We start from the raw sequence: 51056 nt of genomic DNA on the forward strand, positions 1-51056 counted from the left end.
CCGTTCGAGGCCCCGTCCTGGTTCACCGCCGAGCCACGCACCACCGCCAGAACCGGATGCCCGTTGCGCCGCGCGTCCGACAACCGCTCCACCAACACCAGCCCGACACCCTCACCCCACCCGGTGCCGTCCGCCGCCGCCGCGAACGACCGGCACCGGCCGTCGGACGACAGGCCGCGCTGCCGGGAGAAGTCGAGGAACACGCTGGGCGTCGACATCACGGTGACGCCACCCGCCAGGGCCAGTTCGCACTCGCCCGAACGCACCGCGTTCACCGCCAGGTGCAGCGCCACCAGGGACGACGAGCACGCGGTGTCCACAGTGACCGCCGGCCCCTCCAGGCCGAACGTGTAGGCCACCCGGCCCGAGGCGACGCTGCCCACATTGCCGTTGCCGATGTAACCCTCCAGCTCGTCCGGCACCTTCCGAAGCCGGCCGCCCGCGTAGTCGTAGTAGATGGCGCCGGCGAAGACCCCGGTCCGACTGCCCCGCAGCGAGGTCGGATCGATGCCCGCCCTCTCGAACGTCTCCCACGCCGTCTCCAGGAGCAACCGCTGCTGCGGATCCATCGCCAACGCCTCACGCGGCGAGATCCCGAAGAGGTCCGGGTCGAAGTCGGCCGCGGTATCCACGAATCCGCCGGTGCGCACATAGGTGCTGCCGGGGCGGTCCGGGTCCGGGTCGAAGATGCGCTCGATGTCCCAGCCACGATCGGTGGGGAAGTCGGTGAGGGTGTCCACCCCACCGGCGACCACGTCCCACAGGTGTTCGGGTGCGGTGATTCCGCCGGGGAACCGGCAGCCCATCCCGACGATCACGATCGGGTCGTCGCCGGCGTCGGAGCCGACCGACGACACCACCTGCGCTCCGGCGGTCGAGCCCACCGGGCCGGCGTCCTCCTCGGCGAGCCGATCACGCAGCCACCGGCCCAGGACCACCGGGCTGGGGTAGTCGAAGACCAACGTGGCGGGCAGCCGCAGGCCGGTCGCCGTGTTCAGCCGATTGCGCAGTTCCAGACCGGTGAGCGAATCGAAGCCCAGGTCGCGGAACGCCCGCGTCTCGTCGATCTCGGTCGCATCGCCGTGGCCGATGACGGCGGCGGCGTGCACGCACACCGCCCGGATCAGCGTCTGCTCCCAGTCGGCCGCCGAGACACCGGCCGGACGACGGCGCAGCACCGCCGCCGAACCCGTCGCCGCAGCCCGCCGGTGGGGTACCCGGGCGAGACCGCGCAGCAGCGTGGGCACCACCGATCCGGCCGTACGCAGCACCGCGAGGTCCATCCGAACCACGGTCGGCGTCGGTTCGGCATGGTTCGTCGCCGCGTCGAACAGGGCCAACCCCTGTTCCGGGGCCAGGGGCAGTACACCCAGGCGCGCCATCCGCTGCCGGTCGGCATCGCCGAGCCCGGCCGTCATCTCGCTGGTCGGCGCCCACCAGCCCCACGCCAACGAGCTGCCCGGCAGGCCCTCACGGCGCCGGCGGCGGGCGAGGGCGTCGAGAAAGGCGTTGGCCGCCGCGTAGTTGCCCTGGCCGGGGTTGCCGAGCACACCCGCCGCAGAGGAGAACAGCACGAACGCGGTCAGGTCCAGGTGTCGAGTCGCCTCGTGCAGGTTCCATGCGGCGTCCACCTTCGGGCGCAACACCGCGTCCAGCCGGTCGGCGCTGAGGGACTGTACAACGCCGTCGTCCACCACACCCGCCGCGTGGATCACGGCCGTCAGCGGGTGTTCGGCGGGGATGCCCGCCAACACCCGCTCCAGCGTGACGCGGTCGGCGGCGTCCCCGGCTACGCAGGTCACCTCGGCGCCGAGCGCGGCGAGTTCCGCGACCAGGTCCGCCGCGCCGGCGGCCGTACCGCCGCGTCGACTGAGCAACAGCAGGTGACGCACGCCGTGGTGGGTGACCAGATGCCGGGCGAGCAGCGTGCCCAGGGTGCCGGTGCCGCCGGTGATCAGGACCGTACCGTCGGGAGCGGGCGCGAAGCCGGCCGATCCGCCGTCCGAAGGGGCTCGAACCAAACTCGGTACCAGAGCCGTTCCGTCGCGCAGGACCAGCTGATCCGCACCGGTCCGCAGGCCCCTGGCGAAGTCCGGGCCGGGGTCGGCGACGGAGTCCGCGTCCACCAGGACGAAGCGCCCCGGGTGTTCGGACTGGGCGGAGCGGACCAGGCCCCAGACGGCCGCCGAGGCGGGACGTACCTGCTCGTCCGCGACCGCAACGGCACCGGAGGTGACGAACACCAGTCGGGAGTCGGCGAATCGCTCGTCGGCAAGCCAGTCCCGAAGCGCCGCCAACACCTGCCGACCGGCCGTGTGCGCCGCCGCCACGGGGTCCGCGTCGTCGACCGACACGGGCAGAACCACCTGAGCCGGTACGTCCGTTCCGGTGTCGATGGCCGCCGTCAGCGCGGCGAGATCGGCCGCACCGTCGCCGCCCGGCACGGTCGCGGCCGGCGCGTCGTCGGCGGCGTCCGGTAGCTCCAACGCGCTCCACGCGAGCGTGAACAGGGAGTCCCGAATCAACGAATCCGGCGTCCGCAACCCGTCTGCCGAGACCGGGCGGATGGTCAGCGACTCGATCGCCACCACTTCCCGGCCGTCCTCGTCCCACGCCCGGACCGACACCTCACCGGAAGCCGAGGGCGACCCGGACCCCGATCCCGACCCCGAGCGCACCAGCCGAACCCGCAACCGTCGCGCCCCGGGAACACCCGCCCGAATGCCGCGCCATACGAACGGCAGCCCGGCCACGATCGGCGTATCGGCACCGGCCGCAACCACCAGCGGATGCAACGCGGCATCGAGCAGCGCCGGGTGCAGCGCGAACCGGTCCGCATCCGCGTGCCCCTCCTCCGGCAACTCCACCTCGGCGAACAACTCGTCGCCTCGCACCCGGACCGACCGCAGCCCCTGGAACACCGGGCCGTAGTCGAAGCCCGCCACCGCCAGCCGCTCGTAGGCGTCGTCGACCCCGACCACCTCGGCACCGGTCGGCGGCCACGGCCCGGCCTGCGTGTCCTCGGCCGGCTCCTCGCCCGCAGCGACCAGCACCCCCGAGGCATGCCGGGTCCACGGGTGGTCCGGCGGCGCGTCCTCGGCGCGCGAGTGCACGTCGACCGTCCGGGCCCCGTCGCCTCCGTCGTCGCCGTCCGCCGCACCGACCACGACCTGTACCAGGACGCCCGAGGCATCCGGCAGCACGAGTGGCGTGTGCAGGGTCAGTTCCTCGATCGCCGGGTAGCCGACCTCGGCGCCGGCCCGCAGGACCACGTCCAGGAACGCCGTCCCGGGCACGATCACCGTGTCGAGCACGGCGTGGTCGGCCAGCCACGGTTGGGCGGTCGTCGACAGCCGCCCTGTGAACACGGTGCCCGCGTCGCCGGCCAGGTCGACGGCGGCGCCGAGTACCGGATGCGCCACCGCCCGCTGCCCCCAGGCCGCGCCGCCGCCTGCGGGCGATTCGGCCTCGGCCCAATAGCGGCGATGCTGGAAGGCGTACGTGGGCAGGTCGGCCCGCCCCTCGCCCGGAAACAGTGCGGCCCAGTCCACCGGCACACCCGCGGCGAACGCCGCCGAGAGCGCGGCGACCAGCCGATCGGGGCCACCGTCGTCCCGCCGCAACGTCTCCAGGACGGTGCCGTCTTCGACGCCCAACTCCTCGAGGGTGTCCGCGAGCGGCACGACCAGGCCCGGATGCGGGCTGCACTCGACAAAGGCGACGTGTCCGTCGGCAACGGCCGCCCCCACGGCGGTGGTCAGCCGTACCGTCCCGCGCAGGTTCTCGAACCAGTAGCCGGCGCCCAACTCGGCCGGGTCCGTGACGGCTTCCCCGGTCAGCGTCGAGTACATCGGCACCCGACCCGTCTGGGGCGTCGCCTCGGCCGACAAACGCTCGACCTCGTCCCGGACCGCCTCCATGTGCGCGGAATGCGACGCGTAGTCCACCGGGATCCACCGGGCCCGCACGCCCTCGCGCTCACACGAATCGACGACTGCGGCCAGCGCCTCACGGTCTCCGGAAAGCACCACGCTGCGCGGCCCGTTGACCGCCGCGAGCGACAATCCGTGGGTACCGGCGACCAGTTCCTCGGCCCGCTCGACGGGCACCCCCACGGACACCATGCCGCCGCCGGCCGCCGTGATCCCGCGCAGCGCCCGACTGCGGAACACCACGATCCGTACCGCATCCGCCAGCGACAGATAACCCGCCACATGCGCCGCAGCGATCTCCCCCTGCGAATGCCCGATCACCGCACCCGGCTTGACCCCACACGACTCCCACCACCGCGCAAGCCCCACCATCACCGCGAACAACGCCGGCTGAACCACATCAACCCGCTCGGCCAACGCCTCACCACCCGCACCACGCAACACATCCAGCAACGACCAATCCGCCACCAACGGATCCATCACCGCCGCACACTCCGCCACCGCACCCGCGAATACCGGCGAACACTCCAACAACCCGGCCGCCATCCCCACCCACTGCGACCCCTGCCCCGGAAACACGAACACCGGACCGGGTCCCGCGAACATCGGCCGCCCACCGGTGAGTTCACCGCCGTCAGCCACCTCGCCCAGCGCGCCGGCGAGTTCGGCGACATCCCGCCCGCGCACCACGGCGCGCCGTTCCAGGACCGCGCGCCCCGCCGCCAACGACCGGCCCACATCGACCGGATCCGCCTCGGGGCGCTCGGCCAGCCAGTCCCGCAACCGCCCCGCCTGCGCGCGCAACGCCGCCTCGGACCGAGCCGACAACACCCACGGCAGGACACCGCCGATGCCCGTAGGCGGCGGGACCTCCTCGACACCGCCGATGCCCGTAGGCGAGGGCACCTCCACGACACCGTCGTCGCCGTCCGCCGGCGCCTCCTCCAGCACCACGTGCGCGTTCGTCCCGCTCGCCCCGAACGACGAGACACCGGCCCGGCGCGGCCGGTCGGACCTCGGCCACGGCACGGGCTCGGTGAGCAGTTCCACCCGTCCGGCCGACCAGTCGATGTGCGGCGAGGGCGCGTCGACGTGCAGCGTCCTGGGCAGCACACCGTGCCGCAGGGCCAACACCATCTTGATCATCCCGGCCACCCCCGCGGCGGCCTGGGTGTGTCCGATGTTGGACTTGATCGACCCGAGCCTCAGCGGCCGATCCGCGGGCCGATCCTGACCGTAGGTCGCCAACAGCGCGTGCGCCTCGATCGGGTCGCCGAGCGTGGTCCCGGTGCCGTGCGCCTCCACGGCGTCCACGTCACCGGTCACCAGCCCGGCGCTCTGCAGGGCCTGCCGGATCACCCGCTCCTGGGCCGGCCCGTTCGGCGCGGTCAGCCCGTTCGACGCGCCGTCCTGGTTGATCGCCGAACCGCGCAACACGGCCAGTACCGGATGCCCGTTGCGTCGCGCGTCGGAGAGCCGTTCGATCAGGAACAGGCCCGCGCCGTCGGAGAGGATGAACCCGTCGGCCGCCGCCGAGAACGGCTTGCACCGGCCGTCGCGGGCCAGTCCGCGCTGCCGGCTGAAGTTGACGAAGATCTCCGGCGTGCACATCACCGTCGCGCCGCCCGCCAGGGCCAGATCGCATTCCCCCGACCGCAGTGCGTTGCTCGCCAGGTGCAGCGCCACCAGGGACGACGAGCACGCCGTGTCCACGGTCACCGCCGGCCCCTCCAGGCCGAGGATGTACGCCACGCGACCCGCCAGCAGGCTGGCCCCGTTGGCCATGCCGAGCGTGCCGTCCCGGCCCTTGGCCGTCCGGGCCAGCACGGTCGTGTAGTCGAGGCCGTTGATCCCGGTGTAGATACCGGTCCGGCTGTGTCGCAGCGTCGTCGGGTCGATGCCCGCGCGCTCCACCGCCTCCCACGAGGTCTCCAGGAGCAGCCGCTGCTGCGGGTCCATCGCCGCCGCCTCGCGCGGCGAGATGCCGAAGAACTCGGCGTCGAAGTCCGCCACGTCGTAGAGGAATCCGCCCTCGCGGACGTACGACGTGCCCGGCCGGTCGGGATCCGGGTCGTACAGGCCGTCGAGGTCCCAGCCCCGGTCGGTCGGGAACTCGCCGATCGCGTCGCCGCCCTCGGCGACGAACCGCCACAGGTCCTCCGGCGTACGCAGACCACCCGGGAAGCGGCAGGCCATGCCCACGATCGCTATCGGCTCGCGCTGCCGGTCCTCCAACTCGCGTACCCGGCGGTGCGCGTCGCGCGCATCGGTGATGGCCTTCCGCAGGTACGAGCGCAGTTTCTCTTCCGACTCAGCCACGTTGCCTCTACTCCTTGCCGACACGGTCGTATGCGTGGATGGGCCGGGTCACTCGAAGCCCTGGTCGACGAGCGAGAACAACTCGTCGTCGGTGGCCGACTGCACGTCCGAGACGTCGTCGGCGGAGGCGCTCTCGTCCGGCGCGGTACAGTCGGCCAGCAGCCGACGCAGCCGCTCGGCCAGCCGGTCTCGAGCCTCCGGCTCGTCGAGCACCGCGTGCAACTCGCCCTCGAATCGGTCCAGATCGGCCAGCAGCGCACCGATCGGGGATGCCTCCTCGACCAGCCGGCCGCTCAGGTGGCGGGCCAGGCTTCGCGGCGTGGGGAAGTCGAAGACGAGGGTGGAGCGCAGGCCGACCCCGGTGTCCCTGATCAGCCGGTTGCGCAGCTCAACCGCGGTGAGCGAGTCGAACCCGACTTCCTTGAAAGCTCGTTCGGGTCCGATCTCGCCGATGCCGGCATGCCCGAGCACCGCCGCGGCCTGCGCCCGTACCAGGCCGACCAGTTCGCGCTCGCGCTCCTCCTCGGACAGCGCCGCCAGGCGCCGGACCAGCGCCTCGCCGTCCGCCTCGGTCGAGGTCTCGGCGGGGGTGGTCGCGCCACGGCCGTTCCGGGAGGGCAACAACGGTGACGTCGACCCGGGCCCGGTGAGATCCGTCGACGCCGAAACCAACACGGCGTCCTCCCGGCGTATCGCCTCGTCGAACAGGTCGGGCAGCCCCGGCAGCGGATCCGTCCCGCACGACGCCGACACCCCGGGCAGCCCACGCGCCCGCCGATCTGCGGCCAACGCATCGTGGAAGGCATCCACCCCGGCCGTGGCCGCCTGCGCCGACGAACCGAGCAGGCTCGCCGCCGACGAGAACAGCACGAAGAACGCCAGGTCCGCCTCGGTGGTCAGCTCGTGCAACGCCCAGGCGGCATCCGACTCGCCCGACCCGTCCACCACGCCCGCCGGCCGGTGTTCGGCCACGAGCGCGGCAAGCACGCCCGGATCGTGCCCGTCCCAGGCCGCCGACACGACCTCGGCACCGGCCTCGCGCAGCCGGGCGGCCAGTTCGGTCGGCCCCGCACCCGACGGATCCACGGACAACAACACGAACCGACCCACCCCGTACGCCCCGGCCAGATGCTCGGCCACCCCCGCACCGACCGCCCGGTCCGCACCGGCGATCAACACCGTGCCGGTCCCCAGCGCCGACCGTGCTCCGCCGGAGGCCGAAATCCGCTCCAGCCTCGGTACCGACACCCGGCCACCGCGCACCGCGAACTGCGGCTCACCACCGGCCGACGCCACCGCGGCCAAAGCCGCCGCCGAAGCGGGATCGTCGTCCAGGTCGACCAGCGCGATCCGCCCCGTTTGCCCGACCTGCGCCGCCCGGACCACTCCCCAGACCGACGCCGACGTCGGATCACCGAGCCCCGCGTCCCCATCCACGACCACCGCCGTGCGGGTCACCACGACCACCCGGGCCGCCGCGAACCGTTCGTCGCCGAGAAACGCGTTCAGCCGCCCGACCAGTTCCGCCGTCACCTCCCGCATACGCCGCTCGGAGAACGGCGCACCGGGATCCGGATCGCCGACGGGGAGCAGTACCAGATCTGGCAACGGCCGATCACACAAAGCAAGTTCGGCAACACCCGGATACCGGTCCGCCAACCCGCCCAGGCCGGGCAGATTCCAGCCGCCGACCACGGCCACACGCGGCGCCGCCACCGGTACGGGAACCACCGACGCCCGCCACGCGAGCCGGTACAGCGCGTCCCGCCCGCCGCCGGCCCGCCGGAGCTGCTCGGCCGAGATCGCCCGCACCGTCAACGCCTCGATCGCGGCGACCGCCCGCCCGGTCTCGTCCGTGATCCGCAGCGACACCGCACCCTCGCCCGCCGGCACGCACGACACCCGCAACCGGGTCGCACCGGCCGCGAAGAGCCGCACCCCGTGCCAGGAGAAGGCCACCCGGATGTCGTCCCCGTCGGCCTGCCCCGGATCCACCCGCAGGATCTGCACGCCCGCGTCGAGCAGCGCCGGATGCACCCCGAAGCGGTGCGCGTCGCGCTCCTCCTCGGCCGGCAGCGCCACATCGGCGAACAGCTCGTCCCCGCGCCGCCAGGCGGCCCGCATCCCACGAAACGCCGGCCCGTAGTCGACCCCGGACTCCACCAGCCGCGCATAGAAGTCCGCCACCTCGATCGGCTTCGCCCCGACCGGCGGCCACGCCTCCGCAGCCGCGTCCAGAGCGGCACCCGCATCGGCGTCGGCGACGAGGACACCGACGGCGTGCCGGGTCCATGGCTCCTCGCCGGGCGCATCCTCCGGCCGGGAGTACACCGCGACCGCCCGGGCCCCGGCGGCGTCCGGCCCGTCGACGGTCACCTGTACATGCACACCGCCGTGCTCCGGCAACACCAGCGGGGTGTGCAGGGTCAGTTCGTCCACCACCGGACACTCCGCCTCGGCCCCGGCCCACAGCGCCAGGTCCACGAACACCGTGCCCGGCACGATCGTCGAGCCGAGCACCACATGATCCGCGAGCCACGGGTGGGTCTCCGTCGACAACCGCCCCGTGAACAACAACCCCGCGCCCTGCGCCGGCCGTACCGCCGCACCCAGCAAGGGATGTCCGACGGCGGCCAGTCCCAACCCGCCCGGATCCCCCGACCGCGCGCCCTCGTCCAACCAATAGCGTCGCCGCTGGAAGGCGTAGGTCGGCAGCTCCACCCGCGCGCCGACGATCAGCCCGGCCCAGTCCACCGGCAGACCACGCACGAACGCCGCCGAGAGCGCGGCGACCAGCCGATCGGGCCCACCCTCACCCCGCCGCAACGTCTCCAAAACCGCGCCATCCACACCGAGCGCTTCAAGGGTGTCCCCCAGCGGCACCACCAGCCCCGGATGCGGACTGCACTCGATGAACACGGTGCGTCCATCCGCCACCGCCGCACCGACCGTCCGCTCCAACTCGACCGTGCGCCGCAGATTCTCGAACCAGTACGACCCGCCCAACTCGGCGGGATCGGCGATCGGTGCGCCGGTCAGGGTCGAGTACATCGGCACGCGGCCCGCCTGCGGCGTCACATCCGCCAACAGCCGCTCCACCTCGCCCCGCACGGCCTCCATCCGCGCCGAATGCGACGCGTAGTCCACCGGGATCCACCGAGCCCGGACCCCATCCCGCTCACAGCGTTCGACAACCACCGCCAGCGCTTCGACATCACCCGAAAGCACCACACGGGTCGGCCCGTTCACCGCCGCCAACGACAACCCGTCAGCTCCGGCAACCAACTCCCGAGCCCGATCGGCGGACACCCCAACCGACACCATCCCGCCACCGGAAGAGGCAACACCCAGCAGAGCCCGACTCCGCAGCACAACCACCCGCACCGCATCCGCGAGCGACAGATAACCCGCCACATGCGCAGCCGCGATCTCCCCCTGCGAATGCCCGATCACCGCACCCGGCCGCACCCCACACGACTCCCACCACCGGGCAAGCCCCACCATCACCGCAAACAGCACCGGCTGAACCACATCGACCCGCTCCAACTCACCGCCGGACCCGCCCCGCAACACATCCAACAGCGACCAATCCGCCACCAGCGGATCCATCACCGCAGCGCACTCGGCAACCGCGCCCGCAAACACCGGCGAGCACTCCAACAACCCGGCCGCCATCCCCACCCACTGCGACCCCTGCCCCGGAAACACGAACACCGGATCCGAACCGGTCACCAGAGAACCGGGGTCTCCCACCCCACCCCGCACCAACTCGTCCAGCCCAGCCACAAGTTCGCCGGTCTCCCGTCCGCGCACCACCGCCCGCACGTCGAACACCGCCCGCCCGTCCACCAACGACCGGGCAACATCCGCCGGTTCGGCCTCCGGATGTTCGCTCACCCAATCGCGCAACCGCGCCGCCTGCGCCCGCAACCCGGCCTCGGTGCGTGCCGACACCACCCAGGGCAGCACGCCGCCGACTCCCGGGACCTCCTGCGCGGCGGGCGCAGGCTCGGAGCCGTCCGGCGGCGCCTCCTCCAAAACCACGTGTGCGTTCGTCCCGCTGATCCCGAAGGACGACACACCCGCCCGGCGCACCCGCTCGCCCGCCGGCCACGCCACCTCGCCCGCCAACACCTCGACCCGACCGGCCGACCAATCCACATGCGGCGTCGGCTCGTCCACATGCAACGTCCGAGGCAACACCCCATGCCGCAGCGCCAACACCATCTTGATCACCCCGGCCACACCCGCCGCCGCCTGGGTGTGCCCGATATTCGACTTCACCGACCCCAGCCACAGCGGCCGATCCGCCGGCCGATCCTGCCCATAGGTGGCCAACAACGCCTGAGCCTCGATCGGATCGCCGAGCGTCGTCCCGGTCCCGTGCGCCTCCACGGCGTCCACATCGGCGGGCGACAGCCCGGCACTGCCCAACGCCTGCCGTATGACCCGCTGTTGCGACGGACCGTTCGGCGCGGTCAACCCGTTCGACGCGCCGTCCTGGTTCACCGCCGAGCCACGCACCACCGCCAGTACCGAATGCCCGTTGCGCCGCGCGTCCGACAGCCGCTCCACCAGCACCAGCCCGATGCCCTCGGCTGCGCCCATCCCGTCCGCCGCCGCCGCGAACGCCTTGCAGCGACCGTCCGGCGACAGACCCCGCTGCCGGGAGAACTCCACGAAGAACTCGGTGGTGGCCATTGCCGTCACGCCACCGGCCAGGGCCAGTTCGCATTCGCCCGACCGCACCGCGTTCACCGCCAGGTGCAGCGCGACCAGGGACGACGAGCACGCGGTGTCGATACTGACCGCCGGGCCCTCCAAGCCCAGGACGTACGAGACCCGGCCGGACGCGATGCTCGCCGAACTGCCGTAGCCCAGATAGCCCTCGACCTCGTCCGGCACCTGGTTCACCCGGGCGCCGTAGTCGTTGTCGATCACTCCGGCGAAGACCCCGGTCCGGCTGCCGCGCAGCGAGGTCGGATCGATGCCCGCCCGCTCGAACGTCTCCCACGCCGTCTCCAGGAGCAACCGCTGCTGCGGATCCATCGCCAACGCCTCACGCGGCGAGATCCCGAAGAACTCCGCATCGAACTCGCCGATTCCATACAGGAATCCGCCCGACTCCACATAGCTCTTCCCGGGCCGCTCGGGATCGGGGTCGAACAGCCCGGCCAGGTCCCATCCTCGGTCCGTCGGGAACGGTCCGATCGCATCCCCGCCCGAAGCCAGCAGGCTCCACAGGTCCTCCGGCGAGGCCACCCCGCCCGGGAACCGGCAGCCCATCCCCACGATCACGATCGCATCGTCGGCGTCCTCGTGCCGCCCACCGACCGGCACCGGAACCGGCACGGCCTGTACCGAACGACCGACCAACTCGCCGACCAGGAACGCCGCCAACCCCGCCGGGGTCGGGTAGTCGAAGACCAGCGTGGACGGCAACCGCAGCCCGGTCGCGGTGTTCAACCGGTTGCGCAGTTCCACCCCGGTCAGCGAGTCGAACCCCAGCTCCTTGAACGCTCGCCCGGCCGGCACCGCCCCGGCCGACTCGTGTCCCAGCGTGTTCGCGGCCTCGGTCCGCACCACGTCCAGGACCGCCTGCTCCCGCTCGGCCGGGGACATCCCCGCCAGCCGCCGAGTCAGCGCCGACCCGCCCACACCCGCCGCCGCCCGCCGCGTACCGGTCCCGAGCAGCTCCCGGAACAGCGCGGGCCGAGCACCGGCATCCGCCCGCATCGCCGGGAGGTCCAGGTGTGCCGGCACCAGGGCCGCCTCGGGCCGGCCCAGCGCGATGTCGAACAACCGCAGTGCCTCGGCCGCCGGCATCGCCACCGCACCGGTCCGGGCCCAGCGGGCCGCATCGGCCTCGCTCAGCCGCCCGCCCATCCCCTGCGCGCCCGCCCACAGGCCCCAGGCCAGCGAGATCCCGGACAGGCCGAGGTCGCGACGCCGCCGGGCCAGGCCGTCCAGGAAGGCGTTGGCCGCCGCGTAGTTGCCCTGCCCCGGACCACCGAAGGTGGTGGCCCCGGAGGAGAACAGCACGAACGCGGCCGGGTTCGCGTCCCGGGTCAACTCGTGCAGGTGGAACGCGGCGTCCGCCTTGGGGCGCAGCGCATGGTCCAGGTGCACATCGGTCAGGTTCGCGATGGTGGCGTCGTCCACCACGCCGGCGGTGTGGATCACCCCGGTCAGCGCATGCTCGGCCGGGATACGCGCCAACTCGGCGGCCAGCGCGGCACGATCGGCCACGTCGCAGGCGGCGAGGGTCACCTCCGCACCCTGCGCGGTCAGGTCCTCGACCAGTTCGGCCGCGCCGGGCGCGGCCGCGCCCCGGCGGGACAGCAGCAGCAGTCGGCGCACGCCGTGCGCGGTCACCAGATGCAGGGCCACCAGGGCACCCAGACCGCCGGTGGCACCGGTCACCAACACCGTGCCGTCGGGCGCGAAGGCGAACGGCTCGCCGGCTCCGGCTGTCACCCTGGCCAGCCGAGGAGCCCGGAACCGGCCCGCACGAAGGGCAAGTTGCGGCTCGGCCGAGGCAAGCACCGCCGGCCAGGCCTCAATCGACGCCGCGTCCTCGTCGAGGTCGACCAGCGAGCATCGGTCGGGGTGTTCGGACTGGGCCGAGCGCAACAGCCCCCACACCGCCGCGCCGGCCAGGTCCGCCACCCGCTCCTCGGAGTCGGCATCCACGTCGGCGGCGACGGCCCCGGAGGTCACCACGACCAGGCGCGTCGCCGCGAAGCGGGAGTCGGCCAGCCAGTCCTGCGTCCGCGCCAGCACGTCCGCAAGCTCCCGCCGAGTGCGCTCGACCGATCCTTCCGAATCGTCGGGCCCGCCCACGCCCACCACCACGACATCGGGCGGTCCCGCCGCCACATCCCCGGCCGCCTCGACCACACTGCGGTACACCGGCGCATCCGGATACGCCGCCACCAGCCGGGCAAGCGGCCCGGAGTCCGCCGCGCCCACCACCGCCCAGCGAACCGCCGCGCCCGGCTCGTCGCCCGACACCGCCCGCCACTCCACCCGGAACATCGAGTCGCGCGGCGGCGCCCCCACCGGACGCAGCCGCTCGGCCGAGACCGGCCGCACGGTCAGCGCCCGGACCGACCCGACCGGCTCACCGTCCACATCGCTCAACCACAACGACACCGCATCCGAGCCCACCGGTGCCAGCCGCACCCGCAACCGCCCGGCCCCGCCGGCAACCAGCCGAACTCCGCGCCAGGAGAAGGCGATCCGCGCCTCGCCCGGCGCGACCTCCGCCGCCGGCTCCACCCCCAGCGCATGCACGGCCGCATCCAACAGGGCGGGATGCACCTCGTAGCGTTCGGCCTCCTGCCGTGCTTCGTCGACGAGTTCGATCTCGGCGAACGACTCGCCGCCGCGCCGCCACAGGGCGCGCAGCCCCTGGAAGGCGGGACCGTACTCGAATCCGGCCGACGCCAGTCGCTCGTAGGCTCCGTCCAGATCGACCGGCGTACTGCCCGCGGGCGGCCAGATCGCCGCCTCCGTGGCCACGTCCGCCGGGTCGAGGTCGGTCGCGGTCAGGGTCCCGGAGGCGTGCCGGGTCCACGGCTCGTCGCCGGCCGCGTCCTCCGGTCGGGAATGGATCTCCACCGATCCGACCCCTGCGGCGTCGGGTGCGCCGACCCGGACCTGAATCCGTACTCCGCCCGCGTCGGGCAGGATCAGCGGCGCGTGCAGGGTCAGCTCCTCGACCGTCGCCCGGCCGACCGTCGCCCCCGCACGCAGCGCCAGGTCCACGAACACCGTGCCGGGCGCGATCACCGTCCCGAGCACCACATGCTCCGTGAGCCACCCGTGCGAGGCCGCGGACAGCCGCCCGGTAAAGACCGTCCCGGCCCCGTCGGCCAGATCGACCCCGGCGCCCAGCACCGGATGTTCGACCGTGAACTGCCCCCACCCGACCCCGCCGGCCCGCTCCGCAGGCTCCACCCAGTACCGCCGCCGCTGGAAGGCATAGGTCGGCAGCTCGACCCGCCGCCCCGGCAGCATCCCGGACCCGGCCCAGTCCACGGCCAGACCGCTCCGGAACGCCGCCGAAAGCGCGCCGACCAGCCGGTCGGGCCCACCCTCGCCCCGCCGCAACGTCTCCAGAACGGCGCCGTCCACCCCGGCTGCCTCCAGGGTGTCCCCCAGCGGCACCACCAGCCCCGGGTGCGGACTGCACTCCACGAAGACCGTATGCCCGTCGACAACCGCCGCTCCGACGGCCCGCTCAAGCTCGACCGTGCGGCGCAGATTCTCGAACCAATACGACCCCGCCAACTCGGCGGGATCGCCGATCGGCGCACCGGTCAGGGTCGAGTACATCGGCACGCGGCCCGCCTGCGGCGTCACATCCGCCAACAGCCGCTCCACCTCGTCCCGCACGGCCTCCATCCGCGCCGAATGCGACGCGTAGTCCACCGGAATCCACCGAGCCCGGACCCCATCCCGCTCACAGCGTTCGACAACCACCGCCAGCGCTTCGACATCACCCGAAAGCACCACACTCGTCGGCCCGTTCACGGCCGCCAAGGACAACCGGTCGTCGTCCCCGGCGACCAACTCCCGAGCCCGATCGGCGGACATACCCACCGACACCATCCCGCCACCGGAAGAGGCAACACCCAGCAGAGCCCGACTCCGCAGCACAACCACCCGCACTGCATCCGCCAACGACAGATAACCCGCCACATGCGCCGCAGCGATCTCCCCCTGCGAATGCCCGATCACCGCACCCGGCTTAACCCCACACGACTGCCACCACCGCGCAAGCCCCACCATCACCGCGAACAACGCCGGCTGAACCACATCAACCCGCTCGGCCAACGCCTCACCACCCGCACCACGCAACACATCCAGCAACGACCAATCCGCCACCAACGGATCCATCACCGCCGCACACTCCGCCACCGCACCCGCGAATACCGGCGAACACTCCAACAACCCGGCCGCCATCCCCACCCACTGCGACCCCTGCCCCGGAAACACGAACACCGGACCGGCGGCCGAGACCGAGCCGACGATCGACGCCCCGTCACCCGGCCCGTTGTCGGCCAACTCCTCTACAGCCGGACGCAGTTCCGCAAGATCCCGCCCATGCACCACCGCCCGGTGATCGAGCGCCGCCCGCCCGGTCGCCAACGACCGCCCCACGTCGAGCGGATCGGCGTCGGGATGTACGGCCAGCCAGTCCCGCAACCGCGCGGCCTGTGCCCGCAACGCGGATTCGGACCGGGCCGACAACACCCAGGGCACCCGACCGCCCCACACCGGAGTCCCGGCCGCCGGCGGCGTCACCGCAGGCGCCGAATCCGCCGGACTCTCCTCCGTCTGCTCCAAGATCACATGCGCGTTCGTCCCGCTGATCCCGAACGACGACACACCCGCCCGTCGCACCCGCCCGGCCTCCGGCCACGCCCGCGCACTCGTGAGCAGTTCGACCCCACCCGCCGACCAGTCCACATGCGGCGTCGGCTCGTCCACGTGCAGCGTGCGCGGCAACACCCCATGCCGCAGCGCCAACACCATCTTGATCACCCCGGCCACACCCGCCGCCGCCTGGGTGTGCCCGATGTTGGACTTCACCGACCCCAACCACAGCGGCCGATCCGGCGCGCGACCCCGCCCGTAGGTCGCGAGCAACGCCTGAGCCTCGATCGGATCGCCCAACGTCGTGCCCGTCCCGTGCGCCTCCACCGCATCCACATCGGCCGCGGACAGTCCGGCGTCAGCCAGGGCCGCCCGGATCACCCGCTGCTGCGACGGCCCGTTCGGCGCGGTCAACCCATTCGAAGCGCCGTCCTGGTTCACCGCCGAACCGCGCACCACCGCCAGTACCGGATGGCCGTTGCGCCGCGCATCCGACAACCGCTCGACCAGGAGCAGGCCCACGCCCTCGGCCGCGCCCATCCCGTCCGCCGTGGCCGCGAAAGCCTTGCAGCGGCCGTCCACGGACAGTCCGCGCTGCCGGGAGAACTCCAGGAAGAAGTCCGGCGTGGACATCGCGGTCACCCCGCCGGCGAGCGCCAGGTCGCATTCCCCCGACCGCAACGCGTTTGCCGCCAGGTGCAGTGCGACCAGCGACGACGAACACGCCGTGTCCACGGTCACCGCCGGCCCCTCCAGGCCGAACGTGTAGGCCACCCGGCCCGAGGCGACGCTGGCCGCGTTCCCGGTCAGCAGGTGACCCTCCAGCCCGGCCTGCGTACGGGCGCCCCCGGTCGCGTAGTCGTGGCCGGCCATCCCGGCGAAGACGCCGGTTCGGCTGCCCCGGAGCGAGGTGGGATCGATGCCCGCCTGCTCGAAGGTCTCCCACGCGGTTTCCAGCAGCAGCCGCTGTTGCGGGTCCATCGCCAACGCCTCACGAGGCGACACGCCGAAGAACTCGGCGTCGAACTCAGCGGCCCCGGTCAGGAATCCGCCGGTACGGACGTAGCTCTTGCCGACCCGCTCCGGATCGGGATCGAACAGCGCGTCGACGTCCCAACCACGGTCGGTCGGGAACGGCCCGATCGCATCGCCGCCCCCGGCCACCAGGTCCCACAGGGCCGCCGCCGAGCCCACCCCGCCCGGGAACCGGCAGCCCATCCCCACGATCACCACCGGATCGGCTGCGACCATCGCACCCCCGGCGGCCGGCCCGGTCGGCGCCGACTCCACCGCGCCGACCGACTCGGCGACCAGGAAACCGGCCAGGCCGAGCGGGGTCGGAAAGTCGAAGACCAGCGTGGACGGCAACCGCAATCCGGTGGCACCGCTCAGCCGGTTGCGCAATTCGACACCCGTCAGCGAGTCGAACCCGAGGTCGCGGAACGTGACTTCGGGCCGCACCCCGTCGGTCGACTCGTGCCCCAGGACCACCGCCGCCTCGGCCCGGACCAGCCGCAATGCCACGTCCACCCGCTCGGCGGGCGCGGCCGAGGCGAGCCGGCGCGCCCACGGCGCCTCCGGCAGCGCGCCGTTCCGGCGGGTCGGGGTGCCGACCAGGCCGCGCAGCAGCGGGTGCACCGGCTCGGACGCCGCCTGGGCGCGCAATGCGGCCAGGTCCAGGCGGGCCGGGATCAGCGCCGCCTCGTCGGCCTGCCAGGCGGCGTCGAACAGCGCGAGCCCCTGGGCGGTCGAGATCGGCACCAGTCCGCCGCGCGCCAGGCGCTTCAGGTCGCCAATGCCCAACTGTTCGGTCATTTTGCTGCGTTCCGCCCACAGGCCCCAGGCCAGGGCGGTCGCGGGCAGCCCCCGATCCCGGCGTCGACCCGCGAAGCCGTCCAGGAAAGCGTTCCCCGCCGCATAGCCGCCCTGCCCGGCCACGCCGAGTACGCCGGCCACCGACGAGAACAACACGAACGCGGCCAGGTCCGCGTCCCGGGTGAGTTCGTCCAGTACGAGGGCGGCGTCCACCTTGGGCCGCAACACGTGGTCGACCCGCTCCGGCGTCAGCGCCTCGATCGGCGCGTCGTCGAGCGTCCCGGCGGCGTGCACCACGGCGGTCAACGGGTGTCCGGCCGGGATCGCGGCCAACACCCCGGCCATCGCCGCACGATCCGCCGCATCGCAGGCAACGATCGTGGTCTCGGCGCCCGACTCGGCCAATTCCGAGACCAGTTCCACGGCGCCGGGAGCGGCGGGCCCGGCCCGGCCGGTCAGTACCAGTCGGCGCACACCCCAGCGCGTGACCAGGTGTCGGGCCAGACTTCGACCCAGCGTGCCCATGCCGCCGGTGATCAGGACCGTGCCGTCGGCCGCGAGCGGCTGCGGCACGGTCAGCACCACCTTGCCCACATGCCGGGCCTGGCCCAGGAAGCGCAGCGCCTCGCGGGCCCGGCGGATGTCCCAGGTCCGAATCGGCAGCGGTTGCAGCACACCACGCTCGAAGAGGTCGACCAGTTCGGCGAACATCTCGGCGATACGATCCGGCCCCGCCTCGATCAGATCGAAGGCCCGATAGCGCACCCCGGCCGGCAGGCCCTCGGTCCGGATGTCCGTCTTGCCCATCTCCACGAACCGGCCGCCCTGGGCCAGGAGTCGCAACGACGCGTCGGTGAACTCGCCCGCGAGCGAGTTCAACACCACGTCGATCCCGCGCCCGTCCGTGGCCCGCGCGAAGCGCTGCTCGAAGGACAGGTCCCGGGACGAGGCGATCCGTTCGTCCAAAACACCCAGCCCGCGCACGGTGGCCCACTTCGCCGCACTCGCGGTCGCGTACACCTCGGCGCCCCGATGCCGGGCCAGCTGGGTGGCGGCCATGCCGACCCCACCCGTGGCCGCATGCACCAGCACCGATTCACCCGACCGCAGGCCGGCCAAGTCGTGCAGCCCGTAGAGCGCGGTGAGGAAGACCACCGGCACCGACGCGGCCTGAGCAAACGACCAACCCGCCGGCACCCGGGCCAACAACCGCCGATCGGCCACCGCAAGCGGCCCGAACGCCCCCTCGAACAAGCCCATCACCCGGTCGCCGACGGCCGGATCGGACACACCCGGGCCGACCTCCACGACCACCCCGGCCGCCTCGGCGCCGATCACCGCGCGCCCCGGATACATCCCGAGCGTGATCAGCACATCGCGGAAGTTCACCCCGGCCGCCCGCACCGCCACCCGCACCTGCCCGGCCGCCAACGGCGCCGAGGCGGCCGGATGCGCCGTCACCACCAGATCGTCCGGCGTCCCGGCCGTCCCGGACTCGATCCGCCACGACTGATCCGACCCCGGCGCCGGCGGCACCAGCGCCGTGTCGTGCACCGCCCGGACCAGGCGCGGCACCAACACCACACCTTCGCGAATCGCCACCTGCGGCAGCCCGCACGCCACCGCCGCACGCAGTGCCGCACCCGAATCGGCATCGTCCGCATCGACCAGGACGAGCCGCCCCGGATGCTCGGTCTGCGCGACCCGCACGAGACCCCAAATCGCCGCATGTGCCGGAGAACCGACCCGGTCCTGCGCATCCGTGGCAACCGCACCACGGGTACGAACCACCAGCCGCGCCCCGGCAAGGCGCTCGTCCGCCACCCAGGCCCGAACCGCAACCAGCACCGCATGCACGGCGCCGGCCACCTCGTCGGGTGCTTCGCCGACCACGGGCGGACAGTCGAACAGGCCCACCTCGGGCGCCTCTTCGGTGCCCACGAAGGTCACCACCGAAATCCCGCCCGCCACGGGCTCCGCCGTCGCGTCGGACTCCGCCACCGAGCCGAGGAGTTCGCCGTCGACGTGCTCCGCCACCGGCGCGTCCGCGATCTCCCAGACCATCCGGTACAGCCACTCGCGGCCCGCGGCCTCGGCCGCCACCAACTGCTCGGCAGCCACCGGCCGCAGCGTCAGCGACGCGACCGACGCCACCGGAACACCACGCTCGTCGGCCACGTCGACCGCCAACGTCTCCCGCCCGGTACGCCGCAACACCACCCGGAGCAGCGACGCCCCCGGCCCATGTAGCACAACCCCGGTCCAGGCGAACGGCAACAGCGTCGCCCCCGACTGCGCCACCGCCTCGGCCGCGGCCACATGCAGCGCGGCGTCCAGCACCGCCGGATGCAGGTCGTAGCCATGCGCGTCCCGACCGGCCGCCTCCGGCAGCGCGACCTCGGCGAAAAAGTCGTCACCCCGCCGCCACGCGGCCCGCAACCCCCGGAAGATGGGCCCGTATTCGTACCCGTGCTCCGCAAGCCGCTCATACACGGCCTCCGAGTCGACCACCTCGGCATCCGCCGGCGGCCAGACCGCCCACGCCTCCGCCCCGGCCGACGCGGATCCGAGCACACTCGCGGTGCCCAGCGTGCCGGTCGCATGCCGAGTCCACGGATGCTCGTCGGGGGCATCCTCGGGCCGCGAATGGAACTCCACCACCCGACGCCCGCCCGAATCCGCCGTACCCACCGCCACCCGAAGCCGGACGCCGACCCCGTCCGGCAGCACCAGCGGCGCATGCAGCGTGAGTTCGTCCACAACCGGGCAACCGGCCTCGACACCGACCCACGACGCCAGCTCCACGAACGCCGTCCCCGGCACCACTACCGAGCCGAACACCGCGTGGTCCGTGAGCCATCCGTGCGTGGCGGCGGACAACCGCCCGGTGTACAGGAGTTCCCCGTCCCGAACCGAACCGACCGCAGCCCCCAGCAGCGGGTGATCGGCCGCGACCAGCCCCAACCCGGTCGGATCGCCCGCTCGTTCGCCACCCGTCAACCAGTAGCGCCGCCGTTGGAAGGCGTAGGTCGGCAGCTCGACATGGCGACCCGGCAACATCCCGGCCCAGTCCACCGCGACACCCGCCACGAACGCCGCCGAGAGCGCGGCGACCAGCCGATCGGGCCCACCCTCACCCCGCCGCAACGTCTCCAAAACCGCGCCATCCGCACCGGCCGCCTCCAGGGTGTCCCCCAACGGCACCACCAGCCCCGGATGCGGACTGCACTCCAGAAACGCACCATGACCATCCGCGACCGCCGCACCCACGGCCCGCTCAAGCTCGACCGTGCGCCGCAGATTCTCGAACCAGTACGACCCGCCCAACTCGGCGGGATCGGCAACCGCCTCCCCGCTCACGGTCGAGTACATCGGCACGCGGCCCGCCTGCGGCGTCACATCCGCCAACAGCCGCTCCACCTCGCCCCGCACGGCCTCCATCCGCGCCGAATGCGACGCGTAGTCCACCGGGATCCACCGAGCCCGCACACCATCCCGCTCACACGCCTCGACCACCGGCGTCAGCGCTTCGACATCACCCGAAAGCACCACACTGGTCGGCCCGTTCACGGCCGCCAGTGACAATCGCTCGTCCCCGGCGACCAACTCGCGAGCACGCTCCGCCGACACCCCGACGGAGACCATCCCGCCCCCGGACGACGCGACCCCCAGCAGGGCCCGACTCCGCAACACGACCACCCGTACCGCATCCGCCAAGGACAGATAGCCGGCCACATGCGCCGCAGCGATCTCCCCCTGCGAGTGCCCAACGACCGCGCCCGGCCGCACCCCGCACGACTCCCACCACCGCGCAAGCCCCACCATCACCGCAAACAGAACCGGCTGAACGACGTCCACGCGCTCCAACTCACGGGCAGACCCATCCCGCAACACTTCCAACAGCGACCAATCCGCCACCAACGGATCCATCACCGCGGCACACTCGGCAACCGCGCCCGCAAACACCGGCGAGCACTCCAACAACCCGGCCGCCATTCCCACCCACTGCGACCCCTGCCCCGGAAACACGAACACCGGACCGGGCCCCGAGAACATCGGCCGACCATCGGCGATACCGCCGCCGGCAGCCAACTCATCGAGCCCACAAGCAAGTTCACCTGGATCGCGACCACTGACCACCGCCCGCCGATCGAAAACCGACCGCTCCCGAACCAACGACCACCCCACGTCGACCGGATCCGCCTCCGGATGCCGCGCCGACCACTCCCGCAATCGCGCCGCCTGCGCCCGCAGACTGTCGGCGGTCCTGGCCGACAACACCCACGGCACCAGGCCCGCCACACCCACCGGCTCGTCCCGGGACACCACCGGCTCGGCCGCCGGCGCCTGTTCGACGATCACGTGCGCATTCGTCCCGCTGATCCCGAACGACGACACGGCGGCCCGGCGCGCCCGGCCGACCTCGGGCCACGGTCGACCCTCGGCCAGCAACTCGACGTGTCCCGTCGACCAGTCCACGTGCGGCGACGGCGCGTCGACGTGCAACGTCTCGGGCAGCACGCCGTGCCGCATCGCCATGATCATCTTGATCAGGCCGGCCGCCCCGGCCGCGGCCTGCGTGTGCCCGATGTTCGACTTGATCGAGCCCAGCCACAACGGCCGATCCGCCGGCCGGTCCTGCCCGTACGTGGCCAACAGCGCCTGCGCCTCGATCGGGTCGCCCAGCGTCGTCCCGGTCCCGTGCGCCTCCACCGCGTCCACATCCGCCGCCGACAACCCCGCACCGGCCAACGCCGCCCGGATCACCCGCTCCTGGGACGGACCGTTCGGCGCGGTCAGCCCGTTCGACGCGCCGTCCTGGTTGATCGCCGAACCACGCAGCAGCGCCAGCACGGGATGCCCGTTGCGCCGCGCGTCGGACAGCCGCTCCACCACCAGCAGCCCGACACCCTCGCCCCAACCCGTACCGTCCGCGCCCGCCGCGAACGACCGGCACCGGCCGTCCGCCGACAGTCCGCGCTGTCGGGAGAACTCGACGAAGACATTCGGAGTGGACATCACCGTCACCCCACCGGCGAGCGCCAGATCGCACTCCCCCGACCGCAGCGCATTGGCCGCCAGGTGCAGAGCCACCAGCGACGACGAGCAGGCCGTGTCCACGCTGACCGCCGGCCCCTCCAGGCCCAGCGCGTAGGACACCCTTCCGGTCACGACGCTGCCCACGTTTCCGGCCAGCAGCATGCCCTCGAACCCGTCGGGGGCGCGGTGCAGCCGCGAGGCGTAGTCGTTGTACATCACCCCGGCGAACACACCCGTGTTGCTCCCGCGCAGCGTCCTCGGATCCACGCCCGCGTGCTCGAACGCCTCCCACGCGGTCTCCAGGAGCAGCCGCTGCTGCGGGTCCATCGCCGCCGCCTCACGCGGCGAGATGCCGAAGAACTCGGCGTCGAACTCCCCCGACTCGTAGAGGAATCCACCCCGTCGGGTGTAGACCTTGCCGACCTTGTCCGGGTCTGGGTCGTACAGGTTCGCCAGATCCCAGCCACGATCCCCGGGGAAGTCACCGACCGCGTCCGTGCCGGCCGCAACCAGTCGCCACAGGTCCTCGGGACCGGCCACACCACCCGGATAGCGACAGCCGATGCCGACGACGACGATCGGCTCGTCGACCGTCACAGTCGGTCCGGCAGCGGGCGTGGTCGGCTCGCTCGGCGCCGCCCCGACCACCTCGCGCGTCATCCGGGCGACCAGGGCCGTTCCGCTGGGGTGGTCGAAGACCACGGTCGCGGGCAGCCGCAGGCCGGTGAACGCATTGAGCCGGTTGCGCAGTTCGAGTGCGGTCAGCGAGTCGACGCCCAGCTCGCGGAAGGCGCGGTCGAGGTCGAGTCGTTCGGGTGCGTCGTGTCCGAGGACGGCGGCGAGTTGCCCGCGCACCAGGTCGGTGATCGCCCGTTCCCGCTGCTCGCCCGGGAGTTCCCGGATCCGCCCGGTCCACGACGACGCGTCCGCGCGGTCTCCGGAGGCGGCGGCACGCGGTGGCGGGAGACGCACGAGGCCGCGCAGTACGGCGGGCAGCACACCGCTCGCGGCCAGGGCCCGCAACGCGCTGCGGTCCAGGCGGGCCGGGATCGTGTACGGGTGGTCCCGGTGCAACGCGGCATCGAACAGGGCGAGTCCGGTCTCGGTGGACAGCGCCGCGATCCCGCCCCGGGACATCCGGGCCCGGTCGGTGTGGTCGAGGTGGCGGGTCATCCCGCTGCCCTCGGCCCACAGTCCCCAGGCCAGCGCGTTGGCGGGCAGCCCGGCGGCGCGGCGGTGTTCGGCGAGGGCGTCCAGGAAGGTGTTGGCCGCCGTGTACGCGCCCTGGCCGGCGTTGCCCGTGATCGCGGTGATGGACGAAAACAGCACGAACGCCGCCGGGTCCGCCGCTCGGGTCAACTCGTGCAGATGCCAGGCCGCGTCCACCTTGGGGCGCAGCACCGCGTCGAGCCGATCCGGGGTCAACGACAACAGCGTCGCGTCGTCGAGCACACCGGCGGCGTGAACGACGATCGTCGGCGGGTGCTCGGCGGGGATGTCCCCGATCACCCGGCGCAGCGCGGCCCGGTCGGCGACATCGCACGCGGCCACGGTCACCCGGGCGCCGAGCGCGCCGAGTTCGGCGATCAACTCCTGGGCCCCGGCCGCCTCCGGACCCGCGCGTCCGAGCAGGAGCAGATGCCGGATGCCGTGTTCGGCGACCAGCCGGCGGGCAACCAGCGCACCCAGGGTGCCGGTGCCACCGGTGATCAGCGCGGTCCCGTTCGGATCGGGTCGACGTCGAGCCACCGGCGCATCCGCCGGGTCAACCGGCTCGGCAACCACCATGCGGGGTAGATGAACCACCCCATCGCGCAGGGCGAGTTGAGGTTCACCCGCAACGGCCGCGCCAAGCAGCGCGGAGCCGGAGCGCACCGCATCGTCCAGGTCGAGCAGCACGAAACGATCGGGGTGTTCGGACTGCGCGGTCCGCAACAGCCCCCATACAGGGGCTGCGGGCAGCCCCGACAGAGCGTCCCCGGCCCGAGCAGCGACCGCACCACGGGTGACCACGACCAGCCGCGCCCCACTCGACCGCTCGCCGGCAAGCCAACTCCCGACCAGGCCCAACGCCCAGCGCGCGCTGTCGTGCGCGGCACCCGTGACGTCGTCGTCCGCCCCCATGGGCACGGCGGCGAACACCACGTCGGGTGGGGGTTCTCCCGTCGCGAGCAGTCGAGCGTCGAGGTCCGCGAGGCTCGGATATACCTCGCCGCCGCCCAGGCCGAGGTCGTCCCCGATGAACGCGTACCCGACACCCGTCGGCTCCGCCGAGGTCGTTCCGGCGATCCAGCGCAGGTCGAACATCGCCTCGCCCGGCCGGGGTTCCGCCGCGATCGGCCCGTCCCCAGGCAGTTCACGCAGGGTCAGCGCGCCGATGGACAGGACCGGCGCACCGGCGCCGTCGGCAACCGTAAGCGCTGTGGCCCCGTCGCCCGCCCGGTCCAGCCGCACCCGCAACATGTCGGCCCCGGTGGCGTACAGCCGCACGTCCGCCAGCGAGAACGGAATACGCGGCGACGCACCCGCCGACCCGTCCGGCGTCGAAAACAACGAAGTCGATGAAAGCGACGAAGGTGACGGAAGCAACGGGTGCAGTGCCGCATCCAAGAGCGCCGGGTGGATCCCGAACTCCGGCCCCACCACCCCCGACCCCGATTCCCGCAGTCCGTCCGGCAACCGCACCTCGGCGAACAGTTCGCCACCGGCTCCGCGCCAAGCCGCACGCAGTCCCCGAAATGCCGGCCCGTAGCCGTACCCGAGCCCGGCCAAGACGGGATAGGCATCGGCAAGGTCAAGCACATCGGAACCTGGCGGCGGCCACTCGGTGAGCCCACCGGCACCGCCACCGCCCCCGCCGACGTCCGGCACCGACTCCACGAGGAGCCCGCCCGCATGCCGAACCCACGACTCCCGCTCCGCATCGGCACCGCCGCCACCCGCCCGCCGGGAGTGGATGGTGACCTCCCGCAGCCCGGCCTCGTCCGCCGGGGCCACGGCAACGCGCAGGTGCACATCACCGGTCTCGGGCAAAAGCAGCGGGCTCTCCAGGGTCAGTTCCTCGACCTGCGGAACCCCCACGGACTCCCCCACCCACAGGGCCAGTTCGACAAACGCGGTCCCCGGCAACACCACGGTGTCCGCGACCGCATGGTCCGCCAACCACGGCAGATCCCGCAGCGAGATCCGACCTGTCGCGATCACCGTGCCATCCGGCTCGACGCCGAGCGCGCCAAGCGCGCCGAGCAGCGGATGGGCGATCGGCGTCAGACCCAGGGCAGCCGTACCGTCGGGAGCCGCCTCGCGCGGGGTCAGCCAGTAGCGCCGGTGCTGGAACGCGTAGGTGGGCAGGGCAACCGCCCGCACGCCGGTACCGGCCGGGTCGAACAGCGCTTCCGCGTCGGGCCGGGCGCCGTGCGCGACGGCCTCCGCCACCGCAACGAGAAAGCGGTCCCGGCCGCCGTGGTCGCGGCTCAGTGTGCCGATCGTGGTGCCGCCGCTGCCGCACGCGTCCAGCGTTTCCTGGGTACCGAGCGTGAGCACGGGATGCGGGCCGACCTCCACGAACAGCCGGTGACCGTCCTCGCTCAGCGCCCGAACGGCTCTCTCGTACCGCACCGTTCGGCGCAGATTGTGGTACCAGTAGTCGGCGTCGAGGCCGCTCGTGTCGGCCGTGCGACCGCCGGTCAGGGTGGAGTAGAAGGCTGTGGACGCGGCCCGCGGGGTCACGTCGGCCAGGTCGGTCAGGAGTCGATCGCGGATCTCCTCCATGTGTGCCGAGTGCGACGCGTAGTCGACGGGGATGCGCCGGGCCCGCAGGTCGTCCGCCGCGCATCGGTCCAGGAACGTGTCCAGGGCCTCGGTGTCTCCGCTGACCACGGTGGCGCTCGGCCCGTTGACGGCGGCCACGCCGAGCCGGCCGGACCAGGGTTCGAGCAGCGCGGCGACCTGTTCGGCGGGCAGTGACACCGAGGCCATCCCGCCGCTGCCCGCCGCCGTGACCAGCGCCCGGCTGCGCAGTGCGACCACCTTGGCGGCGTCGGCCAGGGACAGTGCGCCCGCGACGTACGCGGCGGCGATCTCGCCCTGCGAGTGGCCGACCACGGCCTGCGGTTCGATCCCGATCGAGCGCCACAGCGCGGCCAGCGAGACCATCACCGCGAACAGCGCGGGCTGTACGACGTCGACGCGCGTCAACCCCGGCGTCCCGGGCTCGCGGAGCACGTCGAGCAGCGACCAGTCGTCGGCGTACGGGGCGAGCGCGTCGGCGCAGGCCCGCATGGAGGCGGCGAACGGCTCGCTGGTGTCCAGGAGTTCCAGCGCCATCCCGGACCACTGGGTGCCCTGCCCTGGGAAGACGAACACGGTCCCGCCGCGGGCCGCCGGGGCGCTGCCCCGGATCAGCCGGTCGGCGGGTCGATCGGCGGCGAGCGCGGTCAACCCGTGCAGTGCCTCGGCGTGGGTGCGCGCCGGTATCACGGCGGTGTACTCGAACCCGGCCCGGCCGCGCAGCAGCGAATACCCGACATCGGCCAGGGCCGGGGCGTCCGCCCTCCGGAGCAGCCCCGCGAGCTGCTCCGCCTGCCCCCGCAACGCGGCCTCGCTCCGCGCGGAAACCACCAGCGGCACGGGGTCGGCGACACCGTCGGACGCGGGCCCGCCGGCCGGGGCAGGCCCCGGTGCCTCCGCACCCCCGCCCGCCTCCTCCACGATCACATGCGCGTTCGTCCCACTGATCCCGAACGACGACACCGCCGCGCGGCGCGGTCGGTCGTACGCCGGCCAGTCCGTGGTCGTCGTCGGCAGCGTGATCGCCCCGTCCGCCCACCGCACGTGGGGCGACGGTTCGCGCAGGTGCAGCGTCCCCGGTACCGCGCCGTGCCGCAGGGCCAGCACGGTCTTGATCAGCCCGGCCACACCCGCCGCGGCCTGGGTGTGGCCGATGTTGGACTTCACCGAGCCGAGCAGCAGCGGCCGATCGGCGGCCCGATCGCGCCCGTACGTGGCCAGCAGCGCCTGCGCCTCGATCGGGTCGCCCAGCGGTGTCCCGGTGCCGTGTGCCTCGACCAGGTCGACATCTTGCGGGCCGAGTCCGGCGGCGGCCAGCGCGTCCCGGATCACCCGCTGCTGGGCCGTGCCGTTGGGCGCGCTGAGCCCGTTGCTGGCCCCGTCCTGGTTGATCGCGGAGCCGCGCAGCACGGCGAGTACGGGATGGCCGTTGCGGCGCGCGTCGGACAGGCGTTCCAGCAGGAGCACGCCGACGCCCTCGGCCCAGGCGGTGCCGTCGGCGTCCGCCGAGAACGGCTTGCAACGACCGTCGGGGGCCAGGCCGCGCTGCCGGGCGAATTCGACGAACATGCCGGGGCCGGCCATCACGGTGGCGCCGCCCGCCAGGGCCAGCGCACATTCCCCGCTCGCCAGCGAACGTGCGGCCAGGTGCACCGCGACCAGCGAGGACGAGCAGGCGGTGTCGACGGTGAGCGCCGGGCCCGACAGGCCGAGGGTGTACGCGATCCGCCCGGACGCGACGCTGGGCGTGGTGCCGGTCAGCAGGAACCCGGCGAGGGCGTCGGTGGATTCGTGCATGCGCGGGCCGTACTCCTGCGCGGTGGCGCCGACGAACACCCCCACCCGCTCGCCGCGCAGCGCGGTCGGGTCGAGTCCGGCGCGTTCGATCGCCTCCCAGGAGGTCTCCAGGAGCAGCCGTTGCTGCGGGTCCATGGCCAGCGCCTCGCGCGGGCCGATCCCGAAGAACTCCGCGTCGAAGTCGCCCGCGTGGTCCAGGAATCCGCCGGATCGTACATAGCTGGTGCCCGGCCGGTCCGGGTCGTCGTGGTGGAGCCGGTCCAGGTCCCAGCCGCGGTCGGTGGGGAAGGCGGTGATCGCGTCCACGCCGTCCGCGACCAGCCGCCACAGGTCCTCGGGGGTGCGAACCGCGCCGGGCAGCCGGCAGCCCATCGCCACGATGGCGATCGGTTCGTCGGCGCCGGCCGGCCCGGGCGTCGGCCGGGGGCCGGTCGGTGCGGGCAGGTCGAGCGCTCGGGTGCGCAGGTGGTGGGCGAGCGCGGTGGGTGTGGGGTGGTCGAAGACCGTGGTCGGGGGCAGGTCGAGGCCGGTGTCCCTGGCCAGCCGGGTGATCAGTTCGACGGTGCCGAGCGAGTCCAGGCCCGATTCGCGGTAGGTGCGGTCGGGTTCGACGGTCGTGGTCGCGCCGGGGCCCAGGACGGCGGTCGCGTGTGCCCGGATCAGGTCGAGCAGGACGCGATGTTGCTCGGTCGCGGACAGTGCGGCCAACCGCTCGCTCAACGTCGTTGCCACGGCGGGTGATTCGTTTGGCGCGGCCGTGTCGGCGGCTTCGGCCGAGGCACCCGGCCAGTGGCGTGCGCGCCGGAAGGCGTAGGTGGGCAACGCAACCCGGCGTGCCCCGCGTCCCTCGAACACCCGCTCCCAGTCCGGGTCCACGCCGTTCGTGTACAGGCGGGCCATCGCCGTGGTCAACGCGTCCGCCTCCGGGCGGTTGCGGCGCAGCGTCGGGATCGTGGCCACGGTGTCTCGTTCACCGTCGACCAGGCAGGTCCGGGCCGCCGCCGACAGGCTGCCGTCCGGGCCCAGTTCGAGCAGTACCGTCGCGCCTTCGGCCCGCAGCCGGCGCACCCCGTCGTGAAAGCGCACGGTGTGCCGCACGTGGCGGACCCAGTAGTCCGGGGAGCATGCCTGTTCGGCGGTCAGCGGCAGGCCGGTCAGGTTGGACACGACGGGCAGGACGGGCGGTCGAGCGGTCAGCCCGGCGGCCACCTCGGCGAAGGCGTCCGTCATCGCGTCCATGCGCGGTGAGTGGAAGGCGTGTGCGACCCGCAGTCGGGTGGTCTTGTGGCCCTGTGCCCGCCAGCCGGCCGCGACGTCGAGGACCGCGTCCCGGTCGCCCGAGATCACCGTGGCCAGCGGTCCGTTGACGGCCGCGATCGAGACCCGGTCGCGGACCGGTTCGAGCGAGGCGAGCACGTCGTCCTCGGCGACCCGCAGCGACACCATCGCTCCGCCGTCCGGCAGTTCCTGCATCAGCCGGCCCCGGGCCGCGACCAGCGCGCACGCGTCGGGCAGGGACCAGACGCCGGCCACATGCGCGGCGCACAGCTCGCCGATCGAGTGGCCGAGCAGCAGGTCCGGGGTCACCCCCCAGTGTTCGAACAACCGGTACAGCGCGACCTCGACGGCGAACAGCGCGGGTTGGGTGTACTCGGTGCGGTGCACGAGCGCCGCGTCCGGGCTGTCGGGCGAGGCGAACAACACCTCGCGCAACGGGCGCGGCAGGTGCGGGTCCAGGTGGGCGCAGGCGGCGTCGAAGGCCGCCGCGAAGACGGCGTGGCGGGCGTACAACTCCCGAGCCATGGCGGGGCGTTGGCTGCCCTGTCCGGTGAACAGGAAGGCGGTCCGGCCGGGTTGAGCCTCGGCCCGGACCAGGTGTGGATCCGCGCCGGCTCCGCGTAACGCGTCGAGCGCGGCGAGGAGTTCGGCGTGGTCGCGAGCGAGGACGACGGCGCGGGCGGCGAACGCGGTCCGGGTGGTGGCGGCCGAGTAGCCCAGGTCGGCCGGCGCCACGTCGGGATGTTCGCGTACGTAGCCGTGCCATCGCCCGGCCTGGGCCCGAAGCCCGTCCGCGTCGACACCGGAGATCGGCACGGCAACCGCTTCCGAAGGCACCGGGCCGGTGGCGGACCCCACGACCGGATCCGCCCCACCCGACGGCCCCACCCCGCCCGCAGGCTCCGCCTCCGCGAGCACCACATGGCAGTTGGTCCCGCCCATCCCGAACGAACTCACCCCGGCGATCAGGGGTTCGTCCGGACAGGGCCAGTCGCCCGTCGCCGTCTGCACCCGCAGGCCCAGTTCGCCCAACGGGATCCGCGGATGGGGTTCGGCGAAGTTCAGGCTTGCCGGGAGCCGCCGGTGTCGGATCGCCAATGCCGTCTTGACCAGGCCGACGATGCCGGCCGCGCCCTCCAGGTGCCCGACGTTGGTCTTCACCGAACCGACGGCCAGCGGCGGCCGGTTCGCCCGCTCCGCGCCGAGCGCCGCACCGAGTGCGGCGGCCTCGATCGGGTCGCCGACGGGGGTGCCCGTGCCGTGCAGTTCGACGTATTGCACGGCGGACGCGGCGACTTCGGCCCTCCGCCGGGCGAGCCGGATCACCTCCGCCTGGGCCCGGGGGTCGGGCGCGGTCAACGCGTCGCCGCCCCCGTCGTTGTTCATCGCACTGCCCCGGATCACGGCGTGCACGACGTCGCCGTCGGCCAGCGCGCGGGACAGCGGCTTGAGCACCACCACCGCGCCGCCCTCGCCGCGCACGTAGCCGTCGGCCCGGGCGTCGAAGGTGAAGCAGCGGCCCTGCGGGGAGAGCCCGCCGAACTTGGCCGCGTCGCCGTCGTGGTCGGGAACCAGGTCCAGGTTGACCCCGCCGACCAGGGCCAGTGTCGACTCGCCGCGGCGCAGGCTCTCGCCCGCCAGGTGTACCGCGACCAGGGACGAGGACTGGGCAGCGTCCACCGTCATGCTGGGGCCGCGCAGGCCGAGGGTGTACGAGACCCGGTTGGCGATCATGCTGCGGTGCAGGCCGGTGGCGTGTCGGGGGCCGGGCTCGACACCGGCGCGGCGCAGGAGGGTGGCGTAGTCGTCCCAGATCGCGCCGGCGAACACCCCGGTGGCGCTGCCCCGGATCCGGGTCGGCGGGATGCCCGCGTGTTCCAGGGCCTCCCAGCACAGTTCGAGCATCAGGCGCTGCTGTGGGTCGATCAGGGCGGCCTCGCCCGGGGTGATGCCGAAGAAGGCGGCGTCGAACCGGTCCACCGCGTCCAGGAATCCGCCTCTTCGCGGTCGGTCCGCGGCTGGGTGGGGGGATCCGCCGGCCGCTCGGTTCGTGTCGTGCGCCGCTCTCGCGTCCCGGCGATGGTGGGGCACTTCGGTGATCGTGTCGCGTCCGCTGTTCAGCAGGTCCCAGAACTCGTCGGGGCCGTCGGCGCCGGGGAGTCGGCAGGCCAACCCGACGATGGCCACCGCGTCTTCCGGCGCGGGGTGTGCGCGATGGGCATCGGCGTTGAACTCATTCATTCCGCGCTCCATGACCTGCATACGATGAGTACACGGACGAACACAGATCAACACATTGGAGTACCGGGTCGATCGGCCGCAAGGGGTGAATTCAGGCCCCGCTCGGGCGCCTCCGACGGCGCGGTTGAACCATTCGGGTCACCTGGTGTAGTGCGCGAACGCCCCGCGCACACCCGTCCCCGACCTGCGTCGTCGACGCGCGAGAACCCTTGATCAGACCGGCCGCGCACCCGGCGCACACGCCCGCGCGCGTGCGGTCCCGACCACCCGTCGGCGGGGCGAACACACCTGCCCGCGACGAACGTTCACATGTCGCTTACATATCGGTCACATGCGCAACAGCACGAGAGCGCATCGATTCGGACTAATTTTTTCTCGCCGGAGTCGACCGAATACCCGAAAGGGCGGTGTCGACGCGTGTCGACACCGCCCGTCCACCCACCGTCGGCGCCTCAGCAGCAGCGCGTCTGCGGCCGCTCCTCACGTCGCCGGGTCCGCCAGGACTCGTACTCGCGTCGGGTCGGCGCCGGTCGGTCCGGATGCTCCCGCAGGTGTCGCCGGCGGTGACGCTCGTAGTCCGCGTCGCCGGAGATCTCCCGCAGGTACCACCGCACCCACCCGAACACCCGCCCGGGCACGTGCCGAAGATCCCGGGCCCGCCGCGTCACGAGCGTCCCGCCGCGTCGCCGGCCCCGGCGCCGGCGAGCGCCCGATCCCCGGCCGCGCCGCCCGGCCCGAGGTCCAGGGTGGACTCGACCCACGGCGTCTCGGTGGTGGGCAACGATCCTCCGGCACGGATCGCCCGCACGCACACCACGGCCGCGTTGGCGATCACCAGTGCGATCAGCACCAGGAAGATCGCGATCAGCACGCCGTCGACGGTGGAGTTCAGCACCACGGTGTGCATGTCGTCCATGTTCTTGGCCGGGCCGAGCACCTTGCCCGCGTCGATCGCGTCGGCGTAGCGGTCGCGTTGCGCGAAGAAGCCGATGCGGGGGTCGTCGGAGAAGATCTTCTCCAGGCCGGCGGTGTACGTCACCGCGACGTCCCAGGCCAGCGGGACGCCGGTGACCCAGGCCCAGCGCAGCTTGCCGGACTTGACCAGCACCGTGGTGGCGACGGTGAGCGCGACGGCCGCGAGGAGTTGGTTCGCGATGCCGAACAGCGGGAAGAGCTGGTTGATCCCGCCGAGCGGGTCGGTGGCGCCGGCGTACAGGAAGTAGCCCCACAGGCCGACCACCGCGGCGCTGGTGATCCAGATGCCGGGCTTCCAGTCGACCCGGCCGATCGGCTTCCAGACGTTGCCGAGCATGTCCTGGAGCATGAACCGGCCGACCCGGGTGCCGGCGTCCACCGTGGTCAGGATGAACAGCGCCTCGAACATGATCGCGAAGTGGTACCAGAACGCCTTCATCCCCGAGCCGCCGAACACGTCGGCGAAGATCTCCGACATCCCGACGGCGAGCGTGGGCGCCCCGCCGGAGCGGGCAATCAGGGTCTTCTCCTCGACCGCGTGGGCCGCCGCGCGCAGGTCGTCGGGGGTGATCGTGAAGCCGAGACCGGCGACCGCGTGCGACGCGCTCTCCGCGGTGGCGCCGAGCACGCCGGCCGGGGCGTTCATCGCGTAGTACAGGCCCGGGTCGATCACACACGCGGCGATCAGCGCCATGACCGCGACGAACGACTCCATCAGCATGGCGCCGTAGCCGATCATCCGGACCTGCGACTCCTTGCGGATCAGCTTCGGCGTGGTGCCGGAGGCGACCAGCGCGTGGAACCCGGAGAGCGCGCCGCAGGCGATGGTGATGAACAGGAACGGGAACATCGTCCCGGCGAACACCGGCCCGGAGCCGGAGCCGGCGAACGAGCTGACCGCGTCGGTCTTCATGTTCGGCGCGGCCACGAGCACGCCGATCGCGAGCAGCACGATCGTGCCGACCTTCATGAACGTGGACAGGTAGTCGCGCGGGGCGAGCAACAACCACACCGGCAGCACCGAGGCGACGAAGCCGTAGCCGATCAGGCAGAACACCAGGGTGGTCGGGCTCCAGGTGAACGCGTCGCCGAGCGCGGTGTCCTCGATCTGCCCGCCGCCGACGATCGCGGCCAGCAGCAGCGCCACCCCGATCACGCTGGTCTCCAGGACCCGCCCCGGGCGCAGGTAGCGCAGGTACACGCCCATGAACAGCGCGATCGGCACGGTCAGCGTGACCGAGAAGGTACCCCAGGGCGAGTCGGCCAGCGCGTTGACCACGACCAGGGCCAGCACCGCGAGCAGGATGATCATGATCACGAACACCGCGATCAGCGCCGCCGCGCCGCCGACCCGGCCGATCTCGTCGCGGGCCATCTGGCCCAGGCTCTTGCCGTCCCGACGCATCGACAGGAACAGCACGACCATGTCCTGCACGGCACCGGCGAAGATCACCCCCACGACGATCCAGATGGTGCCGGGCAGGTAGCCCATCTGCGCGGCGAGCACCGGGCCCACCAGCGGTCCGGCGCCGGCGATCGCGGCAAAGTGGTGGCCGAACAGGACCCGGTGGTCGGTGGGTTGGTAGTCCACGCCGTCGTCGAGGCGTTCGGCCGGGGTGGCGCGGGTGTCGTCGGGCTCCAGGACCCGGCGGACGATGAAGCGCGAGTAGAAGCGGTAGGCGATCGCGTACGAGGCGACCGCGGCGAAGATCAGCCAGACGGCCGAGATCTCCTCGCCGCGGGCCAGCGCGACCATGCCCCAACCGGCCGCCCCGATCAGGGCGACGACGGTCCAGATCAGGATGGTCTTGGCGTTGTATGCAAAGTCGCCGGAGTCGTTGGGATCGGAGTCGTCTGGACGGGGGCTGCGGGTCTCGGTGGCGGACACGCGTACTCCTGTTCGAGCGGGGGAGGGACGGGCGAACGAGCCGGCGGCGCGCCGGACCGGGTCAGGAGTGGTCCCGGTCGGGGCGGCGGCGGAGCAGCAGGTGGGCGCAGAACATGGCGATCGCGCAGCCGGGTACCCAGGCGAGCTGATACCAGTAGAAGAACGGGACACCGGCCAACTCCGGTCCCCGACGCGCGTACCAGGGCACCCACAGCAGCGCCGTGACCGGTGCCGCGAGGAGGGCGCCGGCCGCGATCCGGCGGGTCGCGCCGGTGCGTCCGGCGGCGTGCGGGGGTTTCTCCCCGGTCATGTCGCCTCCTGTGGTCGATGCCGCGGACCGACGGATCGTCGGTCTGTGGAAGAGTTGCGCGGACCGGCGATTCGGTTGACAGCCGATTTCCGGCGGATTCGCGCGTGTTCGCCGATGCCGGGTCCGGTACGCTCGCGCAACCTGTGGGCAAGGGCGCCCCACGTGCCGAGGCGGACGGTGACGGATGATCGACGGGGCCACGACGGCCGCCTTCCTGATCGTCGTCGGCGGCGCGTCGCTACTGGCCGTGACCGCACCGAGGCTGCACCGCAACGACGACCTGCCGTCGCTGGAGCGGTGGGCGCTGGCCGATCGTGGTCTGGGCCCGGTGTGGACCTGGTTCCTGCTCGGCGGCACGATCTTCACCGCGTACACCTTCACGGCGGTGCCGGGCCAGGTGTACGGGCGCGGGGCGAGCGCGTTCTTCGCGCTGCCGTACACGGTGATCGTCTGCCCGCTGGCGTTCGTGCTGCTCCCCCGGTTGTGGGCGGTGGCCCGACGACACGGCTATGTGACGGTGGCGGACTTCGTCCGGGGCCGGTACGGCTCGCCGGCGTTGGCCCTGGTGGTCGCGCTGACCGGGATCCTGGCCACGATGCCGTACCTGGCCCTGCAGGTCCTGGGCATCCGCGCGGTGCTCTCGGCGGCCGGGTTGCAGGCGCGCGGGGCGGTCGGGGACGCGGCGATGGTGGCGCTGTTCGCCGGGTTGGCGATCGCCACCTACCGGCACGGGTTGCGGGCGCCGACGGTGATCTCGGCGTTGAAGGGGCCGGCGGTGTTCGTTTCCGCCGCGGTGGCGGTGGGGTTCGTACTGGCCCGATTCGGCGGGCCCGGGCCGATGTTCGAGGCGGCCGATCGGCGGCTGGCCCGTTCGGGTCCGGATGATGCCTCGTTGGTGCTGAGTGCGCATCAGCAGGGCGGGTTCGCCACGCTGGCGCTCGGCTCGGCACTGGCCCTGCTGCTGTATCCGCACGTGCTGACCGCCGGTTTCGCCGCCGCCGGTCCGCACACGCTGCGCCGGGTGTGCGTGGTGCTGCCCGCCTGGACGGCAGTGCTCGCGATGTTCGGGGTGTTGGGCATCGCCGCGCTGGCGATGGCGGTGGACGCGCCGCCGGGCGCCGCCGAGGCGGCGGTTCCGCTGCTGGTGGACCGGCTGCTGCCGGCCTTCCCGGCCGGGCTGGTGTTCGGCGCGATCATCGTGGGCGCGCTGGTGCCGGCGGCGGTGATGTCGATCGCGGCGGCGACCTCGTTCACCCGCAATGTCTACGTCGCGTACTTCCAACCCACCGCCACCCCCAAACGCCAGACCCGGGTGGCCCAGGCGGTGTCGCTGATCGCGAAGGTGGGCGCGGTGGCGTTCGTCTTCGGGCTGCGCGACCAGGCCGCGATCAACCTGCAACTGCTCGGCGGGGTATGGATCCTGCAGATTTTCCCGGCGGTGGTGATCGGCCTGTTCACCCGGCGCCTGCATCATCGGGCGCTGCTCGTCGGCTGGGCGGTGGGCATGCTGGCCGGCACCGTCGCGGTGGTCCGGGAGGGCTTCGTCTCGCTGGTGCGCGTCGAGGTGGGCGGTCACGGCGGGCAGGTGTACGCGGGGCTCGGGGCCCTGGCCCTCAACCTCGCGGTCACCCTGGTCCTGACCGGGGTGTACGACCGGTTCGGCGCGGCGCGCGGCGCGGACACCACGGCGCTGCCGGCGCGCCTGGCGGTACGTTCGGCCCTGTGGCGGGCTCCGGGGAAGGGGGCGAACGGTTCGTGAAGCGGATCCGACGCGACACCCCCGAGGCCGCGCCGCCGACGCACATCCCGGCGCAGGATGCCGCTCCCCCGGCGCCTCCCGTCGCCTCGACCCAACCGGCCCCTGCGACCCGACTCGCTCCGGATCCGGCCGGGTCGGATCGGGAGGCCCAGGTGGCGCGCCTGTTCGACCTGCACTACCCCTCGATGCTCCGGCTCGCCACGCTTCTGGGCGCGGACGACCCGGAGAACATCGTGGCCGAGGCCTACTACGAGATCTACCGCAAGTACCGGAAACTGCGCACCCCCGACGCCGCCGCGGCCTATCTGCGGTCGGTGGTCTGCAACCTGACCCGGATGCGAATACGCCACCTCCAGGTCGCCCGCCGACACGTCGAGGACCGGATCGACACGGTGGCCTCGGCGGAGACCTCGGCGCTGCTGCGCGACGACCAGCGGGCGCTGATCCGCGCGCTGCGCGCACTGCCCGCCCGCCAGCGCGAGGCATTGGTACTGCGCCACTGGTTGTGCCTGAAGGAGAAGGAGATCGCGGCGACCATGGGCATCTCAGTCGGTTCGGTCAAGACGCACACCGCGCGTGGGCTGGCCGCGCTCACGCACGCGATGGAGGTACGGCGATGAGCAACTCCCCCGGCGCCGACGGTCGCACGGCCGATTCGCCCGACACCGAGCACCTCCTGCGCGAGGCCCTGGAGACACTGGCCGGCGAGGTGCACCCGGCCCCCGACGCGTATCGCGCCGCGCACGACGACTGGCAGCGCCGCGAACGCCGCCGTCGGCTGATCCTGGCGAGCCTGGTCATCGCCGTCTTCACCCTGGCCGTCGTGCTCGGCCTGCTGGTCCTCAACCACGCCCCCACCGGCCCGGGGCCCATCCCCCACCAACCGCCCTCCCCGTAGCGGATATCCGGCGTGCGGGCAGACGATCCGTCGCCGGCTCGCGACCGACCGAAGTCTTGTTAGTAAAGTTTCCTAACAAGTATTGACGCGGCGCGCGGCACCTTGGGATCGTCGGGCCGACGGTCGGGCCGGAGCCTGCGTCGGCATCCCACGACGGCGCACCCCCGTCGTGTTCCGGCCCGAACGAGCGCACCACCCTGCCCGGTTCAGGCTCGACGACGATCGGCTCCTCACCACCGGAGGACGACGTGCACCTGCCCCAAGCTCTGCGCCCCAACCGCCGAAGGCCGCCATCCCGGGCCTTCCGACACGCTCTGCCCAGGTCTTCCCGATCCCGTGGATTCGCCGCGATCGCGGCGGTCCTGGCCCTGCTCGCCGCCGTGCTCACGTTCGGCGAAACCGCCTCCGCCGCCGAGGTGTTGCTCTCGCGCGGCAAACCCGCCACCGCCTCCTCGACGGAGAGTTCCTCCTACGGCGCGGCCAAGGCCGTCGACGGCAAGTCCGACACCCGTTGGGCGAGCAAGGAGGGCTCCGGCGCCCAGTGGCTGAGCGTCGACCTCGGCTCCGACGTCCCGATCTCCCGGGTGCGGCTGAGCTGGGAGGACGCCTACGCCAAGGGGTACCGCATCGAGGTCTCGCCGGACGGCGCGTCCTGGACCAAGGTGTATTCCACCTCGGCGGGCGACGGCGGCACCGACGACATCGGTTCCCTGGCCACCCACGGCCGCCACGTGCGCGTTTACGCGTCCACCCGCGGCACCGACTACGGCTACTCCCTCTGGGAGTTCGAGGTGTTCGGCGGCACGAGCGGCCCCGACACCACCGCACCGAGCACACCCACCTCGCCCAAGGTCACCGGCACCACGCCCACCGGCGTCTCGCTGGCCTGGACCGCCTCCACCGACAACGTCGGCGTGACCGGATACGACATCCTGCGCGACGGCGTCGCGGTCGGCACCAGCGTCGGCACCACCTACACCGACACCGGCCTGACCACGGGCGTCTCCTACTCCTACACGATCCGCGCCAAGGACGCGGCCGGCAACCTCTCCGCACCCAGCGCGGCGGTGATCGGCACGCCGCAGGGCGGGAGTTCGTCCTTCACCGTGGTCGCCGCCGGGGACATCTCCGACCCGGGCTGCACCGCGAGCCAGGAATGCGGCGCCCAGCAGACCGCACGCCGGGTCGAGGCGATCAACCCGGACGAGGTGATCACCCTGGGGGACAACCAATACGACACCGGCAGTCTGTCCGACTACCGCAAGTACTACGACACCACCTGGGGCCGGTTCAAGGCCAAGACCCACCCCGCCCCCGGCAACCACGAGTACGACGACAGCACCCCGGAAGCCGGATACAAGGCATACTTCGGCGACCGCGCCACCCCCAACGGCACCACCTGGTACAGCTGGGACCGCGGCGGCTGGCACTTCATCGCGCTCGACTCCGAGCAGTCCATGTCCTCCACCTCGGCGCAGCTCAAGTGGCTCAAGGCCGACCTGGCGAACAACACGCAAGGTTGCGTGGCCGCCTACTGGCACAAGCCGCTGTACAGTTCCGGCCCGCAGGCGGACAAGGTCAGCCAGACCGCGTGGCAAATGCTCTACGACGCCCACGCCGACCTGATCCTGAACGGGCACGACCACCTGTACGAGCGCTACGCGCCGCAGAACCCCAAGGCCAAGGCCGATCCCGCCGGCGTGCGTGAACTGCTCGTCGGCACCGGCGGCGCCGATCCCTACGACTTCGAATCCCCGCAGCCCAACAGCGAGAAGCGGGTGACCGGTTCGCCCGCCGTGCTGAAGCTGACCCTCACCGACAGCACCTACTCCGGCCAACTCGTCCGCTACGACGGCACCCAACTCGACTCCTTCGGTCCGGTCACCTGCCACTGACCCATCCGCCCGGCCTCGGAGGATCGCCCGTGTACATCGCCGCCACCCGGCGCGCGGATCAGGCCGGTGGGCGCACGGCGGTCGGGACGTCGCGGGGATTCACCCGCAACGTCCCGGCCAACGTGCTCGCCCTCGGCGCCGTCAGCCTGGTCACCGACATCTCCGCCGAGATGGTCACCGCGGTACTGCCCACCTACCTCGTCCTGACCCTGGGACTGAGTCCGCTGCAATACGGCCTCCTGGACGGCGGCTGGTTCGGCGTCACCGCCATGGTCCGCCTGCTCGGCGGCCAGATCGCCGACCGTACCCGGCGCCGCAAACTGGTCGCGGGCACCGGGTACGGACTGTCCGCCGTGTGCAAACTCGGCCTGCCGCTGGTCGGTTCATCCGTCGCCGGGCTCGGCCTGGTCCTGGCGGCGGACCGTACCGGCAAGGGTCTGCGCACCGCGCCACGCGACGCGCTGATCACGTTGAGCACCCCGACCCCGCACCTGGGCCGGGCGTTCGGCGTGCATCGCGCGATGGACACCGTCGGCGCCTTCCTCGGCCCGCTCGCCGCTTTCGCCGTGTTGTGGACCACCCACGACGCCTACGACGCGGTATTCGTGGTCTCCTTCTGCGTCGCCACGTTCGGCGTGCTGCTGTTGATGCTGTACGTCCGCGACCATCGCGAACCGGCGCCGCCCCGGCGCGCGGCCTCGCTCCGGGCCGCGTTCGGCCTGCTGCGCCTGGCACCGTTCCGCCGCACCTGCGTGGCCGCCGCACTGCTCGGCCTGCTCACCGTCGGCGACACGTTCGTCTACCTCGTCCTGCAACGCGGATTCGACATCCCGCTGCGCTACTTCCCGCTGCTGCCGCTGGGCACCGCCGGGGCGTTCCTGCTGCTCGCCGTGCCGATCGGCCGGCTCGCCGACCGCGTGGGCCGCTTCCGGGTCTTCCTCGGCGGCCACCTCGCGCTGCTCGCCGCGTACCTGGTCGCCGCCGCGCCCACCGGCGGACACGCGTCCGGGACCGCGTCACGGTGGGCGGTGCTGCTCGTGGTACTCGGGCTCCAAGGCCTGTTCTACGCGGCCACCGACGGTGTGCTGATGGCCGCGGCCGGGCCGCTGCTGCCGATGCACCTGCGCACCAGCGGGCTGGCCCTGCTGCAGACCGGACAGGCCGGTGCCCGGCTGTTGTCCTCTGTGGTCTTCGGCGCGGCCTGGACCCTGTGGGGCGCGGGCCCCGCGCTCTACGCCATGGGCGCCGGACTGGCCGGCTGCCTGCTCCTGGCCCGGCGGCTGCTGCCGTCGGCCCCGCTCGACCCGGAGGTGACCGGATGAAGCGCGCGCTCGCCCTGGCGCTGGGGCTGTTGGTGCTGGTCGGCGTGGCGGTCGGCTACTCGACCTTCGCGGCCGACCGCAACGAGGAGGCGACGGTCGAACGCCGCCCGCTCGACCTGACCGCACGCGGGCGGTTGGTGTTCGTCGACACGAACCGCGCCGGCGGACACCGCACCGTGGCCGACACCGGCCTCGACACCCCCGCCGCCGCCCGCGTCGACAGCGGACTGCGCTGCGAACGTTTCGCCGTCGGCGCGGGCACCGGCGTCTGCCTCCAGACCCGGGGCGGCCCGCTGCCCGGCACCGACGCGCTGATCGTCGACGCCAACACGAACGTCAAACGCCGTATCGAACTCGCCGGCACCCCCAGCCGGGCCCGGGTCTCCGCGAGCGGGAACATGGTGTCGTGGACGGTGTTCGTCTCCGGCGAGTCCTACAACAAGACCGGATTCTCCACCTGGACCGGCATCCTGGACACCCGCACCGACTACACCCTGATCAACATCGAGGCCATCCCGTTGACCGTCGACGGCAAGCCCTACCACTCCCCCGACGTCAACTACTGGGGCGTCACCTTCGCCGCCGACGACAACCGCTTCTATGCCACGGTCGGCACGAAGGGCCACACCTACCTGGTCGAGGGCGACTACGCCAACTGGGAGGCGCACGCCATCCGCGACGGCGTCGAATGCCCCTCCCTGTCCCCCGACGGCACCCGCATCGCCTTCAAGAAGCGCTCCGGCAAGTCCACGTGGCGACTGCACGTCCTGGACCTGGCCACGATGCGCGAAACCCCGTTGGCCGAACACGCGAACGTCGACGACCAGGCCGCCTGGCTCGACGACAACACCGTGATGTATGGCCGAGACCGCAACATCTACGCCGTGCCGGCCGACGGAACGGGCAGCCCGCGTCTGCTCGTCACGAAGGGGGCGTCACCGACACTGCTGCGCTGAGGGGTGGCCGAGGTCGGTCACGACGCCGGCAAAACCCGCACCCAGGTGCGGTGTTCGTCCAGGTAGGCGTCCACCACCAGGTCGGACTCGGCGAGGGCCGCCTCGAACTCCGGGTCCGTGAGCGGCCGGGAGCGGAACTCGTGCGCCCACCGCATACCGTCGAACTCGTACTCGATCCGCATCGCGTTGACCCCGTCGCCGATCGGCTCGGCGGCGAGGATGTGCACGGCGCCCCGGGGGTGTTCGTTGACCCGGGGCAACTCGTCGTGCCAGCCGCGGCCTTCGCGCTGGATGAGCACCACCCCGTCGTCGGCCACGTGGTTCCGACAGGTGTCGAGCATCGCCTTGCGCACGTCGGCCTCGGCCTGGTGCACGAGGTAGGAACCCAACAACACGACGTCGAAACGCTCGTCGAGCCGCAGATCCTCGATCGTGGACAACACCGTCTTCGCCCCGCGCACCCGATCGAGCATCTCCGGCGACTCGTCCACCGCTGTCACCTCCCACCCCCGCTCGACCATGGCATGGGTCACCCGTCCGGCCCCACACCCGAGTTCGAGCAGTCTGCGCGCCCCCTCCCGGGCCCCGAGCGCGATCATGTCCGGCTCCTCGCGCACCGGCAACATCCCGTACATCTCCACGGCGCACCCGTCCGGCGTGAATGCCCCGGGCCCCTCACCGCGAAATCCCTCACGAATACGCGCCATGACCGATCCCCTTCCCCCGAACGGCCCTCGGCCGCCCACGAAACGGACACCAACCCGCCCACCCAAACCGCTGTCACCCGGGACTGTCAACGGTTCGCAGACCGTGCCGGCCGATCAACAGCGTTCCGACCGGAGTGCGTTCGTGGCGGACCGCGCGACCGATGCGGGTGGTGGTGATCAGGCCGGCGGCGCGTAGGGCCGCGGTGTGTTCGGAGACGGTGGCGTTGCTCACCCGCAGGCGGCGGGCGAGGTCGCCGGTGGTGTGGCCGGCGGCCAGCACGCACAGGATGTCGGTGCGGGTTCGGCCGAGCACCGCCGCGAGCGCTTCCGCGGTGTCGGCCGGGCCGGTGGGGGTCGGCGGCAGGCCGGGGCCGGCGGGGTAGGTGACGGCCACCGGGCGGTCGGGCAGGTCGGAGATCAGCGGGTAACCGCTCCAATGGAAGGTGGGCTGGAGCAGCAGGCCGCGCCCGCCCAGCGGGATCTCCCGGGCGGCGGGGGCGGCGAACTCCCAAACGTCCTCGCGCAGTCGGCTGCCGGGCACGAGGTCGGCGAGGGTCGGGCCGAGGCCGTGCTCGGCCATACCCAGGGCGTGGCGGGTGAATTCGGCCCGGTGCAGGTCCTGGACCACGGACCACACCGGGGCCAACACCGCCTCGTAGGCCGCGTGCCGGGCCCGGCGCAGGATGCGCCAGGAGTGCTCGTCACCGCGGTGCAGATCGCGGATCCACGCCGGCGCGGCGCTCGGGTGCGGGGCGTACACCCGTTCCAGCTCGGCCCGCACCGTCTCGGGGCGGGTGGTGCGGATCGTGTCCAGGCCCTCGGTCAGCGAGTCGGCGAACTCGTCCAGGAAATTCGGCGCCACCGGACCCGGCACCAGGTCCCCGAACGGTTCGGCCGCCGCCGGCAGGGCCCGGAGCAGGCGTTGCCGCCAGGTGCCGAGCAGGAGCGCCTCGTCCGGGCGGAACATGCGCATCAGGGCCACGTTCAGCTCAAGCAGCGGGGCCGGCCGCGGCGCGAACCTGATCCGGCCGAAGTCCGCGGCGGTGAATCGGATCCGGAGCATTACCCCTCCTGTCGGTGCGGCGCCATCCTTTCGGCCTCGGCCGCAAAGCTCGTGTGCGGCTCCCATCGGATGCCAACCTTCGGGTCCTGCCCCGAATTCGGCCACGAGCCCGCCGAAGCCGCAATTATGCAGGTCACCGGGCACTCCGGGCGACCCGGGTAGGGCGACACGAGGAGGATCCATGGTGCACGAAGCAGGTCCCGCGATCGGGCGGCGAAGCATCCTCGGGGCGGCGATTCCGGCCACCGCGCTGCTCTTCGCGGGCGGCGTGGTCCGGGCCCGGCCCGCGCGGGCACAGTCGGGCGACGCAAACCCGTCGGTGCCCGGCGAGCTGCGACTGCCCGCGCCGACCGGCCCACATCCCATCGGCACGACCACGCTGTATCTGGTCGATCGATCCCGCACCGACCCGTGGGAGCCGATCGCGGTCCGGGAGATGATGATCACCGTGTACTATCCGGCGCGCGGTGTGGCCGGGCGGACCGTCGCGGCGCAGTTGCCCGACGCCGCCGCGCGGGAGTTCGCGATCGCCGGTCCGCTGAGCCATCCGCAGTTGCCGTCGACGGGGGTGGACTGGGCGGCCACCCGTACCCACTCCTACATCGACGCACCCGCGCAGACCACGCGGCGCCCCGTGCTGCTGTACAGCCCCGGCGGCGGCGATCCGCGCGGGATGGGCACCGGGCTCGCCGAGGAACTGGCGAGCCGGGGCTACGTGGTGGTGACCATGGACCATCCGGGGGACGCCGCGGTGGTCGAGTTCCCGGTCGATCCGGCGGGGCGGGACCGGGTGCGGTGGACCGTGTTCCGGTTCGATCCCCGCAACGATCCCACGATCGCCGACACGATGATCGACACGCGGATCGCGGACACGAAGTTCGTCCTGGACCAGGTGGCCGTGCTCGCCGCGGGCGGCAACCCGGACCCGACCGGCCGCCCGCTCCCGGCGGATCTGCACCGGGTGTTGGATCCGCGCCGGGTGGGTGTGTTCGGCCACTCGGCGGGCGGTACCACCGCGGCCGAGACGATGGCCGAGGACCGCCGCGTCGCCGCCGCGATCAACCTGGAGGGCTATCTGGACCACCCGCCCCGAGTGCCAGGACAGGTGGGCGAGTTGTACCCCATCGCCCGCGACGGGGCCGATCGGCCGCTGCTGCTGATCGACACCGACGGCTTCCCGGAGCACGCCGTGTTGGAGCGTTCCTGGTCGGCGCTGCTCGACCACTCCGGCCACCCGATTCCCCGGCGGCGGATGCGGTCGTCGGCGCACTCCGTGTTCACCGACTACGCGGCCATCGCGCCGCAGTTGGTGGCGTCGGGCCGGATGACGGCGGCCGACCGCGACACGCTGGTCGGCGCGATCGCCCCGACCCGGTCGATCCCCACGGTCCGCCGGCACGTGCACGGGTTCTTCGCCCGGCACCTGCCGACGCGCTGACGCCGCACGCCCGCCGGCGCACCGACGTCCGGCCCGGCCGGGCCGGCGATGCGCGGCGGTGCGGCGACCCCGGCGCCGATCACGCGCCGGGGTCGCCCCGCCCGGGTCGGCCGCGCACCGGCCCGGGTCACCGCCTTCCGGTCGGTCGGGAGGTGTTCAGGACGTGCGGGGGCGCGCGTCCGGCTCCTCGACCCAGTCCATCGTCCGGTCCACCGCCTTGCGCCAGTTGCGGTAGCCGCGCTCGCGCGTGGCCTCGTCCATCCGCGAGGTCCACTCCGCCGCACGGTGCCAGTTCGCCCGCAACGAGTCGAGGTCGGGCCAGTAGCCGACCGCGAGACCCGCGGCGTACGCGGCGCCGAGCGCGGTGGTCTCGGCCACGAACGGGCGGGCGACGGGAGCGTCGAGCACGTCCGCGATGGTCTGCATGAGCAGGTTGTTGGCGGTCATCCCGCCGTCCACCTTGAGCGTGGCCAACTCCACGCCCGAGTCGCGCTCCATCGCGTCCACCACCTCCCGGGTCTGCCACGCGGTGGCCTCCAGGACGGCCCGGGCGATGTGCCCCTTGTTCACGTAGGCGGTCAGCCCCGCGATCACCCCGCGCGCGTCCGAGCGCCAGTAGGGCGCGAACAGCCCGGAGAAGGCGGGCACGAAGTAGGCGCCGCCGTTGTCCTCCACGGTCAGCGCCAGCGTCTCGATCTCCGCCGCGGTGGCGATCAGCCCCATCTGGTCGCGCATCCACTGCACCAGCGAGCCGGTGACCGCGATCGAGCCCTCGAGCGCGTAGACCGGGGCGTCCTTGCCCAGTCGGTAGCCGACCGTGCTGAGCAGCCCGTGGTGCGACTGCACGATCCGCGGCCCGGTGTTGATCAGCAGGAAGCTCCCGGTGCCGTAGGTGCTCTTGGCCTCGCCGGGTTCGAAGCAGGTCTGGCCGAACAGCGCGGCCTGCTGGTCGCCGAGCGCGGAGGCGACCGACACGCCCTCCAGGACGCCCTTCGCGGTGCCGTACACCTCGGAGGAGGAGCGGATCTCGGCCAGCACCGAACGCGGCACGTCCATCGCGCGCAGGATCCGGTCGTCCCAGTCCAGCGTCTCCAGGTTCATCAGCATCGTGCGCGAGGCGTTGGTGACGTCCGTGACATGCACCCCGCCGTCCGGGCCGCCGGTGAGGTTCCACACCACCCACGACTCCATCGTGCCGAACAGGATGTCGCCCCGGTCGGCCCGCTCGCGCAGCCCCTCGACGTTGTCGAGCAGCCAGCGGATCTTGGGGCCGGCGAAGTAGCTCGCCAGCGGGAGGCCGGTCTCCACCCGGAAGCGGTCCTGGCCGACGTTGCCGCCCAGTTCGCGACACAGTGCGTCGGTGCGGGTGTCCTGCCACACGATGGCGTTGTGTACCGGAACCCCGGTATGGCGATCCCACAACACGGTCGTCTCGCGCTGGTTGGTGATGCCGAGCGCGCGGATCTGGTCCCGCCGCAGGCCGGCCCGGTCCAGCGCGCCGGCGACGACCGCCTGCACCACGCTCCAGATCTCGGCGGCGTCGTGCTCGACCCATCCCGGGCGCGGGAAGATCTGCCGGTGCTCGCGCTGGTCGACGGCGACGATCCGGCCGTCGGCGCCGAAGATGATGCAGCGGCTGGACGTGGTGCCCTGGTCGATCGCGGCGATGTACGTGTCGGACATGGCTCCTCTTCCGAAGGATCCGAGCGTGGGAGTGGGGTGGGGTGGGGGACGATCAGAAGGCGAGACGGTACAGGCCGCCGGCCGCGAGCCCGCCCAGCGTCGGGCCGACCACCGGCACCCACGCGTAGGACCAGTCCGAGCCGCCCTTGCCGGGGATCGGCAGGAACGAGTGGGCCAGGCGCGGCCCGAGGTCGCGGACCGGGTTGATCGCGTAGCCGGTCGGGCCGCCCAGGGACAGCCCGATGCCGACCACCAGGAGCGCGGTGATCAGTACGCCGGTGCCGGACAGCGCGAGCCCGTTGGTCAGGCCCTGGGTGAGGATGACGATGACCAGCACCATGGTGGCGATCGTCTCGGTGATCACGTTCTGGATCGGGTGGCGAATCTCCGGAGAGGTGGCGAACACCCCGAGTACCGGCTCGCCGTGTTCCCGGAACTGGCCGAGATAGGTCGCCCAGGCCAGCACGGCGCCGATCAGCGCCCCGGTGAACTGCCCGGCCAGGTACAGCGGCACCTTGTCCCACTCTCCCGTCTTGACCGCGATCCCGAGCGTGACCGCGGGATTGAGATGCGCACCGGACAGGGACACGCTCGCGTACGCGCCGGCCAGAACCGCGAAGCCCCAGCCGAAGGTGATCGCCAGCCAGCCGGCGTGTTGTGCCTTGGACCGGTTGAGCGTCACCGCGGCGCACACGCCGACGCCGAGTAGAACCAGGATGGATGTACCCAAGGTCTCGCCGACGAAGATGTCGCCGTTCGTCATCACTGAGCCCCTTCGTGAATGACACCGGTTGGCCGGCGGCGGAATGCGACGCCGGAATGGGAGACCGCGCCGGACGACACACGGCGCACCCCGGAAGCGCGCCGGTCACAACCATCGGCCGTCCCGGTTCGGTCTGCGGGATGACTAACGACTGGTGTTCGGGACCGGTACTCGATCGGCCCTCGACGGGTATTCGACTGGTATTCGACATTGACGACCGATGTCCGGCAGTGTTCTCTGCGGGTTGCGCCGCCGTCAAGAGTCGGTGAACATCTCGCCCTCGGCCCGACCGACGGCTGCCGCGGCGCACGGGGCGGGCCCGGGCCCGGCCGGCATGTTCGCGACCGCTGTTCTACATTGCCAACCTGATCTTCGACGGAGGAGTCGGTATGCCCGGTCCCATCCAGTCGCTGGAACGCGCAGCGGCGATCCTGCGGTTGCTCGCCGGCGGCGAACGGCGCTTCGGCCTGAGCGAGGTCGCGACCACCCTGGGTCTGGCGAAGGGCACCGCGCACGGCATCCTGCGCACGCTCCACCAGGAGGGGTTCGTGGAGCAGGACCCCAAGAGCGGCAAGTACCAGCTCGGCGCCGAGCTGCTGCGGCTGAGCAGTTCCTACCTGGACGTGCACGAGTTGCGCGCCCGGGCCCTGGTCTGGGCGGACGATCTGGCCCGCGGCACCGGGGAGAGCGTGCGGATCGGCGTGCTGCACAAGGGCGGCGTGCTGGTGATCCACCACGTCTTCCGGCCGGACGACAGCCGCCAGGTGCTGGAGATAGGCGCGATGTTGCCGCTGCACTCCACCGCGTGGGGCAAGGTCCTGCTCGCCCTCGATCCGGCCGCGCGCGCGGAGTTGGACGAGACCGACGCGGTCGCCTTCACCGCACGCACGATCACCGACCCGGCGGCGATGGACGCGGAGAGCGTCACGGTGCGCGAACGCGGCTGGGCGGGCGACGTCGAGGAATCGGTCCTGGGCCTGGCCGGGATCGCCGCGCCGATCCGCGACCGGCGCGGCACCCCGGTGGGCGCGGTGGGCATCAGCGGCGCCGTCGAACGTATCGTCGCCGACGGCGCGCCGCGGCCCACCCTGGTCGCCGCGGTCCGCGACGCGGCCCGCGCCATCTCGCGCGACCTGGGCGCGTCCTTCCCGTACTGAGCCCGCGCGCACCGCCTTCCCTGCGGGACCCGGCCTCGGCGCGCCCGTGCGGCCCCCGTTTCGACCGGTCGTACTTGACGCTGCCCCAAGCGGCCGGAAAACTGTCGTTCATCGTTCGACAATGCCGACCACCTAGGTTGGGTTCGGGACACGTCCCGCCCGCACCGCAGTAGCCGGCCGAGTGGAAATGAGACGCGTGATGAGCACCGCCACGGATCCGACCGTCCCCGCACGCGCCCACAGCCGGGCCGAACTCTCGCGCGGCACCCACGACCTGCTCGTCATCGGCGGCGGCATCCTCGGCACGGCGGTGGCCTGGACCGCGGCCCAGACCGGCCTGCGGGTGGCCATGGTCGACGCCGGCGACTTCGCCGGCGCCACCTCGTCCGCGTCCTCCAAGCTGGTCCACGGCGGCCTGCGCTACCTCCAGACCGGCAACCTCAAGCTGGTCGCCGAGAACCACCGCGAACGCCGCACCCTCGCCCGCGACGTCGCCCCACACCTGGTCCGCCCGCTGTCCTTCCTGGTCCCGGTCTACAAGGACGGCCCGCACGGCTCGGCCAAACTCGGCGCCGGCGTCTTCCTCTACTCGGCCCTGTCCGCGTTCGGCGACGGCATGGGCAAGGTGATCGGCCCCGACAACGCGCTCGAACTCGTCCCGGCCCTGCGCAAGGAGGGCCTGCGCCGCGCCGCGGTGTACGGCGACCACCAGATGAACGACAGCCGGGTCGCGGTCACCACGGTGCGCGCCGCGGTCGAGGCGGGCGCGGTGGTGCTCAACCACGCCGAGGTGGTCGCCCTGCGCAAGGACGCCGGCGGCCGGGTCACCGGCGCCGAACTGCGCGACCGCCTCGACGGCGCCGAATTCGGGGTGAACGCGCGCGTCGTGCTCAACGCCACCGGCCCGTGGGTGGACCACCTGCGCCGGATGGAGGACCCGGCCGCCGAGCCGAGCATCCGGCTGTCCAAGGGCGTACACCTCGTCCTGCGCCAAGAGCAGCCGTGGCGCGCGGCGTTGACCATCCCGATCGACAAGTACCGGGTGTCCTTCGCCATCCCGTGGGAGGAGCACCTGCTGCTCGGCACCACCGACGAGGCGTACGAGGGCGACCCCGGCAAGGTCTCGCCGACCGAGGCCGACATCGCGCAGATCCTGGACGAGGCGGGCAACGCCGTCGACCAGGACCAGCTGCGCCGCGAGGACATCACCTACGCCTTCGCGGGCCTGCGGGTACTGCCGGGCGGGGCCGGCGCCACCAGCGAGGCCAAGCGCGAGACCGTGGTCACCGAGGGGCGCGGCGGCATGTTGTCGGTGGCGGGCGGCAAGTGGACCACCTACCGGCACATCGGCCGTACCGTCATGGACAAGCTGGCCAAGGCCGGCGTGGTGGCACTGGAGCAGGACATGGCCACCCCGCTGCGCCGGGTGGCGCTGCCGGGCTCGGCCAACCCCGAGGCGGTGGCCCACCGGCTGCTCGGCGAGGCCACCGCCGAGGACGGCGTCGACCCGGCGGTGGCCCGACACCTGGCCTCGCACTACGGCAACCTGGCCTACGACCTGGCCGCGATGGTGCGCGCCGACCGCTCGCTCGGCGAGCGCATCCACCCCGACGGGCCGGACATCTGGGCCCAGGCCGCCTACGCCCGCGACCACGAGTGGGCGATGACGGTGGACGACGTGCTGCGCCGGCGGACCACGGTGACCATCCGCGGCCTGGACACCCCCGAGGTGCGGGCCCGGGTCGAGGACCTGCTGGCGGCCAAGCCACACTGATCCGCGTCACCTTCCCAGGGCGTGTCTTCAATCTCCCTTCGGGCTCCGCGGCGTGAGCGCAGCGAGGAGCCCGAAGGGCGGATGCCGTGCATCGGCGTGCCGGAGAAGCAGGTGCGCAGTGGTTCTATTCGCCTGTTTCTCCGGGGCGGCGAGGTGCGGTGCCGGGCGTCGTGGAGCCCGGCGGGAGATGGAAGACACGCCCTGGGAACTCGTCCGGCGATTTCCGTTATCCGCGTCGATCCTCGGCATCTCCCGAGCAGCGGATGGACGGGAGCGGGCCCGTCACGCCGGTCGAGAAAGTGGATGTGGCTACGTGGAGATCGAGCACGACATCGCCCTGGTCGTCGCCGCCCGAGGCGGTGACCTGCGCGCCCGGGACGAACTCGTCGCGGCCTGGCTGCCGTTGGTCTACAACATCGTCGGCCGGGCCCTCGACGGGCACGCGGACGTCGACGACGTGGTGCAGGAGACCATGCTCGACGCGCTCACCGGCCTCGGCGGGCTGCGCGACCCCGAGCGTTTCCGGTCCTGGCTGGTGGCCATCGCGATCAACCGGATCCGCCGCCGGCACGCCCGCCGCGCGTTCACCGCCCCGCTGGACGAGGCGGCCGGACACGCCGACCCCGGCTCCGACTTCGCGAACCTGACGATCCTGCGGCTGGGCCTGTCCGGCCAACGTCGCGACGTGGCGACCGCGACCCGGTGGCTGGACCCGGACACCCGCGAACTGCTCGCGCTGTGGTGGCTGGAGGCGGCCGGTACGCTCACCCGGGCCGAACTAGGCCGCGTATCCAGTCGTGATCAATGAGTGGTGTGGGTGAGGGCGTTGAGCCAGATCATTGCGGCGCGGAGGTGGAGGGCGGCGAGGTAGCT

Annotated in this window: 18 protein-coding genes and 1 pseudogene (1 of these 19 only partly in view); 10 read left to right on the top strand and 9 right to left on the bottom strand. The window is 72.6% G+C overall.

Annotation, left to right across the window (positions count from 1 at the left end; translation table 11 throughout):
* From ACH4XV_RS41715 to ACH4XV_RS41735, 5 genes are all read right to left on the bottom strand, one after another.
* Positions 1–6251, bottom strand: the 5' end (the start) of a protein-coding gene (locus tag ACH4XV_RS41715) for an SDR family NAD(P)-dependent oxidoreductase (protein ID WP_395798705.1). The gene continues 16006 nt to the left of window position 1, outside the view; only the first 6251 of its 22257 coding nucleotides appear in the window; its start codon is at positions 6249–6251; its stop codon lies off the left edge, out of view.
* Between the two features lie 48 nt (positions 6252–6299).
* On the bottom strand, positions 6300–31595 hold the full coding sequence (locus ACH4XV_RS41720; RefSeq protein ID WP_395798707.1) for an SDR family NAD(P)-dependent oxidoreductase: 25296 nt from the start codon (positions 31593–31595) through the stop codon (positions 6300–6302).
* 452 nt (positions 31596–32047) lie between these two features.
* Positions 32048–32233 carry a YbdD/YjiX family protein gene (locus tag ACH4XV_RS41725; RefSeq protein ID WP_395798709.1) on the bottom strand — a complete coding sequence of 62 codons (186 nt, stop codon included), beginning with the start codon at positions 32231–32233 and terminating at the stop codon, positions 32048–32050.
* 26 nt (positions 32234–32259) lie between these two features.
* Positions 32260–34326, bottom strand: a complete 2067-nt coding sequence (locus ACH4XV_RS41730; protein ID WP_395798728.1) for a carbon starvation CstA family protein — start codon at positions 34324–34326, stop codon at positions 32260–32262.
* Between the two features lie 193 nt (positions 34327–34519).
* Positions 34520–34768: a DUF3311 domain-containing protein gene (locus ACH4XV_RS41735; RefSeq protein ID WP_395798711.1), complete on the bottom strand. Its 249-nt coding sequence runs from the start codon at positions 34766–34768 to the stop codon at positions 34520–34522.
* Positions 34769–34952: 184 nt separating this feature from the next.
* On the opposite strand from ACH4XV_RS41735, the gene ACH4XV_RS41740 reads away from it, so the two are divergent.
* From ACH4XV_RS41740 to ACH4XV_RS41765, 6 genes are all read left to right on the top strand, one after another.
* A complete protein-coding gene (locus ACH4XV_RS41740; protein WP_395798713.1) occupies positions 34953–36527 on the top strand; it encodes a sodium:solute symporter in 1575 nt (524 codons plus the stop codon).
* On the top strand, positions 36524–37147 hold the full coding sequence (locus ACH4XV_RS41745) for a sigma-70 family RNA polymerase sigma factor (RefSeq protein WP_395798715.1): 624 nt from the start codon (positions 36524–36526) through the stop codon (positions 37145–37147). The genes ACH4XV_RS41740 and ACH4XV_RS41745 overlap by 4 nt, the downstream gene beginning before the upstream one ends.
* Entirely contained in the window at positions 37144–37425 is a 282-nt protein-coding gene (locus ACH4XV_RS41750; protein WP_395798716.1) for a hypothetical protein, read from the top strand. The genes ACH4XV_RS41745 and ACH4XV_RS41750 overlap by 4 nt, the downstream gene beginning before the upstream one ends.
* A 380-nt stretch (positions 37426–37805) precedes the next feature.
* The gene (locus ACH4XV_RS41755) at positions 37806–39320 is read left to right on the top strand and encodes a discoidin domain-containing protein (RefSeq protein ID WP_395798717.1); all 1515 of its coding nucleotides are present in this window, start codon (positions 37806–37808) and stop codon (positions 39318–39320) included.
* Between the two features lie 29 nt (positions 39321–39349).
* Positions 39350–40642, top strand: a complete 1293-nt coding sequence (locus ACH4XV_RS41760; RefSeq protein WP_395798718.1) for an MFS transporter — start codon at positions 39350–39352, stop codon at positions 40640–40642.
* On the top strand, positions 40639–41598 hold the full coding sequence (locus ACH4XV_RS41765; RefSeq protein ID WP_395798719.1) for a hypothetical protein: 960 nt from the start codon (positions 40639–40641) through the stop codon (positions 41596–41598). Before ACH4XV_RS41760 ends, ACH4XV_RS41765 begins: the two co-directional genes overlap by 4 nt.
* Positions 41599–41615: 17 nt before the next feature.
* Here the strand turns inward: ACH4XV_RS41765 and ACH4XV_RS41770 are convergent, their stop codons facing one another.
* Entirely contained in the window at positions 41616–42305 is a 690-nt protein-coding gene (locus ACH4XV_RS41770) for a class I SAM-dependent methyltransferase (RefSeq protein WP_395798720.1), read from the bottom strand.
* Positions 42306–42378: 73 nt separating this feature from the next.
* Positions 42379–43368, bottom strand: coding sequence for an ArsR/SmtB family transcription factor (locus ACH4XV_RS41775; protein WP_395798721.1), 990 nt, complete (start codon positions 43366–43368; stop codon positions 42379–42381).
* A 181-nt stretch (positions 43369–43549) separates the two neighbouring features.
* On the opposite strand from ACH4XV_RS41775, the gene ACH4XV_RS41780 reads away from it, so the two are divergent.
* Positions 43550–44806 carry an alpha/beta hydrolase gene (locus ACH4XV_RS41780; RefSeq protein ID WP_395798722.1) on the top strand — a complete coding sequence of 419 codons (1257 nt, stop codon included), beginning with the start codon at positions 43550–43552 and terminating at the stop codon, positions 44804–44806.
* Positions 44807–44962: 156 nt separating this feature from the next.
* Here ACH4XV_RS41780 and glpK read toward each other — a convergent pair whose 3' ends face one another.
* Together glpK and ACH4XV_RS41790 are read right to left on the bottom strand one after the other, a co-directional pair.
* Complete coding sequence (gene glpK, locus ACH4XV_RS41785; RefSeq protein ID WP_395798723.1) at positions 44963–46489, bottom strand: glycerol kinase GlpK; 1527 nt, start codon at positions 46487–46489, stop codon at positions 44963–44965.
* 52 nt (positions 46490–46541) lie between these two features.
* Entirely contained in the window at positions 46542–47252 is a 711-nt protein-coding gene (locus tag ACH4XV_RS41790; protein WP_395798724.1) for an MIP/aquaporin family protein, read from the bottom strand.
* A gap of 389 nt (positions 47253–47641) precedes the next feature.
* Between ACH4XV_RS41790 and ACH4XV_RS41795 the strand changes: the two genes are divergently transcribed.
* The 3 genes and pseudogenes from ACH4XV_RS41795 to ACH4XV_RS41805 all read left to right on the top strand — a co-directional run.
* On the top strand, positions 47642–48409 hold the full coding sequence (locus ACH4XV_RS41795) for an IclR family transcriptional regulator (RefSeq protein ID WP_078973984.1): 768 nt from the start codon (positions 47642–47644) through the stop codon (positions 48407–48409).
* Positions 48410–48608: 199 nt separating this feature from the next.
* Positions 48609–50183 carry an FAD-dependent oxidoreductase gene (locus tag ACH4XV_RS41800; protein ID WP_395798725.1) on the top strand — a complete coding sequence of 525 codons (1575 nt, stop codon included), beginning with the start codon at positions 48609–48611 and terminating at the stop codon, positions 50181–50183.
* Between the two features lie 313 nt (positions 50184–50496).
* Positions 50497–50964: pseudogene (locus ACH4XV_RS41805) on the top strand (RNA polymerase sigma factor); the annotation flags it as partial.
* Between the last annotated feature and the right edge of the window lie 92 nt (positions 50965–51056).

The sequence above is a fragment of the Embleya sp. NPDC020630 genome, from assembly GCF_044334985.1.
Taxonomy (GTDB): Bacteria; Actinomycetota; Actinomycetes; order Streptomycetales; family Streptomycetaceae; genus Embleya.

Excerpts from the sequence above, each read along its gene's own strand:
- ACH4XV_RS41775 (WP_395798721.1), bottom strand. The coding sequence starts at position 43,368 with ATGCTCCGGATCCGATTCACCGCCGCGGACTTCGGCCGGATCAGGTTC.
- ACH4XV_RS41750 (WP_395798716.1), top strand. The coding sequence starts at position 37,144 with ATGAGCAACTCCCCCGGCGCCGACGGTCGCACGGCCGATTCGCCCGAC.
- ACH4XV_RS41740 (WP_395798713.1), top strand. The coding sequence starts at position 34,953 with ATGATCGACGGGGCCACGACGGCCGCCTTCCTGATCGTCGTCGGCGGC.
- ACH4XV_RS41765 (WP_395798719.1), top strand. The coding sequence starts at position 40,639 with ATGAAGCGCGCGCTCGCCCTGGCGCTGGGGCTGTTGGTGCTGGTCGGC.
- ACH4XV_RS41770 (WP_395798720.1), bottom strand. The coding sequence starts at position 42,305 with ATGGCGCGTATTCGTGAGGGATTTCGCGGTGAGGGGCCCGGGGCATTC.
- glpK (WP_395798723.1), bottom strand. The coding sequence starts at position 46,489 with ATGTCCGACACGTACATCGCCGCGATCGACCAGGGCACCACGTCCAGC.
- ACH4XV_RS41735 (WP_395798711.1), bottom strand. The coding sequence starts at position 34,768 with ATGACCGGGGAGAAACCCCCGCACGCCGCCGGACGCACCGGCGCGACC.
- ACH4XV_RS41730 (WP_395798728.1), bottom strand. The coding sequence starts at position 34,326 with ATGGTCGCGCTGGCCCGCGGCGAGGAGATCTCGGCCGTCTGGCTGATC.
- ACH4XV_RS41780 (WP_395798722.1), top strand. The coding sequence starts at position 43,550 with ATGGTGCACGAAGCAGGTCCCGCGATCGGGCGGCGAAGCATCCTCGGG.
- ACH4XV_RS41790 (WP_395798724.1), bottom strand. The coding sequence starts at position 47,252 with ATGACGAACGGCGACATCTTCGTCGGCGAGACCTTGGGTACATCCATC.
- ACH4XV_RS41800 (WP_395798725.1), top strand. The coding sequence starts at position 48,609 with ATGAGCACCGCCACGGATCCGACCGTCCCCGCACGCGCCCACAGCCGG.
- ACH4XV_RS41795 (WP_078973984.1), top strand. The coding sequence starts at position 47,642 with ATGCCCGGTCCCATCCAGTCGCTGGAACGCGCAGCGGCGATCCTGCGG.
- ACH4XV_RS41720 (WP_395798707.1), bottom strand. The coding sequence starts at position 31,595 with ATGAATGAGTTCAACGCCGATGCCCATCGCGCACACCCCGCGCCGGAA.